We start from the raw sequence: 57,671 nt of genomic DNA, 5'->3' as shown, positions 1-57,671 counted from the left end.
GGCCGCCATGCCCCAGGCGAAAGCATCCTTCACATCGCGCCCGCGCGCCAGCGCCATGGTCATCGCGGCCAGGAAGCTGTCACCGGCCCCAACCGCGCCCTTCACCTCCACATCCAGCGCCGGCAGCCGCAACGTCGTCTCGCCACTGGCCAGCAAGGCGCCGTTATGGCCCAGCGTCACCGCCAGGTGGCGGACGCGGCCGGACCGCACCAACTCCATCGCCGCCTGCTCCAGCGCCGCCGTCTCGCGCAGCTCGCGGCCGATGAAGGCTTCGAATTCCCCCAGGCTGGGCTTGGCGACTTCGATGCCGCCATGCTCCATCGCCGCGCGGAACGCATCGCCGGACGTATCCAGCACCAGGTGCAGGCCGCGCCGCTGCGCGATGGCCGCGGCACGTGCATAGAAATCGGCCGGTGCGCCGGCGGGCAGGCTGCCGCTGGCTACCAGCCAGCCGCGATCGATCTCCTCCAGTGCCTGCAATGCCGCGCCCCATTCCGCCGCGCTGACCTCCGGACCCTGGGCGACGAAGCGGTATTCCAGCCCACTCTCCTGGTCCAGCACGGTGTGGCTGATCCGCGTCTGCCCGGCGATGGGGATGCTGCGGCGGGGCACGCCGGCCTCGTCCAGCAACTCCTCCAGGAACCGGCCGGTCACGCCGCCGGCCAGGATCAGCGCCAGCGTCTCACCACCGAATTCCCGCACGACGCGGGAGACATTGACCCCGCCGCCGCCCGGGTCCTGCCGCTCATTGAAGGTCCGCACCTTGCGGACCGGCTGCACGGCCTTCGCCTCACTCGCCAGGTCGATGGTCGGGTTGAGCGTCAGGGTCGTGATCACGGGCGACATGGCGGCGTCCTCTACTGTCTGGCCGCGCCAGGGCGGGCGCGGCGGGCCGGCTCGCGGCACGGGCGGCCTTGATCCTGGATCTCTCGCGGATCTCCTGAACCAGCAATGGCAGATTGTGCCCGGGTGATCCAGGCCCCCAAGGGCGGGGCACGCACAGGTCGCTCAGGCCGTCAGCCGTCGCAACCCAACCCGCCGCGTGGCGGCCTCCACCGAAAGCTCCCAGTGGTCGGCCTGCATCACGTCGCGGATGTTGCGCGGCCGGTAGGCCACGGCGCAGAGGCCACCGACATGCCTGATGCTGTCGAACAGGATGCCGGCGCCACCACCCGCGCGCACCCCCTCTCCCCAGGGTTGGGACGCGGCGTAGCTGTCCGGCGCATAGAGGTCGGCGCGCCGTGCCTGCTGGCCGCGTATGTCCAGGTAGTCGCCGGCCAGTTCCGCCCGGTAGGTGCGGTAGGTGCGGCGCAGGCTGGGCAGCCGGCGCGCCACCGCTTCCCGCCGCAGATGGTGCGCGACCTCGAAGGCCGCGGTCGGCAATGCCGCGGCGGCGTACCAGGCGCCCAACTCCGGCCCGTTGAAGCGGGCACCACCGGGCGGCACGTGCAGGAAGGTTGCCATGACCACGCTGGCATTGGCACGCCCATACACCCACTCGTCGGCCGGCAGGCGCCAGATGCGGTCGGCCACCAGTCGGTCATTGGTCCAGCCGGCCAGTTCCATGACCGCCGCCGCATCCGCCGCCGTCGCCACCGTGTCGAACAGGCCGATCGGCGGGAAGCGGGAGGGGATGAGCCGGTAGCTGGGCGCCGGTGCCGGCGCGAAGGCCTCGGTCAAGAGATGACCAGATCCGCGTCGGTCGCCGGCCGGAAGTCTCGGTCGATGGCGTTTGGCGGCATGTACAGCCCACCCCGCGCGGCATCGAGGAAGCGCCGCACCGTCATCAGCCCGTCCTGCGTGCCGTTGGTCAGCAACTCCAGCGGCGGGCGGCCGCCGAAAACGGTGGCGTCGTGCGGCATGCGCAGCCAGGCCACCGCCTCCTGCTCAATGTCGTGCAGCACGCCCAGCGCCTGATGGATGCCCAGCAGCGCGGAGATCCGCGTCAATACATCCACATCCAGCGTCAGGCTGCCATGCTCCCGCGCCGTCCGGGCCCAGCTGTGGAAGGTGGAGCGGGAGGGATAGCCCAGCACCAGCCGCCGCTGCGTCTCGTCCAGGCCCCAGAGATCCGCTATGGCCAGGAAGGTGCGCAGCCCCGGCGCGCTCAACCGCCGCCGGTTCTCCGGCGCGAAGCGGGCGGGGTCCAGGCGCGGCTCGGCGGCGTTGTCCTGGCTGGCAGTGGCAACAGTCTGGGGCATCAGAGCCTCCCATGTCCGGATCTGGACTATGCCTATATCAGGACGAAGTCCAGAGTTTAAAGCCCCGGCATGGGTCAGCCTCTCGGCAAGGCCGCCTCGTATTCCGCCCGGAAGGTCTCCAGCGAACTGGCCAGCACCGTCGCCGCGCCATCCACCAGGCCACAGCGCCCGCTGCCCGGCAGCATGTGGGACAGGTTCTCCAGCGCCTCCAGATCGCCAATCCGCCCAGCGCCAGTGTCCAGCCGCTCCAGAATGCGGGAGACCTGGTGGGTGCCGATCTTGCAGGGCGGGCACTGGCCGCAGGAATTGGCGGCGAAGAAGGCCACGTATTCCGCGGTCTTGCGCAGGATACTGGTGCCCTCCCCCACCACGATCATCGCCCCGGTGCCGAGGCGGGAACCCCGGGCGCGTACGCTCTCGAAATCCAGCGCCACGTCCAGGTCCGCCCCGGTCAGCAAGGTATTGGAAGGGCCGCCGGTGAACACCGCCTTGAACGCCTTGCCCGCCAGCATGCCGCCGCCATGCACGAACACCAGCTCACGCAGCGGCGTGCCCATCGGCAACTCATGCAGCCCGGGCCGCAGCACGTCGCCGGAGAGCGAGTACAGCTTGGTCCCGGCGGCGTCGCCCAGCCCCAGCGCCCGGTACCATGCGGCGCCATGGCGGAGGATGTGGGCCACATGCGCCAGAGTCTCGACGTTGTTGATCAGCGTTGGCCGGTCGTTCACCCCTTGCTCGAACGGAAAGGGCGGCTTCAGGCGGGGGAACGGGAACCCGCCCATAACGCTGGAGACGGCGCCCGTCTCCTCCCCACCGATATAGTGGCCGGAGCTTTCCACCACGCGCAGGCACAGCGCCTGCCCGATGGCAGCGGAGACGGCGGCGGCCAGCGGATGCGCCTGCCACGCCGCCACTGCCGCGTGGCAGGCCAACACCCCCGCCGCCTCGCGCGGATTGACGTAGAGCACCACCTGCGCCGCCCCGGTCGCCACGGCAGCGATCAGCGCGCCCTCGATCACCTGATGCGGCGTCTCGGCCAGTAGGAAACGGTCCTTGAAGGTGCCGGGCTCATCCTCGTTGCCGTTGCAGATGATCCAGCGTTCCGGCCCCGGCTGAGCCGCCACGGCTGACCACTTGCGGTGGGTGGGAAAGCCGGCGCCGCCCAGGCCGCGCAGCCCGGCGGCCTCCAGCACCGGGATGATGGAAGCCGGCTCCGCCAGCGCGCGCGACAGCCCCTCGCCGCCGCCGCGTGCCATCCAGGCCGCCAGGTCGGCGCCGACGCACAGGGCGGGGTCGGTCAGCACCTTCATGCCGCGTGCCTCCGCAGATCCTGGGGTGTGACGTTGCCATAGGGCGGGAACAGCAGCGGGCCCTTGGCCTCCAGCCCTAGCCCCGCCGCCAGCAAACCGCGCCGCCAGCCGGCCAGGTGGTTGAGCCCTAGGTTGCGCGGGCGCTCCTGCCGCGCATCGGCGGCGGCGCTGGCACCGGCGCGGCGGCCGAACACCACCAGCTCCAGCAGCGCATTGCCCATCATGCGGTTGCGGCCATGCAGGCCGCCAGTCACCTCGCCCGCCGCCAGCAGGCCGGGCAAGGCACTGCGGCCATCGGTATCGATGGCCATGCCGCCATTCTGGTAATGCAGCGTCGGCCGCACCAGGAAAGGTTCCCGCGCCGGGTCGAAACCCGCGCGGTGGGCCAGGTGCGACAGCGTCTGCAACCGCTGCGCCAGAATGCCAGGCTGCTCGCGCTCCAGGCTCGGCGTATCCAGGAACAGGCCCAGCTTGCCGTCGCGGCCGACGCCGCGCCCTTCCGCCAGTTCGCGCAACATGGCGGAGGCGACGACATCGCGCGGCGCCAGTTCCTCGACGAAGCGCTCCCCCCGGCCATTGACCAGCCGCGCCCCGGCGGAGCGCGCGGCCTCGCTGATCAGCGTGCCTTCCAGATGCGGCGGCCAGGCAATGCCGGTCGGGTGGAACTGGAAGCTGTCCATCTCCCGCAACCGGGCGCCGGCACGGTAGGCCAGCACCAGCCCATCCGCCGTGGCGCCATAGTGGTTGGAGGTGGGGAAGCCCGCCAGGTGCAGCCGCCCGGCACCGCCTGTGGCCATGATGGTGGCACCGGCCCGCGCCAGCACCAGCCGCCGCTGCCCCAGATCCTGCAACGCCGCGCCGCCGCAACGGCCGCGGTCATCCGTCAGCAGCTCCAGCGCCGGGTGGCCGTCCAGCACGCTGATGCCGGGCTGCAGCAGCACCGCCTCCCGCAACGCCCGCATCAACTCCAGACCGGTGAAGTCGCGGTAGGAGAGCAGGCGCGCCGCCGTGGCGCCGCCGGGCTTCTTGCGCAGCAGGGCGCCCCCCATCCGCTGCCGCTCATCCGCCAGGTCGAAGCTCATGCCTTCGCGGACCAACCAGCGTATGGCGTCCGGCCCATCCCCCACCAGCGCCGCGACCAACGCCTTGTCGGCGGCGAAATGGCCGGCGCGCAGCGTATCCTCGAAATGCCGTTGCAGGCTGTCCTCGGCACCGATGGCGGCCTGGATGCCGCCCTCGGCCATCACGGTATTGCCGTCGCCCATGCGCAGCTTGGTCGCCATCAACACGCGTGCCCCCGCCCGCGCGGCGGCCAGCGCGGCGACGCAGCCGGCGCCCCCGCCGCCCAGCACCAGCACATCTGCGTCCAGGATCGTGGCCCCGGCGAGGTCCACATCCTCCAGCAACGAGTCCGATTGCAGCAGCGCCGCCAGCTGCGCCGGGCACGGCGCGCCTTCATTCGGCCCCGCCACCAGTTGCACCATGCCACCAGGGCGGTGGTCCGGGTGGAAGCCGCGCAGCAGGTCCGCCACCTTCAGGCCGCAGGCGCGGGCCGGCGCCGGCGCGGCCGCATCCCAGGCGGCCAGCGCGGCAGCGAAGCCGATGCCGCCGCTCATCCCCCCATCGGTCATTCCCGCGTCGCTCATGTCTGCACCGGCGGGCTGGCGCCCGGGGCGTCGAGGTCGATCGGCTGCTCGCCAGCCTCGATCTGCCGCAGGCGCTGCATCAGGTCGGCCGGGCGCAGGGTCAGCGCCGCGTGCATCCGCCGGGTGAACTGGCCCAGATGCGCCGGGTCGATATGTTCCGGGCAGGCGGCAACGCAGAGGTTGCACATGACGCAGGCATCGAACAGCTCGGCCGCGGCGAAGACCTGGCCCTCCGCCGCCAGGTTGACCATACGCTGCACCGGAATCCCCTTCGGGCAGGCACGGTCGCAGCCGCTGCAATGCCGGCAGTGCTTCGCCTCGGGGAACACCGCGTCGATCTGGTCGGGGATGGACCAGCTATCGGTCAGGGCGGAGAGGTCATAGGCATGCGGCCGCCGCGCCGGGAAATGGTCGATGAAGGAGACCTGCATCCCTTCCTCGGCCGGCATCTCGCAGGCCAGGGCGGTGCCGGCGATGCGCTCGCCCGGGCGCCGCACCAGCACGCGGCAGGCACCGCAGACGCCTTGCCCCATGCACCCGACATTCTCCGTCAGCGGCAACCCGGCGGCGATCCAGGCCTGCAGCAACGACACGCCCGGCCGGGCCTGCAGGGCATGGCCGTCGAAGACGAGGCGCAGGGGTGTTCCGGCTGGCTCTGTCTCGCTCACGGCGCTGCTGCTCCTGCCTGTTTCCCTCGCCTCAGCATGCGGCAGAAGCGGCGCGGGCGGCAAATCCCGGTTGCTTGACGAAAGCGGCACGCCGGGGCTGTCGGGACGCCGGCATGATATGCCATGCTTGTGCTTTCATGACCTGGTACGAGTGCAGCAGCTTGATGTCCCGTCTTCCCGCCATCGCGATGGCCGCGTCCCTCCTGCTGGCATCGGCCGCCCAGGCGCAGGAAATCCCCGAGGACAAGCTGTTCGGCCAGCCGCGCGACGGCTTCGAGCTCAATCTCGGCGCGGGCCCCTTCGCCAGCCCGTCCTATGCCGGCAGTTCCAGCACGCAGCTGCGCCCCTTCCCCTTGATCGCTGGCGGCTATGGCGAGTGGCTGGATTTCGACCTGCTGGACGGCGCCCGTATCTCGGCGCTGCAAGCGGCCGGCTTCTCGATGGGCCCGATGCTGCGGCTGCGCGAAGGCCGTGCCACCGAGGATAGCCGCCGCTACCTGACCGGCCTGCGCAGCTTCTCGGACACGGTGGAGGCCGGCGGCTTCATCGCCTACACCGCCGGCCCGCTCTACGCCGATGTCACGCTCACCCAGGACGTGGCACGCAGCCATGGCGGCGCGGCGATGGAAGCGCGGCTGCTGCTCTCCGTGCCCGTCGGCCGCGTCGCCTTCACCGCCGGGCCGCAGCTGCGCGCGGCCAGCCGCGAATACGCACGCTCCTTCTACGGCATCAGCGATGCCGAGGCGTTGCGCAGCGGCTACGCCGCCTACCGCCCCGGCAGCGGCATCGAGCGCGTCGGCGCGCTGGTGGCGGCACAGTGGCGGATGACGGATCGCTGGAGCCTGCAAGGCTTCGTCGAGTATGGCCGCCTGCAGGGGGACGCCGCCGACTCACCGCTGGTCACCGGCCCCGGCGGCTCACGCGACCAGGTGCAATCCGCCCTGTTCCTGTCCTACCGGCTGTACTGACGCCTTGGCCCGGTTCGGTTCGGCGCGCTACGGGCGGCCGGAGGCATGATCGTCGCGGGGACGCTGCTCATCCTGCTGTCGATGCTGTGGGTCTGCCCGGCCCTGGCCATCCGTGCCCCGCCGCGGGAGCGTGTGCGCCAGGGCCTCGCCGCTGCCTGGGGCGGGTTCGGCCTCGTGGCCATCGCGCTGCTCTGGATCACCGGTTCCGCCCTCGCCTTCGCCGCCTATGCTGTGGCGCTGGCAGTGGTGCTGGGCTGGTGGTTCTCCCTCCGCCCGTCCCAGGACCGTGCCTGGGCCGAAGACGTCGCCTGCCTGCTGCGCGGCGAGGTGCACGGCAGCACGGTGACGCTGCACAACCTGCGCAACTTCCGCTGGCACGGCCCTTCCGCCAGCACGCCGCGCTGGGAAAGCCGGGACTACGACCTGGATACGCTGGCCAGCGTCGATGTCGCCCTGTCCTACTGGATGGGCCCCGCCATCGCCCACACGCTGGTCTGCTTCGGCTTCACCAATGGCGAGCACCTGGCCTTCTCCATCGAGATCCGCAAGAAGCACGGGGAGAAGTTCTCCGCCATCGGCGGGCTGTTCCGGCAGTTCGAAGCCAGCCTCGTCGCCGCCGATGAGCGCGACATCCTCGCCGTACGCACCAACCAGCGGGGGGAGGACGTCTATCTCTACCGTGTCGCCATGCCGCAGGCGGCCATGCGGTCGCTGTTCCTGGCCTATGTAGCCAAGGCGGACGAACTGGCGCACGCGCCCCGCTTCTACAACACCTTCACCGCCAACTGCACCACCGTGGTCTACGAGATGGTGCGCCGGATCATCGACGGGCTGCCGCTGGATTACCGCCTGCTGGCCTCCGGCTACCTGCCCGATTACCTGCTGAAAGTGGAAGGCCTGGTCCCCGGCCACACGCTGGACGAACTGCGCGCCGCCGGCCGCATCACCGACCGTGCCCGCACCGCCGGGGACGCCACGGATTTCTCGGCGCGTATCCGGCAGGGTGTGCCGGGCTACGACGCGGCCGGGCGGCCGGTGCCCTTGGAGGAATGATGCTGCTCGAATGGGATGAAGGGTAGAAGGCCGGGGAAGGAATTCCCCGGGCCCCTTCTCTTCTTTTTTCGAGTTTTTCGGGCGTGGCGGCTGGCGCGGTCTTGAGAGACGGCTGGGTGCGCCAGAGGTCCTAGACCTCCGGCGACTAAGGGTTCAGCCCGCGCGGCCCATTTCAAATATCATCAGGAGCGTCCGCTCAAAGTCTGAAGCGTGACGCCAGACTTGCAGAAAAAAGAAGGGGCCTGGGGAATTCTTCCCCAGCCTTCACCTTCACCTTCCTCTTCCCCTTCTCAAGCCGCCTTGCGCTCACGCGAGACGAGGCGGCGCCAGAGGCTGGGCGGTGGTTCGATCACGGCGCTCATCGCCCGGGCGTAGTCCAGCAGCAGGCCGGGCGTCCAGGCCATGCTTTCCGCCCGTTCCCGCATCAGGCCTGCGGCCCAGAGTTCCGGGTTGGTGATGGCGCCGAGGACGGAGAGCACCGGCCATCGCTTGCCCAGGAAGGCGCCTTCCAGCGAGGCGTCCAGCGCGTTGGCGACGACGCTGGAGCAGTTGCGGTTGGTCAGGTTGTAGGTGCTGTCCTGCCGGTAGGAGGCCCAGAAGGCGCGCAGCCGTTCCGCGTTGAAGTCCTTGAACACCACCTGCACGGTGGAGGGGCACCAGCCGGCGGCTTCCTCGGCATAGCTGGGCTGGAAGCGGCCGGGCACGTCGTTATCCGCCGTCGCGCGCAGGATACGGGTGAAGTCGCCGGGGGAGCGGTCGATCTCCACGCCCGGGTAGTGGCTGATATACAGGTCCGGCGCCATTTCCATCGCGGCGTGCCCGGTGGAGATGACGCCGCTGCCGTCCACCGCCGCGATGTAGCGGTTGATGGCGCGCTGGTGCAGCGGCGTGGTGGCGGTGCCGGTTGGCGTCCAGACATGGATAATCATGTCGCCCTTGCGGGCTTCCGGCTGTGCCAGTGGCTCCAGCAGCGCCGGCCGCAGCAGGCTGTGGGAGAACAGGGAGGAGATGGACGCCCCCGGCGGCAGGCTGCGGATGCGCCGTGCGATGCGGATGATGGCGACGCCCGAGAGCATCATCACCGCACCCACGTTGCAGCCGACAGTGCCGGCGTACCAGGTCGGCCAGGGCTGCAGGGTGGCAATGGCCAGGATGATCTCGACGATGCCGCCCGCCATGGCGGTGCGCCAGCCGGGGAAGCGCACGATATGGGCGCTGGCGATGCGGACCGTGCCATCCAGCAGGAAGCCAAGGCCGAACACCATCGCCAGGGTGAAGTAGGCGCCGGGATAGGAGCTGACGATCAGGAAGGCTGTCGCCAGCAGGGCGATGCCCTTGACCAGGCGCAGCCGCCGCGCGGTGCCCTGGCTGCCGGCCGCGGCCAGCAGGCTGACGGCGGCCTCCGGCAGGATGAAGTAGCCGAAGACGTGGGGCGGGATGAGGGTCTTGCCATCCAGCGCGTCGATAAAGATGAACAGGCCGAAGGCGGTCCAGAACAGGCCGGAGGCCATCAGCACGCCCCAGCGCCGCTGGATGGCTTCCCGCCCCAGCAGCAGCAGCATCACGCGGATCATCGTCTGGCGTCCCCGGCGCCAGAGCGGCGCAACATCAGCAGGAAGAGCACGAAGCCGCCGCAGGCAAGCGCGACGAACAGCGGCAGGCCGTGGGTGGTCACGTCCAGCGCCAGGCCGGCCAGGCTGGGGCCCAGCAGGGCGCCGCCGCCCCAGAGCAACCCCATGGCCGCATAGACGCCGACGAGGTCGGTGCCGCGGAAGCGGGAGCCGATGATGGCCAGCATGGTGGTGTAGATGCCGACGAAGACGCCGCCCCACAGGAACAGCGCCGGATAGGCCACCCAGGGGTGCTGCAGCATCAGCGGCCAGGCCAGCGCGCCCACGGTGGAGAGCACGCCCAGCCACAGCATCAGGCGCTGTCGGTCCATCTTGTCGCACAGCCAGCCGACCGGCAGCTGCAGCAGGATGGCGCCCACCATCAGCGTGGTGATCAGCTGGGTGCCCGCCTGCTCCTGCCACCCCAGCCGCACGGCGTAGAGCGTGAGGAAGGAGAGCCCGGCCGTCTCCACCGCCGCGTTCAGCGCGGTGGTGGACATGGCGATCGGCGCCAGCCGCATGAAGCGCAGCAGGTTGCTGTGGTCATGGGCCTGCATCGCCGGCTGGATCACCCGCGGCTGCGCCACCAGCAGCAGCGCCAGCAGGCACACCCCGGCGCCGATGGCGAAGGGCAGCATCCCCTCTGGCCCGGTGAAGGAAAGGATCAACGGTCCGCCGGCGAAGCCGAGGGAGAGCAGCGCGGTATAGGCGGCCATCACCCGGCCGCGCGTCGCGTCGCTGCTCAGCTCGCTGGTCCAGGTCTCGGTCAGCACGAACAGGATCTCGGCACCGATGCCGAGGCCAATGCGCAGCGGGAACCACAGCCAGACGCTGGGCACGGCGGGGAACAGCAACAGCAGCACCCCGGTCAGCACCAGCGCCGCCAGGATCAGCGGGCGGGCGCCAAAGCGGCCGGCCAGCCGGGGCAGGATGGGCGCCACCAGCAGCACGCCCACGGCATGCATGGCGGCGTTCAGGCCGATGACCGTCTCGCTCAGCCCCGCTGCCGCCAGGTTGATGGCCACCAGCGGTGCCGTCAGGCTGTAGGTCAGCCCAAAGATGGTCGCGGCGCCGATCACCACGGCCAGGGAGAACAGCAGGCGGGCCTGGGATGGAGGGGAAGCTGAAGGGGCCGATGCCGCCTGATGACCGCTGACTGACACGATGACCCCATGGTTTCCGAGCGAGCGCTGAAGCTAAGGCCGGGACAAGGGCGTGTGAAGTGGAGCGTTACGATCTCCTCAACGGTGTTGCGTGCGGTGCAACCGCCCGGCCAGCACGCCCCTTGTAAGGCCTTGCAGCCCGGCCCAAACCTGTCGCGGCAGCCGGGAGTACCGCCATGAAGATCATCATCTGCGGCGCCGGGCAGGTCGGCACCACCATCGCCCGGCACCTGGCGCATGAGGGCAACGACGTCACCGTCATCGACGCCTCGCACGAGGCGGCGCGGCGCGCCGATGAGAGCCACGACATCCGCGGCATGGTCGGCTTCGCCTCCCACCCTGGCACGTTGCGGGAGGCCGGGGCCAAGGATGCGGACCTGCTGATCGCCGTCACCCGCTCGGACGAGGTGAACATGGTGGCCTGCCAGGTTGCCCACTCCCTGTTCAAGGTGAAGCGCCGCATCGCCCGGCTGCGCCACCACGGCTACCTGGAATCGATCTGGAGCGGCCTCTATGCCGACGACCAGATGCCGGTCGATGTCATCATCTCGCCGGAGGTGGAGGTCGCAGCCGGCATCGCCCGCCGGCTGCGCACGCCCGGGGCATTCGACATGGTGACCCTGGCCGGCGGCCGGCTGCAGCTGCTCGGCATCCAGTGTGAGAGCGCGGCCTGCACCCCGGTCGGCACCACCATCGCGGCGCTGCGGCAGAAGGCGGCCGAACATGGCTTCGTCGCCGTGGCGCTGTCCCGCCAGGGCACCACCTTCGTCCCCCGCCCGGAGGACCGCATCGAGGCCGGGGACGGCGTCTACGTCGTGACGCCCTCCGACCAGATCGAGCGGGTGCTGGCCGCATTCGGCCACCGGGAGCGGCTGGCGCGCCGCATCGTCATCGTCGGCGGCGGCAATATCGGGTTGCAGCTGGCCCTGACGCTGTCCCAGGAGAACCTGATCTCCCTGAAGGTGATCGAGCACAGCCCGCAGCGGGCGGAGATGGTGGCGCAGACGCTCGGCGCCTCCGTTGTCGTGCTGCAGGGCGATGCGCTGGAGCGGGAGATGCTGGAGGAGGCCAATACCGGCGCCGCCGACACGCTGGTGGCGGTGACCAATGACGACGAGACCAACATCTTCACCTCCGTGCTCGCCCGGCGGGCCGGCTGCGCGCGGGTGATCACCCTGGTCAACAAATCCTCCTACACGCCTGTGGTGGGCTCACTGGGCATCGATACCGTGGTCAGCCCCAGCAGCATCACCATCTCTTCCATCCTGCGGCATGTGCGGAAGGGCGCCATCGCCCAGGTCTACCAGCTGCCGGGGGACGAGACGGAGGTGGTGGAGGCGCGGGCCCTGGCCGGCTCCCGCCTCGTCTCCGCCCCGCTCGGCCGCATCGGCCTGCCGGAGGGCATGCTGATCGGCGCCGTGATCCGCGGCGAGGAGATCATTACCCCCGACGCCACCACCCAACTGCAGCCGGGGGATAGCGTGGTCGCCGCCATCGCCGGCACCGCGCTGAAGCAGGCCGAGGCGCTGCTGGCCCTGCCGGAGGCCGACGCCCATGCGTGAGGTGGCCGGCAAGGCCCCGCCGCGCAGTTCCGCCCTGCCCCGGCTGCGGCCGCTGTTCCATCTGGTCAGCCGCGTGCTGCTGGGGCTGGCCGGCTTCATGCTGGTGCCGGCGGCGGTGGACCTGGCGCATGGCCACCCGGACTGGCGGCCCTTCGCTGCCTCCGCCCTCGGCCTCGCCGCCATCGCGGCGCTGCTGTTCCGCGCCACGCGGTGCGACATGTCCGGCGGGCTGACCATCCGGCAGGCCTTCCTGCTCACCCCGCTCTCCTGGCTGGCGGTCTGCCTCTGCGCCGCCATCCCCTTCTACTTCTCCCAGCATGCCGGGCTGGGCGGCAGCATCACCCACGCGGTGTTCGAGGCCGTCTCTGGCCTGACGACCACCGGGGCGACGGTGGTGGTGGGGCTGGATACCGCGCCGCCGGGCATCCTGCTCTGGCGGGCGCTGCTGCAATGGCTGGGCGGCATCGGCATCATCGCCACGGCGCTGGCCATCCTGCCGGCGCTCGGAGTCGGTGGCATGCAGTTGTTCCGCACGGAGAGCTCCGACCGCTCGGAAAAGGTCATGCCGCGCATCCGGCAGATCACCGCCGCCATCGTCATGACCTATGCGGGGCTGACGCTGGTCTGCGCCGTGGCTTACATGCTGGCCGGAATGGGCCCGCTAAACGCCGCCGCCCACGCGCTGAGCACCATTTCCACCGCCGGCTTCTCCACCGCCGATGCCTCGCTCGCCCAATGGGAATCGCCTGCCATCCACTGGGTCGCCATCATCGGCATGCTGGCGGGGGCGCTGCCCTTCGTCCTGTATGTGCGCCTGTTGCGGCGGGACACCTCCATCCTGCGGGACAGCCAGGTCCGCGCCTTCCTGGCCGTGACCCTGGTGGCAACGGTGCTGTTGGCCGCCTGGCTGGTCAGCGCCGGCCGCTACGGCGTGGCGGATGCGCTGCGCCACGCGGCACTCAGCGTCGTGTCGATCATGACCACCACCGGCTTCGCCTCCACCGACTATACCGGCTGGGGCGGGGCGGCGACCGGGCTGTTCTTCGCGCTGATGTTCGTCGGTGGCTGCACCGGCTCCACCGCCGGCGGCATCAAGATCTTCCGCTTCCAGGTGATGGCGATCATGCTGCGCGGGCAGTTCCTGCGCCTGCTCTACCCCCGCGGCGTCTTCCCCCGCGTCTATGGCGGCAAGCCCCTGCCGGACGATGTGGTCGGCTCCGTCGTCGCCTTCTTCACGCTGTACTTCGCCTGCTACGGCGCCTTGACCATCCTGCTGATGGCCATGGACCTGGACTTCCTGACCAGCGCCAGCGCCGCGGTCAGCATGCTCTCCAATATCGGCCCGGGGCTCGGGCCGTTGATCGGTCCCTCCGGCAATTTCAGTGCCCTGCCCGAGGGGGCGAAATGGCTGCTCTGCGGCGCCATGCTGCTGGGCCGGCTGGAGCTGTTCACCATCCTCATCCTGTTCATGCCCCGCTTCTGGCGCGGTTGATCCTACAGCGCTGGCTGCCGGGTTCCCGGTGCGGCATGGCGGGGAGAAGGCCGGGGAAGGAATTCCCCGGGCCCCTTCTTTTCTTTTTTGAGTTTTCAGCGCGGGGCTGTTGATTGGTTGGGTCTGAGACACGGCTGCGTGCGCCGGAGGTCCTGGACCTCCGGCGACTGACGGTTCAGTCCGCGTGGCCCATATTTAAAATTGGGTCTGGTCCAGATTAGGGGGTCTGAGCAGCTGCTAAGGTGCTGTGATGGCTCAGAGAAATCGCTATTTGCGCCACGCGCGCATTTCAGAGGCCAAATTCCGTCAGATCCTGCGCTTCTTCTGCGCCGATCTCACCGCCTCCCAGGCCACCGAACTTGCCGGCCTCGACCGCAAGACCACCCTCGCCTCTTCACCCTCTTCCGGGCCCGCATGGCCGAGATCGCCACCCGCGACTGCCCCTTCGCCGGCGAGGTGGAAGTCGATGAAAGCTTCTTCGGTGCAGCCCGCGTCCGCGGCAAACGCGGCCGGGGCGCCGGCCGCAAGACCCGTGTCTTCGGCATCCTCGAACGCGGCGGCCGGGTGCATACCCAGATCGTCAGAAACTGTTCCAAATCAACGCTGCATGCCATCATCCAGGGCAAGGTCGACCTCTCCGCCAGCATCCATTCCGACGGCTGGAAAGGCTACAACGGCCTGGTCGAGGCCGGCTTCGCCAAGCACCACAGGATCCGGCATCAGGACGACCAGTTCGCCCAGGATGGCGTCCACATCAATGGCATCGAAAGCTTCTGGAGCTTCTCGAAACGCCGCTTGGTCAGGTTCAACGGCGTGCCGCCCGCCAGCTTTCCGCTCTTCCTCAAGGAGTGCGAATTCCGCTTCAACCATCGGCATGATGACCTCTACCGTCTCATGCTGACGTCCTCACGACGTAACCCGCTCGCCACCTAATCTGGACCAGACCCTTTAAAATTATCAGCAGGCGTCCGCTCCCAGTCCTGAGGCGTGACGCCAAACTCACAGAAAAAGAAGGGGTCCGGGGAATTCCTTCCCCGGCCTTGCTTCCCCCCCCCGGACCGCTTTGCTCGCTCGCATGAGCCAACGCTTCCGGTGATTCCACCGCGGGCGATCACGCTCTAGGCTCCCCGCACTCTGCCGCTTACCGTGTGAGGTTCCGCCTTGCCTGATTCCGCCCGCACCATTGCCTGGGACGATTTCCGCCTGATCGACGCCATCGCCCGGGCGGGTAGCCTGCCGGCGGCGGCGGCGCTGCTGGGCGTGCATCATTCCACCGCGTTCCGCCGCCTGGGGCAGATCGAGGCCATGCTGGGCTGCCCGTTATTCGAGCGGCACCGCACCGGCTACGTGCCCACGCAGGCAGGCGAGGAGGTCGTGGCCCTGGCAGGACGGGTGGACGAGGACATAACCGCCGTCACCCGCCGCCTGTCCGGCCAGATCCCGGCACCGCAGGGCGAGGTGCGGCTGGCCACCAGTGACAGCCTGCTGGCGGACCTGCTGCTGCCGATGCTGGCGGGGCTGCGGCAGGCGCAGCCGGCCATACGGCTGGACATCGTGACCGGGAATACGCCGCTCAACCTCTCTCGTCGTGACGCCGACATCGCGCTGCGGGCCAGCGATGCACCGCCGGACACGCTGGTGGGGCGCCGGGTCGGCGGCATCGCTTGGGCGCTGTATGGCCCAACGGGCAGCGGCATGACGGCCGATGCCTCGCCCTGGGTGGTGCCAGGGGAAAGCCTGCCGGTAGGGCGCGGCCTGCACCGCCACCACCAGCACCTGCCGCCCGAGCGGATCGCCGGGCGGTTCGACGGCGTGCTGGGGCTGACGGGCGCGGTGGAGGCCGGGCTGGGCGTCGGGCACCTGCCCTGCTTCGCCGGCGATGCCCGTCCGGGGCTGGAACGGCTGTCCGACCCGGTGCCGGAACTGGCGGGAACCCTGTGGCTGCTGACCCACCCGGACCTGCGGCAGACGCCACGCATCCGGGCCGTCATGGACTATCTGGCGGAGGCCATCGGCGCGCGGCGGGAGCTGATCGAAGGCCAGGCTGGCAGGGTGGTGCCCGGAGGGTGATCCGTCCCCACGCGTCGAAAAGGGCGCGTCTCCGGCTCGATCGCGCCAGTCCTGCCTCCGGCGATGGTGCGCCGGGTGGCCGCGATGCAGGGCACGCCGCAAACAGCAACGCCGCCGCGCCCGTGGCACGGACGCGGCGGCGTGAAGAGCAGGGAAAACCGGAACGGGGCCGGGGCATTCCACCCCGGCCTCTCCCTCAGAAGCTGCCGAGCGTCGAACCCAGCACGACAATCACGATGCCCGCGAAGACCGGCACCAGCAGGTTGACGACGAAGATGTCCGAATAGGAACTGCGGTGCGTCAGCCCGGTGATCGCCAGCAGAGAGATGACCGCGCCGTTGTGCGGCAGGCTGTCGAAGCCGCCCGAGGCGATGGTGGCCACCCGGTGCAGCAGTTCCGGGTTGATGCCCAGCGCCGTCGCCCGTTCCAGATAGGTGGCGCCCAACGTATCCAGCGCGATGGACAGGCCGCCGGAGGAGGAGCCGGTGATACCCGCCAGCGCATTGACCGCAATGGCCAGCGACACGGTGGGATTGTCCGGAGCGATGGACAGCACCGAATCCCGGATCAGCGCGAAGGCGGCGAGGGAGGCGATGACGGCGCCGTAGCCGACTTCGCTGGCCGTGTTGAAGATCGGCAGCAGCGCGCCCATCGTGCCTTCGTTCAGCGTCTTCTGTGCATCGCGCAGGTAACGGCGATGCAGCACCAGCACGCTGAGGATGGCGCAGATCAGCGAGATGATCAGCGACCAGGTGCCGATCACGGTCGCCGGTGCCACGTTGCCGTAGAGCTGCTGCGACAGGTAGGTCAGGTCCATGCGCGGGAACACGATGAGCGAGAACACTGCGTTCAGGCCGATGACGACGACGATCGGCAGTACGGCCAGCATGAAGCCGGAACGCTCATTCTCGTCGAAGCTCTGCAGCTTGTCGTCGTGGTTGCCGTAGCCCTCGCCGGCCAGCGCGGCGTTGCGCTGCCGGTAGGTCAGCCAGGCGATGCCGCCGGCGAACATGATGATCGCGGCGATGATGCCGAGCCCGGGTGCGGCGAAGGTGGTGGTGCCGAAGAAGCGCGTGGGAATGGCGTTCTGGATGGCGGGCGTGCCGGGCAGCGCCGTCATGGTAAAGGTGAAGCTGCCCAGCGCGATGGCGCCGGCGATCAGCCGCTTCGGAATCTGCGCCTGCCGGAACAGGGCCGCCGCGATCGGGTAGATCGCGAAGGCGACGACGAACAGCGAGACGCCGCCAAAGGTCAGCAGCGCGCAGGCCAGCGTCACGGCGGTGATGGCGTGCTTGGGACCGAGACGGCCGATGATGCTGTGCGCGATGGTGGTGGAGGCGCCGCTATCGGCCATCAGCTTGCCGAAGATCGCGCCCAGCATGAAGATCGGGAAGAACAGCACGACGTAGCGGCCCAGGCTGGTCATGAAGACCTGGGTATAGGTGGCCATGACCGGGCCACCCTGCGCCATCAGCACGGCGAAGGTCGCCATGATAGGGGCCAGAATCAGGACGTTCATGCCCCGATAAGCAAAATACATCAGTCCCATCAGCGATAGGACGATCGCGGCAATACCGATCAAGCCATCTCTCCTCGGCGCGCGCCCTCCCCGGGCGGCGTTGTCTTATCGTGTTCTGGAAGGAAACCTGGGTGGTGGTGGCGTCAGTCGGCTGTCCAGCCGCCATCGACCACCAGCGAGGAGCCGGTCATCAGCCCAGCCGCGCCGGAGGCCAGGAAGACCACCGCCCCCATCAGGTCCTCGACCTGCCCGAGGCGCCCCAGCTTGATCTTGCTGAGCACGCTGTCGCGGAAGGTGGGGTCCTCGAAGAACGGCTTTGTCAGCGGCGTCTCGATGAAGGTGGGGCATACCGTGTTGACGCGGATGCGGTGGGGCGCGAGGTCGATGGCCATGGCCTTGGTCATGCCCTCCATCGCGTGCTTGCTGGCGCAATACACGGTGCGCCGCGCGCCGCCGACATGTCCCATCTGCGACGACATCTGGATGATCGAGCCGGGTTCCCCCGCCTCGATCAGCCGCTGCGCCACGGCCTGCGCCACGAAGAACGCGGCGCGGACATTCAGCCCGAACACCGCGTCAAAATCCTCCACCGTCACCTCGGCGAAGCTGGCGGGGCGGTTGGTGCCGGCATTGTTGACCAGCACATGGTAGGGTGCGCGCTGCGCCAGCGCGGCCTTGACCTGCACCGGGTCGTTCACGTCCAGGCACAGCGTCTCCGCCTTGCCGCCGGCGGCGCGGATGGCCCCGGCCGCCTGTTCGATCTCGCCGGCGCTGCGGGCCAGCAGGGTTACGTCGGCGCCGGCTTCCGCCAGCGCGGCGGCACAGGCCAACCCGATGCCGCGCCCTGCCCCGGTCACCAGGGCGCGCTGGCCCTCCAGCCGGAAACTCGGGGTCCGCGGCAGCTTCAGCTCCGTCTCAGTCATGGCGTGGTTTTCCTTGTCGACGGCGGGATGGGCCCGGCGGCTATTCGCCGCTTTCGGCCTGCTGCATATCCTGCTTGTGGCGGGCCAGCGCCATCAGTCGCCGGTCGCGCCAGGCGCGCCGCTCGGCCAGCGCCTCCGCCGGCAGGTCCTCCCGGCGCTGCGCCTCCAGCTTCGCGATCAGCGTATCGTCCCAGACGCGATGCTCGGCGGTGGAGGCGGCGATGCTCTGGTACAACGGGCCCAGGCGGCGGGCATAATCGGCGATGCCGCCCGGTGCGTTGAGGTCGATGGTCTCCAGCGGCCCCATGAAGGCCCAGCGGAGGCCGAGGCCCTGCGACATGGTGGTATCCAGGTCCCGCGCGCTGACCAGCCCGTCCTCGACCAGCCGCCACGCCTCCATCAACAGCACGCCCTGCAGGCGGTTGAGGATGAAGCCCTCGATCTCCCGCGTCGCTTCCACCGGCGCCTGACCGACGCGCTCCATCAGGGCGCGCACTGCCTGCACGGTGGCGGGTGCGGTCCAGGGCGCGGGCACCAGCTCGACAATCGGTGCGAGATAGGGCGGGTTCACCGGATGCGCGACCAGGCAGCGGTCGCGGCAGGCAATGTGATCGGTGTAGAGCGAGGCCGGGATGCCGGAGGAAGAACTGCCCACCAGCGTCTGCGGACCGATGACGGCGTCGATATCGGCAAACAGCTGCCGCTTGACGTCTACCCGCTCCAACACGCTTTCCTGCGCGTAGACCGCGCCATCCAGCGCTGCCGCCAGGCTCGGCGCGACGCTGACGCGTGCCAGCACCTCCGCCGGCGTGTCCTTCAGCAGGTCGAAGCCCGCCAGCTCTTCCAGCCGTTCGGCAATGACCGTGCGTGCATGTTCGGCCGCGCCCGGTCCGCTGTCGAACAACACGACCTCGCAGCCGCTGCGGGCGAAGACGATGGCCCAGCCACTACCGACAAGGCCGGTGCCGATGACAGCCACTTTGCCGCTCATGAGCGCGCATCCCGCAGGGAGCGACCGTTCCGGCAAAGATCGAGGGGCGCCGACGCGCGAGGCAACATCACGTTTCTCCATCATGGGGACGCGTCGTTTCTCGGCCAGGGACTGGCGGACGACGTTCTGGCGCGCGAACGCACCTGTTGGGCCACGGGCACAGGCATGGATGCCGGCTGCCAGCGTGGCCGATACAGCCGGCCACCCAGGGCGGCCGGCTGCAGGCTAGCGAAAATGCATACGGATGCAAAGGGCAGGAATGACGCAGTGCCGCATGGCAGCCTCACGGCCACCCTGCGGCATGGTGGTCACTCTGCTGCGGCGCCGTAGGGAATGTTCTTGCCGCCATAGCGGCGCACGCGGAGATTCGCCTGCTCGCCATGGCCGACGAAGCCCTCCAGCGCGCAGAGGCGCGAGCAGTATTCGCCGATCATCGCCGAGGCCTCGTCCGTCAGGACCTTCTGGTAGGTGCAGGTCTTGAGGAACTTGCCCACCCACAGGCCACCGGTGTAGCGCGCCGCCTTCTTGGTCGGCAGCGTGTGGTTGGTGCCGATCACCTTATCGCCGAAGGCGACGTTGGTACGCGGGCCGAGGAACAACGCGCCGTAGTTGGTCATGTTCTTCAGGAAGTAGTCCGGGTCCCGCGTCATCACCTGCACGTGCTCGGAAGCGATCTGGTCGGCGATCGCCACCATCTCCTCCTCGCTTTCGGCGACGATCACCTCGCCATACTGCGCCCATGCCTTGCTGGCGACGGCGGCGGTCGGCAGGATCTGCAGCAGCCGCTCGATCTCGGCCATCGTGTCGCGCGCCAGCTTCTCGGAGGTGGTGAGCAGCACGGCAGGCGAATCCGGCCCATGCTCCGCCTGGCCCAGCAGGTCGGTGGCGCACATCTCGCCATCGACGGTCTCGTCGGCGATCACCAGCGTCTCGGTCGGCCCGGCGAACAGATCGATGCCGACACGGCCGTAGAGCTGCCGCTTGGCTTCGGCAACGAAAGCGTTGCCGGGGCCGATGAGCATGTCCACCGCCTGCATCGACTGCGTGCCCAGCGCCATGGCGCCAATGGCCTGGATGCCGCCGAGGCAGTAGATTTCATCCGCGCCGGCCATGTGCTGCGCGGCGACGATGGCCGGCGCCGGCTTGCCATGGAAGGGCGGCGCGCAGGTAACGACGCGCGGTACGCCCGCCACCTTGGCCGTGATGACCGACATATGTGCCGACGCCAGCAGCGGATACTTGCCGCCCGGCACGTAGCAGCCTGCGGCATTCACCGGGATGTTCTTGTGGCCAAGGACGACGCCCGGCAGCGTCTCGACCTCGATATCCTTCAGCGCGTCCCGCTGGTGCTGCGCGAAGTTGCGCACCTGGGTCTGCGCGAACTCAATGTCCTGCAGGTCACGGTCGGTGAGCTGCGCCATGCAATCGCGGATTTCGCTGTCGGACAGCCGGTAATCCGGGCGGTCCCACTTGTCGAACTTGACGGAGAGCTCGCGTACGGCGGCGTCGCCGCGGGTCTCGATATCGGCGAGGATACCCTCCACCGTCTCGCGCACCTGCTTGTCGGCGCTCTTGACGGCTTCGCTCTCGGCGCCGCGCTTCAACCATGTTGCCATTATCTGCGTTCTCCCTGGTCATTGCGGGCGCGGCACCGCCGGAACGGCAGCGGTCACGCCCCTGGCACCCGGTTCCCCGGCGCGCCTGTCTCTCCACAATGCATACGTATGCAACACCTGTCCAGAGGCAACCGCATCCACGCCGTTGTCACACAGCGCGTCTCCACCGCGGATCCATGTGGCAGGGAGGTTCCAGGCTTCCGGTTGACCGCGCTGCAAGGATCATACTTCGGGCGGCATCCAGGTGGTCAGGCCGTCCCGCACCGTCAGGCCAACAGGCGGCAGGCGCGCCGAACTGCGGACCGCCAGCCAGCCCGGCACAATGGTCCGAACCGCCTGGCTGGTGGGGTCAGACAGGCGGGCGCAGGTGGCGGCCACCACCTCCTCCACCATGGCCCGCAGCGGCTGCGCATAGGTCGTCAGGCCAAAGACCGGCCAGGCCGCCGGCCCGGCATCGTCGAAGCCGACGATGGAGATCTCGCGCCCCACTTCCAGCCCGAACTCGGCGCGGGCCACGTTGATGGCCGCCAGGGCCATGTGGTCGTTGGCGCAGAACACCGCATCCGGCCGCTCCGGCGCCGACAGCAGGCTTCGCATCGCCGCCGCCGCCTGGTCGAAATCGTACAGCCCCACCACGCGCCGCGGCGTGCCCAGCCCATGCGCCGCCAGGGCATGGGTGAAGCCTTCCTCGCGATCCTGGCTGGTGGAGGAGTTCTCCGACCCGGCCATGAAAGCCAGATGCCGGTGACCGCCAGCCGCGAGGAAGGCGGCGATCAGGGCCCCGCCCTGGCGGTTGTCGCTGGTGATGCTGGAGATGCTGCGGCTTTCCGTCCGCCGGTTCATCAGCACCACCGGAATGCCGGCATTCTGGCACTCCACATCGAAGCGGGAGGACAGGCTGGCGGAGGCCATCACCAGCGCATCCACCTTGTGCCGCAGCATTTCCTCCAGCATCGGGTCAGAGCTCGCGCCCGGCTTGCCGGTGAACAGCATCACCTGATAGCCACGCGTGCTGAAGGCCTGGGACAGCGCTTCCAGCGCGCGCGGATAGAACTGGTTTTCCAGGTAGGCCATGGCGACGCCGATGACGTGCGAGCGGCGGGTGATGAGCGATCGCGCCACCAGATTCGGCCGGTAGCCCAGCTTGCGCGCCGCCTCCGCCACCTTGTCCCGCGTCTCGGGCGAGATGCTGGCGCCGGCGGTGAAGGCGCGCGAGACGGCGGATTGGGAGACACCGGCCAGCCGCGCCACATCATGCGCCGTGGCGATGCGCGGCCCTGCTTCGGCGGCGCGGGAAATGGATCGGGGTGCCATGGGTCGGGAACCATAACCAGACGGTTCCGGGCTGTCACGGGCACCGGTGCGGGCACTGGTGGCAGGCCGGGCGGTGTACCCGCCCGGCCCGACTGCCTTCAGCGCAGGACGATTTCCACCCGGCGGTTCTGCGGCTCCCGCACCCCGTCCGCCGTCGGCACCAGCGGCCGGCTTTCGCCGAAGGCCTGGATGACCATGGCGGAACGCGCCACGCCCAGCCGGCCCAGCTCCGCCGCCACGGCATCCGCCCGGCGCTGGGACAGGCGCTGGTTGTATTGCGGCGAGCCCGAGCGGTCCGCATGGCCGGCCACTTCGATCCGCGTGGTCTGCACCCGCGCGGAATTCTGCGCCGCCTCGGCGATGATCTGCCGTGCCCGGTCGGTCAGGTCGGCGCGGTCCCAATCGAAGAATACCAGGTAGGTGCGGGCCACCTGCGGTGCCGCGGCCGGCGCCGGGGTGGCTTCCATCGGCGGGGCCGGCGGTGGCGGCGTGTACAGGGCGTAGCGCAGGCCCAGCAGGGCGGAATGGTTGTAGCTGTCCACTTCCGCCTTGCCGCGCGCGACCGTGGTGCTGCCGAGGCGGATATGCGCGTCGACATCCGATTGCAGCGTGCCGAGGAAGCGATACTCGGCGGTGATCGCCAGGCCCGGCACGGCGTCGATCGGGAAGGCGAGGCCGGCAATGCCCTGGTAGGCGAACTGGCCGTCGCTGCCATCGATGCGCACATTGCCGCCATTGGCCGCCGTGGCGCGCACGTCGTCGTATTCGTTCCAGACATAGCCGGCGCCGACGCCTACATAGGGCACCACGGGCCAGCCGAGATGGAAGTCGTAATAGGTGTTGGCCATGGCGCCATAGGACCGCACCGTGCCGCTGCTCTGCAACGGCCCGAAGCCACGATAGCCGGAGAGCTTGTCGACATCGTTGGTGCGGAAATTGCCTTCCGCCTCGATCCGGAAGCCGTTGCCGAAGCCGTAGCCCACCGCAAGGACTCCGGCGAAGCCGACATCGAATTCCGCGGTACCGGATGGATTGACGCCGTTGGCGCCAAGGAAGCCGGCGGCACCGCCGCGCAGGTTGACATCCGTCTCCTGCAAGAAGTTCACGCCGGCGCCCGCGCCGAAATACACCCCGGTCACCGGTTGCGCCTGCACCGCCCATGGCGATGCCAGCAGCGTCGCGGCCAGCAGCCCTGTCCTGAGTCTCATGATCCTCACCCCTCCGAGGAAATACATCAGCCGCCGTAATGATAGCGAAAGAACCGCGCGCGGAGGAAGCGCCAAGCCACAGCCTCTTCGCCAGGTGGCGGATTTTCGCCGGACGCAGCGGCATCACGATGCCGTCATGATGCACCGCGCCATCCCTGGCACTGGGTCCACTTGGCCAGACAGCTCCGGCCGGGGCCTTTACGAGCCACCGGCCGAAGGCCACACTTGCGAGTGACTTGCAACAACGTGGCGACGGCAGAAGGCACAGCGTCTCGCCTCGCCCGCAGGAGGACCACGGCTTGAACAACGACAAATTTTACATCGACGGCGCCTGGGTCGCGCCGGTGTCCCCCGCATTCATCGACGTCATCGACCCGTCGACCGAGGAAGCCTTTACCCGCATCGCCCTCGGCAGCGCCGCCGATGTCGACAAGGCCGTCGCCGCTGCCAGGGCCGCCTTCCCCGCCTTCTCCACCTCCAGCCGCGCCTCCCGCATCGCGCTCCTGCGCAAGATCGTGGAGATCTATGAGCGCCGCTACGAGGAATTCGTCCACGCCATCAGCCAGGAAATGGGCGCGCCGCTCTCCCTCGCCCGCGACGCCCAGGCCGCCATGGGCCCCGGCCATCTGCGGGAGCTGATCAAGACGCTGGAAACCTACGAATTTGAGGAGCTGCGCGGCTCCACCCTGATCGTGCGGGAGCCGATCGGCGTCTGCGGCCTCATCACGCCGTGGAACTGGCCGATCAACCAGATCGCCTGCAAGGTCGGCCCGGCCCTCGCCGCCGGCTGCACCATGGTGCTGAAGCCCAGCGAGATCGCCCCGATCGACGCCCTGCTCTTCGCCGAGGTGCTGCACGAGGCCGGCGTGCCCAAGGGTGTCTTCAACCTGGTGAATGGCGACGGCCCCACCGTCGGCGCCGCGCTCTCCGCCCACCCGGACGTGGACATGATGTCCTTCACCGGCTCCACCCGTGCCGGCATCCAGGTCGCCAAGGCGGCGGCGGATACCGTCAAGCGCGTGTCGCAGGAACTCGGCGGCAAGTCCGCCAACATCCTGCTACCGGACGTGGACTTCAGGCAGGCCGTGACCAAGGGCGTCGCTGGCTGCTTCGGCAATAGCGGCCAGTCCTGCAACGCGCCCACCCGCATGTTCGTCCCCGCCGCGCGGATGGACGAGGTGAAGGGCTACGCCAAGGCCGCCGCCGAGACCTTCAAGGTTGGCGACCCGCGCGCCGCCGATACCAAGCTCGGCCCGGTGGTCAGCCAGGTGCAGTTCGACAAGATCCAGGACCTGATCCAGGCTGGCATCGACGAAGGGGCAGAGCTGGTCACCGGCGGTACCGGACGGCCCGAGGGGCTGAACCGCGGCTACTTCGTCCGCCCCACCATCTTCGCCAATGTCCGCCACGACATGCGGATCGCGCGCGAGGAGATCTTCGGCCCCGTCCTCACCATCCTGCCTTATGACAGCGTCGAGGATGTCGTGCGCATGGCCAACGACACCGTCTACGGCCTGTCCTCCTACGTGCAGTCAGCGGATCTGGAGCAGGCGCGCAAAGTGGCGGCACAGATGCGGGCGGGCGACGTGCGCATCAACTACCCGGCCTGGGATTGGGGTGCGCCCTTCGGCGGCTACAAGCAATCCGGCAATGGGCGCGAGTACAGCGCCTTCGGCCTGGAAGAGTTCCTGGAGACCAAGGCCATCATCGGCTACGCCGCCGCCTGAGGCTGGGCCCCGGGGGCATCGCCCCCGGGGCTCGCGGCTTGTTGCACCCCTCGCCTGCCGGCAGGCCATCTCGCCTGACGTGACCAGGGGCATTCACCGCCCCTGGTCACCCGGCACCTCAGCGTGACGGACGGATCAGCACCAGCTGGAACTCCGCCGGCCCATTGCCCACTTGCCGGACGCGCAGGAAGGCCGGGCGCGGCTCGGCGCCGATCTCCAACCGCGAGGCCAGGCTGGTCTCGATGTCGTCGTTGGTGTCCAGTACGCCGCCATCGGCATCAAGCAACTCCAGCACCGTATCGGTGCCCTGGCCCAGGCCGAAGGTCATGGCGACCAGGGGGCGCCCGTCATAGGGCAGGCTGAACACGCCCGCCTCCCCCGCTTCCAGCGTCACCGCGACCGCCTCGCCCACCACGGGGGAGGGCCGCTGCCGCGCCTGCTCGATCGTCCCGGCCACGCCGCCCGCCTGGCCGGACCGGGCGCCGACCGAGCGCAGGACGAGATCGAACTCGCCGCCGCCGGAGCCATCCAGCGTCTGCACGCGCAGGAACGCCGCATGGCCGCCGGCGCTGCGCGTCGCGAGGCGGGAGGCGAAGCCGCCGCCGCCATCGTCATCCTCCAGCAGCACGGCGCCATCGGCATCCAGCAACGCCAGCACCGTATCCGTCTGGCGCCGCAGATTGCGTGTCAGCGCGATCAGATCCTGCCCCGGCGGCAAGGCGAAGAACGCCGCCTGCCGCCGCCGCAGCACCAGATGGGTGGTGGAATCCGCCGCCAGCGGCGGCCGCTCCCGCGCCGCGCTCAGGCTTGTGGGGAAGTCCGGTACCGCCTGCGGTGCTTCCCGCCGCAGGGTCAGGTCGAACTCGCCGGCACTGCCATCCAGCGTCGTCACGCGCAGGAACAGCGGCCCGGCCGCCAGGCCTGCCAGCGGCAGGTCGGAAGCGAAGCCCTCGCCGCCATCGTCATCTTCGGCCAGCACCCGCCCATCCGCGTCGACCACGGCCAGCACCGTATCGGTATCGCCCCGCAGGTTGGTGGTGGTGGCGGCCAGGCTTCCCAACTCCTCCGGCAGCGCGAAGAAGGCCGCCTGCTGCCGCCGCAGGCGCAGGTGCCGTGTCTCGCCGGCCGCGAGCGGCTGGCCGGCCCGTGCCCCATCCAGCGTCACCGGGAAGTCGGGCGGCGGCACCGCGGCGGAGCGCGTCACGATGACTTCGAACGTGCCGCCCTGGCTCTGCAACGTCCCCGCGCGCACCAGCCCGGGTTCCAGTTCCGGCCCCACCTCCAGCAGGGAGGACAGAGGCTCCCGCCCGCCATCGTCATCGCCGCTGACGGTGCGTCCGGCGCGGTTCAGCAGCGCGAGCACGGTGTCGGTCTCGCCAGAAAGGCGCCGCGTGGTGACGGTGTAGTGGCTGCCCGCCTCGGCCGCGACGCGGAAATAGGCCGACTGGCCGCGCCGCAGCGTCAGGCACACAGCGCGGCCCGGCTGCAAGGGTGGCGCGGAAGCCGCATCGGCCGCCTGCAAGGCAATGCGCAAATCCGGGTTTGGCCGGCAGGCACCGCCCTGGTTGCCGCCCCCCGGATTGCCGCCGGGGCTCTTCGACGGGCCCTGCTCCGCCCTTGGCTGGGGACCACCCCGCTGTGCCAGCGCCGCCCCGGCGGGCCAGGCCAGCGCCAGAGTGGCTGCCGTCGCCAGCAGCAACCCTGCCCGCCTGCCGGGAAATGCGGTGCCCGTATTCCGTGCCATGTGCTTCGTCCGCTGATCACTTCGGACGGCAGCTAGCTCCACCTGCACGGCTTCGGCAATCGGCCGCGTCATCACGTTCCGCCGAAGCGGCGCCGCGCCTCACCCCACCTTGTGGCGAGCCGCGTCGTACAGGGCGAGGCGGTGCGCCGCGATGGCCGTCAGGCCGTTGGACTGCGCTGCCGGCACATCCGGCAAGGTCTCGGAGAAGTGGCAGGCCACCTGCTGGCCGGGGGCGATCTCACGCATCCGCGGCACCTCGCTCCGGCACCGCTCCTGCGCGTAGGGGCAGCGGGTGTGGAAGCGGCAGCCGGGCGGCACCGCCATCGGGCTCGGCACGTCGCCGCCAAGCGGCGTGACGCTGCCGCGCCGGGACGGATCGGGGTGCGGAATGGCGGAGAGCAAAGCCCGCGTGTACGGGTGGCGCGGACGCGCGAACAGTTCCCCCTTGCCGCCCACTTCCATCATGGCGCCGAGATACATGACGGCAATGCGGTCCGCCATGTGCTTCACCACCGCCAGGTCATGCGCGATGAACAGGTAGGACAGGCCGAGCCGTGCCTGCAGGTCCTTCATCAGGTTGACCACCTGCGCCTGGATGGACACGTCCAGCGCCGAGACCGGCTCGTCGCACACAACTAGGTCCGGCTCCACCGCCAGAGCGCGGGCGATACCGATGCGCTGCCGCTGCCCGCCGGAGAATTCATGCGGGTAGCGGTCCGCATGGAACGGCCGCAGCCCGACCAGCGCCAGCAATTCCTGTACCTTGGCGCGGCGGCTTGCATCGTTGCCGATGCCGTGCACCACCATCGGCTCGGCAATGGCATCGCCGACCGTCAGCCGCGGGTTGAGGCTGGCATAAGGGTCCTGGAACACGATCTGCATGCGGCGGCGCAGTCCGCGCATGCCGCCATCATCCAGCCCGGTCACGTCCTGGCCGTCGAAGCGGATGCTGCCGGCAGAAGGCTCGATCAACCGCAGCACCAGCCGGGCGGTGGTGGACTTGCCGCAGCCGGATTCCCCCACCAACGCCAGCGTCTCACCCCGGCGGAGGCTGAAGGACACGCCATCCACCGCGCGCACCGCGCCGACCTGCTTCTGCCGGATGATGCCTTTCTTGACCGGATAGTGCTTGGCCAGGTCCGAGACTTCCAGCAACACGCTCATGCCGCGCTCTCCATGGCCAGGGCCTTCTCGATCGGCGCACGGTGGCAGGCCACCTCATGCCCATCCTCCACCAGCCGCAGCGGCGGCATCTCCGTCCGGCAGCGGGCGATGGCGAAGGGGCAGCGCGGATTGAAGCGGCAGCCATCGGGGAAGGCGAAGGGCGGCGGCACGGCGCCCTCGATCGCCAGCAGGCGGTCCCGATCCTCGTCCAGCCGGGGGACAGAGCCCAGCAGGCCGAGCGTGTAGGGGTGCTGCGGGTCCTCGAACAACGCGCGGGCGCTGGTGCGCTCCACCACCTTGCCGGCATACATCACCGCCACGTCGTCGGCCATCTCCGCCACCACGCCAAGATCATGGGTGATCAGGATGATCGACATCCCCGTCTCGGCCTGCAACTCCCGCAACAGGTCGAGGATCTGCGCCTGCACCGTCACGTCCAGCGCCGTGGTCGGCTCATCGGCGATCAACAGGCGCGGCCGGCAGGCCAGCGCCATGGCGATCATCACCCGCTGCCGCATGCCGCCGGAAAGCTGGTGCGGATACTCGTCGAAGCGCCGCTCAGGCGACGGGATGCGCACCCGCTTCAGCGCCGCGATAGCCTGTTCCTTCAGCGCGGCCGCACTATCCTTCGGGGAGTGCACCTTCATCGCCTCGACGATCTGCCGCCCGACCGTGTGCACCGGGTTCAGGCTGGTCATCGGCTCCTGGAAGATCATGGCGATCTGCCCTCCGCGCACCTGCCGCATATCCCCGGTCGGGATATCCAGCAGGTTGCGGCCTTCCAGCAGCACCTTGCCGTCCACCGTTCGCCCCGGCTGCGGCACCAGGCGCATGATGGAGAGCGAGAGCATCGACTTGCCGCAGCCGCTCTCCCCCACGATGCCCAGCGTACGCCCGCGCGCCACGGACAGGTCCACCCCATCGACCGCCCGCACGAGGCCGGAGGAGGTCTGGAAGACCGTCCTCAGCCCCTCGACGCGCAACAGCTCCTGCTGCATCAGGCCCACCGGAAGGTCGGCGGCGAGATCTTCTCCACCGGCCGGTGCGCCCAGTCCTGCGAAGGCGCACGGTCGAGGATGCGCTTCTGCGCTTCATCCAAATGCGCCGCCGCACCTTCGTAATCCATGGTCAGCACCTTCCCGTCCTTGACCACCTGCTGGCCCTCGACATGGACGGAGCGGATGGCGCGGTCGCCGGCGGCGTAGATCAGGCTGCGCATCGGGTCGCGTGCCGGGCGCATCTGCGGGTGCGTCACGTCCACCATGACGAAGTCGGCCCGGCAACCGGGGGCGAGGCGGCCGATATCCTCGCGGTTCAGCGCCTGCGCGCCGCCGATGGTCGCGGCGTCGAACAGGTCGGTGGAGGTCAGGCTGCGCGGGTCGCCGGATTGCGTGCGGGCGAGGTAGGACACCAGCCGCAGCTCATCCAACATGTTGTGCGGATAGGTATCGGTGCCGACACCCATGTTCACGCCGCGCTTGCGGTAACGGCCAAAGGACCGCATGGCGATGCCGCGCCGGGCGAACACCGTCGGGCAATGCGCGACCGTGGTGCCGGTGTCCGCCAGGCGGTCCAGATCGTTCTCGGTATGCCAGCGAGTGCTGGGATGGTCGTCGAGGAAGATACCGTGGCCGATGATGGAGCGGTCCGACAACAGCCCCATGCTGTCCAGCCAGCCGATCGGCGTATGGCCGCTGCGGCGGGTGATCTCGTGGAACTCCACCACGCTCTGCGCCGCGTGGATCTGCCAGGAGAGACCACGCTTCTCGGCCTCCTGGAAGCTTTCGCGCAGCAGCGTCTCCGAGCAGGTGTCGATCTGCGCGGGGACGACCATGCCGAACAGGCGGCCGGATTCATGCTGCTCGGCGCGCTCGATCAGCTTCAGCGCCTCGCCCATGGATTTCTCACCGGCCGCCTCGTCCCACTCATATTCGACGACGTGGCCGTTCTTGGTGAACCAGCGCGCCGAGCGGAACATCGGCGCGATGCACACCCGCATGCCGCTCTCCGCCAGCAGGTCCAGCCAGGCCGGATGCGCCATGGAAAGATCCGCCACGGTGGTGACGCCGGAGAGCAGCAGCTCCGACAACGCGACCCGCACGCAGGACGGCACTGCTTCCGCATCGGCACGGAAGATCGGCATGTATTCGTAGAGCGACGAATTATACAGGCCGGGGGAGCCGATCTCGTCGATCAGCCCCTTGTTCATCGGCTCGCTGGAAGGGTGGCAGTGGATGTTGACGAGGCCGGGCATGACCATCATGCCCTTGCCGTCAATGATCTCCTCCGCCGGCCCATCATAGCCGCGGCCGACGAAGGTGATCTGGCCGTCACGATAGGCCACCTCCGCATCCGTCATGTAGACATGCTGCTTGGCCGACGCGTCCCATGCGATGACGAGATCGGCGTTGCGGATCACGGTGGTGGTCATCGTCCCTGCCCCTTCTTGTTCGTTAGCGAGTCAAGCGGATGTCGAGGCCCTTGTAGAGCGCGACACCATAGATGCCGTGCGCCCGGGCGCCCTGCACACGCTGGGAGGCGGCAAGATACAGGTTCTCATGCGCCACCGGGATCCAGGTATTCGCCTCGGTCACGATGCGCTGCACCTGGCCGATGGCGGTGTTGCGCTCCTCCTGCGTCAGGCCGCCGCGGGCCTGGCGCAGCGCCGCGTTGGTCGCGTCGTCGTTCCAGTTCATGCGGTTGGGCGTCGGCCGGTTGGCGCCGTCGAAATACAGCGCCAGCCCGTCCGTGGCGGAGACGTAGGGGTAGGACATGATGAAGCTGTCGAATTCCTGCGTGGCCAGCTTGCCCCAGGCAACCGTGGCATCCCACAGCTGGATCTTCATCTCGATACCGACGCGGCGGAGATCCGCCTGGATGGCCTCGGCGATCTGCCGATTCACCTGGTCCTGGATGCCATACAGGGTGAAGCTGGCGCGCAGGCCATCCTTCACGCGGATACCATCGGAACCCGCCCGCCAGCCGGCTTCCTCCAGCAGCTTGCGCGCCGCTTCCGGGTCATGGCCCGGCAACAGGCCGGATGCCTCGGCACTGTAGCCCAGCGCCGCCGGGTTGATGTAGCCGTTCATCGGCTGCGCGGCGGTGAAGAAGGCCGCCTTGGTCACCGCTTCCCGGTTCACCGCCATGTTGGCGGCACGGCGGATGGCGGGGTCGCTGACCACCGGCTTGTCCACCTTGAACCCGAAAAAGTAATCCCACAGGTAGTTCGGCTGCGTCGTCACCTGCACCGTCGGCAGGCGCTGCAGCTGCGCCACGGCGATGTGCGGGATGTACTGCGTCACATCACCCTGGCCGGATTGCAGCGCGGCGAGGCGGGTGTTGGATTCCGGGATTACGCGCCAGATCACCCGCTCCACCTGCGGCGAGGGGTTCTGGTAGATCGGTGGGCCCCAGGTGTAGGTGGGGTGGCGGCGCAGCGTCAGCTGCTGGCGCGGCGTCCAGGATTCCCAGCAATACGGCCCGGTGCCGTTGAAGCCCTGCACGCCGAAATTGGCGCCCAGGGCCTCGACATTCTCCTTGTCGATGATCGAGGCGAAGAACAGCGTCAGCTGGTACAGCAACTCACCGAACGGCTCGTTCAGCTCGTACTCGACCGTGTAGTCGTCGACCGCGCGCACTTCCTTGACGTTGCCGGCGCGCCAGCGCACCGGGCTGCGCGTCGCCGGGTCCACCCAGCGGTTGATGGAATAGGCTACGTCGGCGGCGGTCATCTTCTTGCCGTTGCAGAAGGTGACGTCGCGGCGCAGGCGGAAGGTGTAGGTCTTGCCATCCTCGCTGACCGACCAGCTCTCGGCCAGGCCGGGCCGCACGGTCTTCATATCCCAATCCAGCGACACCAGCGTGTCCGCCATCATGTACATCACCTCGCCATTGCTGCGCGCGGTGGAGCGATGCGGGTCGTAGTTGTCCGCGTCGATAGAGCGCAGCGCCACCAGCGTGTCGCGCGGCGCGGCCTGCGCGAAGGCGCCGCTGGCCGGCAAGGCGGCGGCGGTGAGCGCCAGCATGGCGGCACCCAGGGTCTTCTTCATCTCACCAGTCTCCCAACGGCCCTGTGCGGGCCTGTTATGTTCAGACACGCAGCCTCGGGTCCAGCGCATCACGCAGCGCGTCGCCCAGCAGGTTGAAGGCCAGCACGATCGTGAAGATCAGCAAGCACGGGATCACCGCGATATGCGGGGCGAAGAACAGGAAGTCCCGCCCTTCGGAGGCCATCGCGCCCAGCTCCGCCATCGGCGCCTGCGCGCCGAGGCCGAGGAAGGACAGCGCCGAGCCCAGCAGGATGACCTGGCCGAAGCGCAGCGTCGCGAAGACGAACAACGGCGAGAGGCAGTTGGGCGCCAGGTGCCGCAGGATCAGCCGGGCGTCGCTCATGCCGGTGGCCCGCGCGGCCTCGATATAGTCCTGCCGCATCACCACCATGGCGCTGCCACGCACGATGCGCGCCATCAGCGGCACCGTGGCGACGGAGAGCGCCAGGATGATGGTCGAGATCCCCGGGCCAAGAATGGCGGCGATCGCCAGCCCGAACAGGATGGCGGGGAAGGACAGCAGCATGTCCATCAACCGCATCAGCAGCCCGTCGATGCGGCGGTAGAAGGCGGCGGCGAAGCCGACCAGCGCGCCGACAACGCCGCCCAGCAGCACGGAGGCCACGCCCATCATCAGCGTGGCGCGCAGGCCGTAGAGCAGGCGGGTGATCATGTTCCGACCCTGCCCGTCCGCGCCCAGCATCAGCCCTTCCGTACCAGGCACGGAGAGCGCGACGGAGAGGTCGTTGTCGAACGGCCCCGTCGGCGCCAGCCAGGGCGCCAGCAGCGCCACCAGCACCAGCAGCACAACGATGGCCAGCGCGATCGCCGCCACGGGCTCCCGCACCAGCCGCCTCAGCATGCCCGGCCGCTTGGGCATGGAGGCGGGAACGGGGGCGACCACGGCAGCGGCGGAGGCTCCGATGTCAGCCATGCTCAGGCCCCCCGCATGCGCGGATCGAGCGCCACATAGAGAATGTCCACCAGCAGGTTCACCACGATGAAGCCCAGGGACAGGATCAGGATAGTACCCTGCGCCATCGGGAAGTCGGAAGACAGGATGGCACCCACGGCCAGCCGCCCGACCCCGGGCCAGGAGAACACCGTCTCCGTCACCACCGCGCCGCCCAGCAGGAAGCCGATCTGCAGGCCGATCAGCGTCACCACCGGAATCAGCGCGTTGCGCAGCGCGTGGTGCAGCACCACGGCGAATTCGCCGAGGCCCTTAGCGCGCGCCGTCCGCACATGCTCGGCGCCCAGCACCTCCAACACCGCGGTGCGCGTCATGCGCGCCACGGGGGCGATGAAGGTGCCGCCGAGGGTCAGTGCCGGCAGCGCCAGGGATTGCCACCCCTCCAGGCTCCACAACGGACCGCCGCGCCCGGTGAAGGGCAGCCACTGCCACTGGAAGCCCACGAACCAGATCAACATCAGCCCGAGGAAGAACACCGGCACCGAACCGCCGGCCACCGACAGCGCCGTGACGAAGCGGTCCAGCAGCGACCCGCGCCAATAGGCGGCCACGGTGCCCAGCGCGATGCCGATGGGGATGGACCAGAACAACGAAGCGAACATCAGTTCCAGCGTCGGGCCGATCGTGGCACCAAGCTCCTGCGTCACCGGCACGTTGTTGATGATGGAGACGCCGAGATCCCCATGCAGCAGCCGCCACATATACAGGCCGAACTGCATGTAGAGTGGCTGGTCCAGCCCCATATCGGCGCGGATCTGCGCCACCACCTCGGCCGTCGCCGTCGGGCCGGCCCGCACCGTCGCCGGGTCGGTCGGCACGACCTGCATCAACAGGAAGCCAATCAGCAGCACGCCCAGCAGAACCGGGACGGCCATTAACACGCGTTGCAGGACATGGCGCAGCATGATGTCAGTCCGCGACGCCGGCCAGCGTGCCGGCCTCCCCATGACGGTCGAAGATCGGCACGCCGCCACGGAAGGTCAGGTCCGCCTGCGTCGTCAGGATCTCCTCCGGCGCGATGGAGAGCAGGTCGCGGGAGAAGACGGTGATATCCGCCTGCATGCCCACCTCCAGCGTGCCGCGGTCGCCTTCGGCGAACTGCGAATAGGCACCGCACCAAGTGTAGCAATGCAGCGCCTGCTCCGGCGTCAGCGTCTCCTCGGCGCCCAGCACGGTGCCCTTGTTCGTCTTGCGGGTGATCATCGTATAGAGGTTCTGGAACGGGTTGACCGTGCAGACCGGGCTATCGGAGGACGCGGCCGGGTGGTGGCCTTCCAGCAGCCAGGTGCGCATCGGGTAGGCGGCCTCGGCCCGCTCCAGCCCCAGGTTGCGCACGTAGAGGTCGCCGAACTCATACATGAACAGCGGCTGCGGAATCGGGATGATGCCGTGCCGCAGCATCCGCCGCCGCTGGTTGGCATTGAGGAAGCCGCAATGCTCGATGCGGTGCCGGCGGCCGCCGATCGGCGCCTCCGCGCTGTCCGCCATCTCCATGCCTACCAGCACCTGCTCGATCGCGGCGTCGCCGATGGCGTGGATGTCCAGCTGCCAGCCCTGGCGATGGTAGTGCCCCAGCATCTGCTGCATCGCCGCATCGGGGAAACAGAAGATGCCGGTGCCGCCGCCGGCGCTTTCCAGATAGGGGTCGAAGAAGGCGGCGGTCAGCCCACCGGCGGAGCCATCGCCGAACACCTTCACAGCGCCCCAGGCGAGCATCGCCTCGGCGGTCGGCCCCGCGGCCACGCCAGGGCGCAGCCCGGCCTCCCAGGCGCTCTTGGCGATGCCTTCCGGGTTGCCGGCCAGCACCTGCCACATGCGCTGCAGCAGCCGCCCATCGGCCTCGGCACGCCGGTAGGCCTCAATCTCGGCAAGGCCTGCCGTCATGCCCACATTCATGTCGCTGGCGCTGGCGAAGCCCATGCTGGCCAGTTCGCGCCCCGCCGCCTCGATCGCATCGACCATGCGTGCCTCGGATGGCGGCGGCATCACATCCCGCACCAGCCGCATCGCGCGTTCCTGGAACAGGCCGGTCAGCTTGCCGTTCTTGCGCTCGATCGCGCCGCCTTCCGGGTCCGGCGTGTTGTGGCTGACGCCTGCGAGTCGCAGCGCCGCTGTATTGGCCACCGCTACATGTCCACAGGTGCGCACTATGAAAACCGGATGATCGGGGGCCGCACGATCCAATTCCTCGGCCAGCGGATGCCGCCCGATATCGAGCTCGCCGTGGTCGTAACCACGCCCGAGAATCCACTGCCCCTTTGGAATCTTCTTGGCCGCCGCAGCGATCCTGCCGAGAATCTCGTCCAGGCTGCGCACCTCCTCGGCGCGCAAATTCACCTGGCTCAACCCCAGGCCGAAGGGCAGCAGGTGCATATGCGCTTCGTTCAGCGCCGGGGTGGCCAGCCGGCCCGCAAGGTCCACCTTGCGCGTCCCGGCACCGACCAGATGCGCGACGTCGTCGGATGACCCGACAGCCGCCACGCGGCCGTCCCGCACCACCATCGCCTCGGCAAATCCCTTGTCCAATCCAAGGAAGATACGCCCGCCAGAAATCAGCAGGTCCGCTGTCATGCTTCGTAGCTCCGCCCGAGGCCTGTGCCCGCAGCGGGGCGGAAAGGCCTCAACGAGGTTGCAACATGCATGACCGGCTCCCCTGGATTTTTGATTGCAGGGATGTCACCAGCAGCGGGCTGTCCCGTCAACCCGGTGGAAGCGGAATGCCGCACCTCTCCCGACCAGCGCTGCACGCCGCGCAGTCACAATGACCACGCGCGCGCATGCTGGCTGTGCAGTTCCTTGAATTTAAGAAACGCGCGGCTTACCGCGCTCGGCAGCGCTTAAGCTGAGGCCAGCCCGCCACCATCGACCACCAGGGCCTGGCCGGTGATGCTGGACGCCGCCGGGCGGGTCAGGAAGGCCACCAGCTCCGCCACCTCATCCGGTTGCACCAATTGCCCGGTCGGCACGGTGGCACGGATATCGGCGATGCCGACGCCGAGCTCGCGGAAGCGCCCGGCCGCCATCTCCGTCTCCACCCAACCGGGGCAGACGGCATTCACGGTGATGCCGCGCGGCGCCAGCCGCAGTGCCAGCGCACGCGTCAGCCCGACCACGCCATGCTTGGCCGCGCAATAGGCCGCCTGGTCCGGCACGCCGCGTAGCCCGAGGGTGGAAGCGATATTGACGATGCGCCCAGCATGGTCCGGCAGCCAGGGCAGCGCCGCCTTGCAGCAATGGTAGGTGCCGTGCAGGTTGACGCCGATGATGCTGTGCCACAGCGCGTCATCCGCCCCGGCCTCCATCGTATCCGCGCCGGCGACGCCGGCATTGTTCACCAGCAGGTCCAGCCTTCCGTGGCGTTGCCCCAATTCGGCGAACAGCGCGCGCACGGCCGTGCCATCCGCCACGTCGCAGGCCGCATACTCGATGCCGGCCGGCGGCGCCTCCTCCGGCACCTGCCGGGCGACGGCGATGGTGTGGAAGCCCTCCGCCACCAGCTTCGTCGCGATGGCGCGGCCGATGCCGCGCGTGGCGCCGGTGACCAGCGCGACGCGCCGCTCCGTCACTGCGCCGTCCCCCCGCCATCGACCGGGATGATCGCACCGGTGATGAAGGACGCCGCGTCCGACGCCAGGAAGGCGATGACGGCGGCGATTTCGGACGGGTCGGCGAAGCGGCCCAGCGGCACGCCCTGGGTATAGACCTCCTCGGCCGGCCCTTGCAGCCGCTGCGGGAAGCGAGCGGAAAGCTGGGCGATGACATGCCCCAGCATCGCCGTGTCGGTGCTGCCGGGGGCGATGCAGTTGAACCGGATGCCCTGCTTCGCCCAGTCCAGCGCCGCGCTGCGCGTCAGCTGCGCGATGGCGGCCTTGCTGGCGCCATAGGCGGCGCTCAGCGGCTTGCCGATCAGCGCCTGGTCACTGGCGACATTGACCACCACGCCGCGTCCGCGCGCGATCATGGACGGCAGTACGGCGCGGATCAGCGCATAGGGCGCGGTGAAGTTGACGCGGAAGACGTCCTCCATCTCCGTCACCGTCGTCTCCAGCACGCTGCCCAGCACCGTCACGCCGGCATTGTTCACCAGGATATCCGGCGCGCCATGCCGCTCGATCAACCGCGCCATCGCCGGCTCGATCGCCGCGGTGTCCGAAAGGTCGAATTCCGGCAGGTCCAGGCCGATCACCTCGACGCCCTGCCGCGCCAGCAACGCCGCCGTGGCGCCGCCGATGCCGCCTTTGTGGCCGGTGACGATGGCGCGGCGGCCCCGCAGGCCGAAATCCAGGTCGCCGGCCAGCTGGCCTGGCAGTGTATCGGTCGCGGTGCTCATGGCGGGCGGTCCTTTTCCTACGCTCCCCCCACGGCATTGTTGCCGGGGTGGTGCAGCAGCGTCATCTCGTTCAGCGGCAGCGGTCGGCCGAAGTAATAGCCCTGCCCCTCCGTGCAACCCGCCAGGGTGACCAGGCGCAGCTGCTCCTCGGTCTCGACCCCCTCGGCCGTGGTGGTCATGCCCAGCGTCCGCGCCAGGATGGCGATCGAATCGACGATGGCGGCGCAATCCGGCCGCGTCTCGATCTCGCTGACGAAGGAGCGGTCGATCTTGATCTTGTCGAACGGGTAGTGCCGCAGATAGCTCAGCGACGAATAGCCGGTGCCGAAATCGTCCAGCGCGATCCGCACGCCAAGCGCGCGCAGATCCTGCAAGGTCCTCAGCGTCGCCGGGTTGTCCTGCAACAGCACCGATTCGGTGATTTCCAGTTCCAGCCGGTAGGGCGCCAGCCCGGAATGCCGCAGCGCCTCGGACACCACCAGCACCACGTCCCCGGTGGTGAACTGCACTGGGGAGAGGTTGACCGCCACCTTTACCCCGTCTTCCCACTGCGCCGCGTCGGCGCAGGCGCGGTGCAGCGCCCACTGCCCCATGGCGGTGATCAGGCCAAGATCCTCGGCGATCGGGATGAAGCGGCTGGGCGGCACCAGCCCGCGCTCCGGGTGGCGCCAGCGCATCAGCGCCTCGCACCCGACCAGGCGCCCGCTCAGCAGGTCGATCTGCGGCTGGTAGAACAGCTCCAGCTCGCCGCGCCCCATGGCCTCGCGCAGATCCAGCTCGATGGCCAGGCGCGCCTGCACCTCGGCCTCCATCTCCGCCGCGAAGACGCGCCAGGTGCCACGGCCAGCCGCCTTGGCCCGGTACAGCGCCAGGTCGGCATTCTGGTGCAGCAAGTCGGCCGTCAGCCCGGGCCGGTCGGCCAGGGCGATGCCGATGCTGACGCCGGTGATCACCCGCCGCCCATCGATATGGTACGGCTGGCCGACCACCTCGGTGATGCGCCGCGCCAGCGCCAGCGCATCCTCCAACGACGCGGCATCGTGCAGCACCGCAAACTCGTCGCCGCCCAGCCGGGCGACGACGTCGGCGCCGCGCACACAACTGCTCAGCCGCTCGCCCACCGCCTTCAGCAAGGCGTCGCCGATGGGATGGCCCATCGTGTCGTTGACGATCTTGAAGTTATCCAGGTCCAGGCACAGCAGTGCCGGGATGCCGTTTCCGTCGCGCCGCGCCAGTGCGCCCTCCAGCCGTTCGCGGAACAGCGTCCGGTTCGGCAGCGAGGTCAGCGCATCGTGCAGCGCCAGGAAGCGGATGCGTGCCTCGGCGCTGCGCTGCGCGGTGACGTCCTCATAGGTGGCGACCCAGCCACCACCCTCCATCGGGCGGTGCGACACGGCAAGGGCGCGCCCGTCATCGTCCTCCACCACCACGGTGCCGGCGGAATGCCCGGCGATCCAGGCCAGCTGCGCCTCCCGCACCCGACGCAGCGCGGCGAAGCCGTAGGCGCGGCTCTTCTCCACGACGTCATACAGCTTGTCCGTCGGCGTACCCGCCTCGGTCGCGCTGCCATCCACCTCGAACAGGCTGAGGAAGCGGCTGTTGCAGACGATCACCTGCCCCTGCCCGTCCGCCATGCACAGGGCCTGGGACATGTTGGTCAGCGCGGCATCGAAGCGGGTGTTCTGGGTATTCAGCTCCAGGTCACGGCGGCGCAGCACCGAATTCTGGTCCTGCGCCTCCAGCATCGCCTGGCCCAGCCGCACATGCGCCGCCTCCAGCTCCCCGCTGGTGGAGCGCAGGTCCCGCAACAGCTGCTGCACCTCGTCATTGGCGCGGCTGAGCAACTGGTTATTCCAGCCCAGCACGATGATCAGGCCGAAGCTGGCGACGATCATACCGATCAGGAGGTAAGAGAAGCTCCAGTGCAGGCGGCTGAGTTGCTGCAGGTCGCTGGTAACCTGGTTGCCCCCCTCGCCATGCGCCGAGGAAGTCAGCCGCGTCAGCGGCACGTTCAGCCGCCCCCACATGGCCATCAGCCGCATCGCCACGCCCGGTTCCGCAATCTGCGGCAGCAGCGCCTCGGATGCCTGCAACGTCGCCCGGAAGCTGGAGATCACCTCGCCCCGGCGAGGGTCGTTCTGGATGAACTCGCCCACCTCGCTGCTTTCCAGCACCGAGATGCGGCCGGCGACGATGTCGTGCCACAGCTTCACGGTGTCGGCCGCATCGGGACCCGGCTGCACCACATAGGCTGCAATCACGGTCTGCAGCCGCGCGATCTCCACCGCCGCCTGCCCGATGGTGAAGCTGATATTGTAGCGGGAGGTCTGCTGCAGCGCTTCGTTGCGCTGCACGATCAGCGTGGAGACATAGACCGAGGTGGTGGCCAGCACCGCCACCAGCAGCACGAGCAGCGTGCGGGTAAAGGCCAGCCGGCGGCGCACGACGCTGCCCTTACTGCCCTTACCAAGCACGCCTTTCTTCATGTGTTCCGGTTCAGCCGATAACCAGGCGGGTGACCTGCCAAGCGGAGCGGCCGTAATAGCTGCGGCTATGGAGAATCGGGTCGGTGTCGTAGGGGTAGACGATAAAGATCGGGCCCTTGTCCCGCACCGGCATGTACGCACCATCGCGCTTCAGCGCGAAGATGACGCCGTAGCGCGCGAAGTCGGAGATCGGGATCTCGGTCGAGTAGTCGTTCAGGGCGACGGCGGTGGCCAGGTTGCCCTGGGCGCCGACGGCTTCCATGATCTTCGCGGCGGGCACGCCCTCGAACGTCACGGGCTTCGGATACCAGGGGGTCTGGGTGGTGAAGGTCACCTGCCCCAGCGCTTCCAGAGCCTCGCGGTCGAACTCCGCCTCGCCCGTCGGCGTATTGGTCTGGCTGATCTTGCCGGAGATACTGAGGATGACCGGGCCGCTCGGCGCGGCCAGGGCGGCACGGGCCGGAGAGGCCAGCACGGAGCTGCCAGCGGCCGCACCGCCCAGAAGCAGGGTGTGGAAGGCGCGACGGCCAAACGGCTGTGTCATGTACGATAGGTCCCAAACGCGGTCGCTGGAGGCATGGAGTACCGGCCGACGCGCTCCAGGCGCATGACGGTCCGCCCCGGCAGGGGTGGCATGACAGGATGCCGAACTGCCGATCACCCCGCCACCCCGTTTGCACGGCATCTGGTGCCTTTACAGCAAATTAGGGCAGCCCGCCCACCGCCGATGGCGGTGGGGTGGCATGCGGGAGTGGTTAGAGTGCCATGGCGGGCATGGATTGCCCGGTGCCGCGGTAGGAACAGCCCTCGGCATGCCCTTCGGCGCCACGGCGAACCACGACGCGGTCCAGCCCCTCGATCTTCCCGTCCAGACGGTGCCAGATCCAGCGGGTGACATTCTCCAGCGTGGGCATCTCCAGGCCTTTGATGTCGTTCAGGTATTTGTGGTCCAGCTCCTGGCGGACCGCTTCCACCACCGGCTCGACATCCCGGAAATCATGCGACCACCCGTAATACGGGTCCGGCGTCCCGGTCAGCACAACCTGCGCCTTGAAGGTGTGGCCGTGCGGGTGCGGATACGGCGGCGTCGTATGCGCGGCTTCGAACGTGAATTCGATGAATGTCTCGAGCATGGCGTTGCGGGCGGTGCCCCCTTCTTGTTCGCAAGGACATGCATGAGGAACTTGATTTTTTCAAGTTCATACGCAAAGCGTTAACGACGAATCGGTCATTCTGGACCGTTCGCCGTCCGCCAGGCCCTACAAACCCGCCTCCGGCCTTGCCCGACGCCCGCAAGCGCGGGCAGGCGGCGGGTCCCGCCCCTGCCCCGAGGCCATGCGCTAGCCGGGACGGTCGGCCACCACCTCCCGCATCTTCCGCACCTGATCCGGCGTCACCGGCGGCGCCGCGTTGCCCCAGCTGTTGCGGATATAGGTGGCGACATCCGCCGCCTGCTGGTCGTTCAGCCGCCAGCCGAGGGAAGGCATCGCCGGCGCGGTCGGCGCCTCCGGCGTCGCGACCGAACGCGACCCCTGCAGCACCACGCGCAGGATGCCGGTCGGGTCGTCCTGCCGCACCAGCTGGTTGTTGGCCAGCCGCGGGAACATGCCGGCGACACCGCTGCCATTGCCGACATGGCAGGCGGCGCAGGTATCGGCATAGACAGCCTCGCCCGCCCGCATGCGCGGGTCCTCCGCGGAGACGGCCGGGGGCGCCGGTGGTGCCGCCGCGCCACGCTCCCGCAGATAGATGGCGATGGCCTTGAGGTCTTCCTCCGTCATCTGGCTGGTGGAATACGCCACCACCTCCGCCATCGGGCCGCTGGCGGCGGTGCGGTCGGTGTGGCCGGTGCGGAGATAGGCGACGATCTCCTCCTGCGACCAGTCGCCGATGCCCAGGCGTGCGTCGGCGGTGATGTTGGGCGCGAACCAGCCCTGCAACGCACCACCCTGCAGGTGCTCGCTGTCGCGGTCACCGCCGATCAGGTTGCGGGGCGTGTGGCACAGCCCGCAATGGCCCGGCCCCTCCACCAGATAGGCACCGCGGTTGAACTCGGCGGAGCGCTGCGGGTCCGGGCGAAACTCGCCCGGGGTGAAGTTCAGCCAGTTCCAGCCGGCCATCAGCAGGCGGATGTTGAACGGGAAGGGCAGCGTGTCCCGGTCCACCCGGTTCTCCACCGCGGGGCGGGAGCGGAGATAGGCCAGGACCGCGTCATTATCCGCCCGCGACATCCGGGTGAAGGACGTATAGGGGAACGCCGGATACAGATGCGTGCCATCCGGCCGCTTGCCGTTATGCATGGCGTTGTGGAAATCATCCGCCGTCCAGCGGCCGATGCCGGTGTCGTTGTCCGGCGTGATGTTCGGCACGGAGATCTTGCCGAACGGCGTTTCCAGCAGATGCCCACCGGCCAGGGACTGCCCGTCAGGGCCGATATGGCAGGCCATGCAGTCGCCCAGCACCGTCAGGTAACGGCCACGGGCGGCCTCGGTATAGTTATCCGGCTCGGCGCGCGCGGTGCCGCCGGCCATGGAGGCAGCCACCAGCGTGGCCGCGAGAAGTGCCGCGCGCCGCATCACGCCTGCACCATCGGCTGGCCGGGGTTCTTCAGGTAGCGGTTCTTGATCGCGTCCAGCGCCCAGTAGGTCAGGGCGCCAACCGTGCCGGTCGGGTTGTAGCCGGCATTCTGCGGGAACAGGCAGGCGCCGGAGACGAACACGTTCGGCACGTCCCAATGCTGGGTGTAGCGGTTGACGACGCTGTCCTCCGGCGTGTTGCCCATGACGGCGCCGCCGGTGTTGTGCGTGGTCTGGTAGGGCACCACGTCCCATGGCCCGCGCTTGTAGTTCTTGACGACCTGCTTCGCGCCCATGGCCTGCATCACCTCCGCCGTCCGGTCGACGATGAAGCGCGACATCTTCAACTCGTTCTCCTTGAAGTCGAAGGTCATCCGCATCAGCGGCCGGCCCAGCGGGTCCTTGTAGGTGGGGTCAAGGTCCAGGTAGCAGTCGCGGTAAGAATAGGAGCTGCCCTGAGAGCCGACATTCGCCGTGTGATTGGCGGTCTCGACGGTCGCCTTTTTCCACTGCGCGCCCCAGCGCGGCGTGCCGGGCGGCACCACGCGGCTGGAAATCGGCCGGGCATTGGTGCTGTTGCAGGCCAGGTTGGCACCGCCGATGAAGCCGTGCGGCCCGTGGTCGAACACATCGCCGTTGAAGTCGTCCGCCATCATGCCGAGCGAACCCGCACCGGCGAAATGGTTGAAATGCGTGTCCTTGTCGAAATAGCCGAGGCTGCCCGCATTGGTCTGGTAGGCGTAGTTGCGGCCCAGCGTGCCCTTCCCCGTCGCCGGGTCGTACTGCGTGCCGATGCCGGACAGCATCAGCAGCCGCACGTTGAACAACGAATAGGCGCAGAGCAGCACCAGGTCCGCCGGCTGCTCCCATTCCCGCCCAGCGGAGTCGACATAGGTCACGCCCGTCGCGGTCTTACCGTCCGGCGCCAGGTTGATCTTCGTGACCTCAGACAGAGTGCGCGCCTCGAAGTTCGTCTGGCGCATCAGCACCGGCAGCACGCAGGTCTGCGGGCTGGACTTGGAATAGTTGGCGCAGCCGAACCACTCGCAGAAGCCGCAATAGGTGCAAGGCGCCATCCGCACCCCATAGGGATTGGTATAGGCGGTGGACACGTTGGCGCCCGGAAGCGGGAACGGATGCAGGCCAAGCTCGGTGGCCGCCTTGTGGAACAGGTTCTGCGCCAGGTTCGGCTTCAGCGGCGGCGTCGGATATTCGTCGGAGCGCCAGCCCTCGAAGGGGTTGCCGCCCGCCTGCGTCGCGCCGCGCAGATTGCCGGCCTTGCCGGAGATGCCGCACACCTTCTCGAAGAAATCGTAATGCGGTTCCAGCTCGTCATAGCTGACGGGCCAGTCCTGGATGGTGCTGTGCTCCGGCAGGAAGCCCTCGCCATAGCGGCCGACGAGGTGGGACCGCAGGTTGAAATCCGTCGGCATGAAACGCCAGGTATGGCCATTCCAGTGCACGCCGGCGCCGCCCACGCCGTTGCCTGGCAGGAAGGAGCCGTATTTGCGGATCGGCAGCGCCACCTGATCCGGCGTGTTGCGTGCCGTCAGCGTCTCCTGCGCCGGGCGCAGGAAGATATCCTGGCGGATGGCGTAGCGCAGCTCGTCCGGCGCGGTGCCGATATTGTAGTCGCTGGCGGTATCCCGCCACGGCCCACGCTCGATCGCCACGACATCCAGCCCGGCCTGCGCCAGCTCATGCGCCATGATCGAGCCGGTCCAGCCGAGCCCGATGATGACGACGTCTTTCTTCGGCAAGCGGCTCATGCGGGCCTCCCATTCCATGCGGGCCGGCCGATGATCGAGACTGGCGGCTTGTTGTAGACCTGACCGGGATTGGCGAGCACGTCGCGGAAGTCGTAGCGCGTGCCTGGGAAGCCGACCATCTTCCAGCCGACCATGTCGCGGTTGCCGCCATAGACGGGGTCGGCGAAGAAGCCTTCCATCGTGTTCTGCAGCAACAGGTCGAAGAACATCTTCGCATCCAGCAACGGCCGCTTCAGCTGGCCCAGCTGCAACTCGTTCTTCTCCATCGCGCGCAGCACGCCGTCCTGCTCGTCGCCGGTCAGCTGCTCGAACCGCTTGCCGCCGAACTGGTCGCGGCAATGCGCGGCCAGCGCCGCCAGGCCCTGCCGATATTGCTGCTGCGGCACCAGGGGCGATTGGATACCCTGCGTCGGCAGCGGGTTGGCCGAGAACGGGCCCTTCATATAGAGCCACTCATACGTGCCATAGGGCCCGGCCAACTGCCGGTCGATGAACACCGTGCAGCCGGCATCCTTGCCGCTGGGGCTGAGATCGTCGGCCGGGATGAAGCGGGTGACGATGGCATCCACCATCGCGGCCTCATCGGCCGTCAGGAAATACCAGCCGCCAGGGCGAACCAGTTGGGGGGGATAGGCCTCATTCGGTTGCCAGGGGAGGCTTCCAGTAAGGCTGCGGCCGAGGGCCGAGGAAGAAAAGGCGACCAATGCTGTGGCAGACAGCAAATGGCGTCGCGTCAGGGCAGGCATGACCGTTCCTTGCGTCAGGGTGCAGGACCGGTCCGGCGAAGCGCCGACGGAAACGCCTTCCCTCAGGGAAGGGCCAAGACAACAAGGCACATCGTAGCCGACGCATCACCGGGCAGGTTGAGCATGGCTACAACAGAATGGCGGCTCCGAAAGTGAAGAGTGGGCCACATTCAAAGGCTGCGCGCCGGGCCCACTACACCATCCTGTGAGCGGCTGGCCCGACTACTCCCGGAACACGCTGGCGAAGCGCCGCGCCGCCTCCCCCTGCATCCAGCCATGACGCATCGTCCCGCCGCAGCCCTGCGCCGTCTGGCACGCCGCGACTCCTGCGCCGGCAGTGTTCCGCTCGGCGCCGATCCCGGCAACCAGGACCAGCCCGCCACACGCCAGCACAATGGCCAGACATAGTGCGGATATGATGGAGTCTCTCTTCATGATGCGTAAACTCTTTAATGAATCATTATCTTATTTATGAACCATTCCTTAACGCGCGCAAGTGCTGAATCGCGGCCGAAGTCCTGATTGCGTTTTGAGGCACAGCGTTCACCGCTTTCGTCCGCGCGCCGTGGATAGTGCGGCAGGAAAGGACCACCCGATGCAGCCACCCCTGCCCTGCCCCGACACCGCTTCAGGACACCGGATATGAGCCTGCTCTCGCATTGCGTTTCCCCACAGTTGTTCCCGATCGAGGGCGGCACGGCGCTTCCCGGCCGTGCGCGCTGGCAATTCGCCTTCACCACTGCCACGTCACCTCTCGGCGGTGACGGGAGCGGCCAACTGCATCGCGGGGACTTCTGGACGGAGATCAATCTCAAATCGCCGGCGCCGCCCGTGCAATGGCGGCTGGAGAGCGCGCCGCTGCATACCGCGCCCAACGGCGTCGCCCGCATCGTGGAAGGTGAGGCCGCAAGCCTTGACCAGGCACTCACCGCCGCGGTCATCGCAGCCCGCCGCGGTGCGGAGATGCTGCTCGCTCCCGCCTTCATCGCTTTGCAGCGCGTACCGCACGCGCCAAGGGTGTGGGGCTGTTCCGCCCTCTATCAGCGCCTCCCCACCACATCGGCCGAGCCAGCCCTCTTCAGCCAAACCTGTTTCATCCGGGAATTCACCGACGCCCAGGGGCCCGTCTTCATCTGCACGCTGGAGACGGAGGAAGGCGGTATGCAAACCCACCAGCACTGGCGTACCCGCGATCTTTCCACCGCCATCGCCCATTGCGAGAGCGAGCTACTAAACGGCAGCACGGAAGCGCGCCCCTTGCCGCGCTAAGGGGCAACGGCGCGCCAATTAGACATGTCTAATTGGCCGTTCCGGCCCCGCCGAATAGACACGACAGCGCCTTCTCCTATACTGGTTCGCCGACAGTGCAGGAGGCCATGGTGGGCAAGAAGACGCGCGAAACGGGCCGTACCATTCTTATTTCGTCCCCCAAGGGCGGCTCTGGCAAGTCGGTCCTGGCGCGGCACCTGTTGGTCAGTGCGGCCCAGGCCGGGCTGAAGCCCTTCGGCCTAGACTTCGACCGCCAGCAGACCCTGACCAAATGGGGCGCGCGGCGGGACAAAACCCGGGAGGCCTTCCCAGATTTCGCCGCGACGCCGATTGAGGCAGCCGAACTGCAGAATTGGCGCGGCGCCTTACAGCGCCGCAACGGCTACGACCTCACCATCATGGACACGCCACCCTCGGTCGAGGATCATCTCCCGGCCATCGATGGCCTCGGCGTCGCCGCCGATCTGATCCTGGTCCCGGCCGTCTGCACGCAGGATGACGTTGAAGCCGTGGGTCCCTGGATCCGCATGCTGACCGAGAAGGGTTTTCGCGCCGCGGTGGTGTTGAACCGCGCCAACCGCCGTACCTCGTCCTTCGCCCGGATGCGCGGCGCGCTCATCAAGGCAGGCCCAGTCTGCCCTACCGAGATCCCGCAACTGGAGGACATCCATGTTCCCTCCATCAAAGGGCTGACGCTGCTGGATTACTCCAAGAGCCGCGGCATCGCGCCCTTCGAGGAAATCTGGACCTACGTACGCCGGGAGATCGGGCTATGAGCGGCAAGCGGTCCAGAAGCGCACTCAAGAACTTCCTGCTCGAAGAAGAGCCAGAGATTATCACCCCGGCCGTGCCGGACCAACGGGCCCGTTCCATGCAGGCCGTCGGCGCCGCGGACGGCGAGGCGATCGAGGCCATTCGCGACGTCTTCGCCGGCACCGGCCTGCTGGATGACCCGGACAAGGTTTCGCGCATCCTGCGTGTCCGCTCCGAAATCCAGAAGGAATGGGGCGATGTCCGGGACAGTTTCCTGGCCATTGGCCGCGCCCTGCTCAGCCTTGAATACTCTCTCACACGTACCGAGTGGCAGCGCCTGCGCCAAGGTAGTGAGAAACTGTTCCCCTTCTCGGATGCCACCGCCACCCAGCTGCGCCAGATCGCCCGCGCCGTGGATTCCGGCCGCCTGCCGCGCGAGGAGTGCCCGGGCAGCTACGGTACCGCCTACCAGATCACGCTGCTGTCGGATAACCAGCTCAAGGTCGCCCGCGATCGCGGCCTGATTCGGCCCGATGTCACGCGCCGGGAGATCATGACCCTGCGGCGGGAGCTGGTGCCGGAAGCCGGAAAGGCAGATGCACTCCCGCCCCGCGGCCGCGTCAACGAGGTCGAACTGCGCGCCGAACGGCGCCGGCTCGCCCGCCGTCAGGACGCCCTGGCGGAGGAAATGCGCGAGGTCGAATCCCGCCTCCGCCAGATCGACGCCATCCTGGAACGCCCAGCCCCCTGACCCCGTGGCGGCGCCACCAGCGCTGCCACGGAAGCGTCAGATGACCGCTATGAAAGCCGCCCCTGCCATGGCAGGTGGTTGAAGGACACCTTCAACCAGGCAAGGCGGGGCGGCCTCGTGATCCAGCGTATTCTCTTCACCGGCGACTTTCTGCGACCGGGCGATACCCCGCCAAGAACCGGCTCAGGCCACCCGCCGCCGCGTTTCCGCTCTTCCCAGCTTGAGAACGTCGTCTGGCTGTACCGCCTTCTCGGCCGCAAACTGGCGGAAGCGACTGGCCTGCCCGCCGATATCCGGACCTGGGGACGCGGCATCGATACGCCCGCGCTGTACCAAGCCCTTGGCCTTGGCCAGGACACTGAAGGCTGGGTCGAGGCCTTTTCCGCCCCCACCTTCAACCGTCCCGTCATGAACCGCTTGGAAGCCGTCTTTCAGGGCAGCTTGGTCATATCGTTTGAAATGGCGGACAGCATCAAACGCGCGCTCACCCAGCTCGGCATCCCCTTCGTCGACCTGAACATCCACCCGGTGCGCTTCCTGCCGGACGTGTTCTTCGCCGCGCAGACCAACACCCAGGCGGTGTTCGAGGCCATGCTCGCCCACCATACCCCCAGCGAAACCTATTTCGACTGGGCAGATCTGCTCGCCGCCGCTGCCATCAAGCGTCCGCATATCCCCATTGCGCCGGATACCGCACTGCTTGTCGGCCAGACCCGCGTGGATCGCTCGCTGATCATCGATGGCCGACTGCATGGCCTGGCGGACTACGCTGACACCTTGCGTAGCCTAATGCCGCCCGGCGGGCCGCTGATGTTCAAGCCGCACCCGTACAACCCGGGCGGGCATGGCTTGCAAGGCGCCCCCTTTGATGCGGCAATCACCACCTCGGCCAACATCTACACCCTGCTGCCGCAGGAGAATCTGAGCCGCGTTATCGGCATCAGCTCCAGCGTCCTGGTCGAGGCCCACTACTTCGGCAAGCAGGTCACCGCCCTGTCGGCGTTGCCGTTCAGCATTCCGGATACCGCGGAACAGGCCGAACCCGGCCAGCACCTCAGCCTCTACGATGCCTGCTTCAGCACGGATTTCTGGCGCGACGCGCTCGCACCGGTGCTGAACACCACGGCGCGAACAGGCCACCGTTTCCGCCGGCCCCCCAATACACTCCGATTGTCCCTGGGCAATTTCTGGGGCTTCAACGAAGTCTCGACTGACTTCCTGGTCCAACTCTACCAAGGCAGCAGCCCGGCGACCTAACCCCGGCGCCGTCGCGTCAGCCCAGGCGGCTCGGCACGTCCGCCAGCTTTGCCAGTTCCACCAGCGCGATATCCGCCGTGGCGTCGACCACCAGCAACCGGCAGGCCGGAGCCGACGAGAGCAACAGCCAGCCGATCGGCATGGCCATCCTCCGCCACTGGCCGTCCGCATCCTGGTGACTGGCCTCGCCATCCCGGTAGCGTACCGTCGGCACGCCAACGGCCCCGTCGAAGGATGCGTCCTCCACGACAAGAACAAAAGCCTGCTCCAGCCCCAGGGCCTGTCGCGCCGCCCCCCCGCGCCGGGCCGACGCCGCCTCCGCCACCAGATCCGCCACGCCGCACCAACGCACCGCATCGGGCTGCGGCCCGGCGGCAGGGGGCAGGTCACCGTAAGACGCACCAGCAGGCGCTGCCCCCAAAACCGCAATGTAGCGCTCCGCCCAAGTCCGCCCGGCCTCCGCGCTCACATCCGGTATCTCGGCGGACGCCGCTGCGTCCAGCCCGACCGGCCGGTACTCAGGCGCGGTCACAGCCGTCTCCAACAGCCACGCCTGGCCGCCCTTCTTCGCCACCTGCAGCAACAGCGGTCCATCCCGTGCCGGAAGCGGCAGACGCAGGTTGCTGGCGCCCTCCAACACCGTATCCAGCAGCAGGGGCAGGGGGGTGCCGTCCAGCCCGCCACAAAATAGCTGTATCGCCGCGCAACCAGAGACCTCCCAGCGCATCGAGAATTCGCGGCTACCGGCTGGCAGCACGAAGCCACAGCCTAGCTCCCGCACCTCCCCACCCGCACCGATGCCGAAAATCGAAGGCCCGCCCCTACGTTTCGATACCAAACCAATGACGGTTGGTGAAACATGGCTGGCCCAGCGGTCCCATTGCGCGCCGGGCAAGTCCACCAGCCGGTCAGCAACCGCTGGCAAGGCAGGGGTCTCCCCCTCCATCACCACATCCACGCGCGCAAAGGCCGGATATAACCGCCCGCTCAGCGCCATCGCCTCGCCTACCGCCAACAGCACGCCTGCCTGTGGCGGCCTGTAGGCGGCCGTCAGGGCCTGGATAGCCTGGCGCGCCTCCCGTGCCACGCTCGGCCAGCTCTGGGCGCTGGCGGCCCTCCTGGCCGCTTCCCGCAGCCTGCCCAGCATGGCGGCGTCGCCCAGCAATCGCCGGAGCGTCTCCGCAAACGCCTCGAGTGGCGTCACCAACCCGGCCACCGCCAGTACCTCCGCGAAACCCCGCGCCGCGTGAACAGTGTTCAAGGTTGGTAAGCCATGCGCCAGATAGTCCGCCAGCTTCAGGCTCGCCCCGCTGCCGCCTTCCACCGGGTTCAAAGCCACGCTCCAGCCCGCCAGAGCCGCCTCCTTCGCCGCCTCCGGCACCGCGCCCAGCAGCTTGACATTAGGCAGTGCCGTACTCATTCCGGCGCAGACGCTGCCTACAATCTCGAACATCACCTCGGGGCATTGCGGCGCCAGTTCATCCAGGATGAAGCGCACGGCCGCCACGTTCGGCGGATGCGTCGAGCCCAGGAAGCCTACTCTGGGCACCTCGCCTGCCACCGGTGCCGCTCGTGCCAGCACCGGGGCGACGCCATGCGGCATCAGCACCACCCGCCGCGCCCGCGCGCGGAACACCTCCGCATCGGCCTCGCTGCAACACAGCACCAATGCGGCGGTATCGACCAACCGTCGCTCCACCTCGTCCACGTAGCCGCACAGTGCCGCTTCGGCGGGATGTCCGGCCAGCAACTCCCGCTTCAGCCGGGCCTCAACGTTATGGGCGTCATAGACCACCGGCAGGCCGGGGGCGGCGGCATGGATGACGTCAAGCAGCGGCGCCAGGTAGCAATGCTCGAACACCGCCACATTCGCCCGGCGCGCCAGATCCGCCGCCACAGCCACCAGCGGCCCGTGCAGCGGCGCATGCGTGGCGGACGCGATATCTTCCAGGCCGCTACCCGCCAATGCCCGCAGATCCGCTTCCAGCGCCCGCTGCCCCGCACTCTTCGGCACCGAGACCTGCAACACCCGTGGCGCCACGAAGCGCACCGCGCCGTAGATGCCGAGGGAGAGCAGCACCGTATCCGCCTCCAGCGCCGCCAGCCCCTGGCGTACCCGCACCGCGCCACCGATCTGCCGGTCGATGACCAGGTAGTCGTTCAGGGCCAGCGTGAATCCCGGGGCAGGGGAGGGGCCGCCTGGCTTCATCGCCAGCGCCTCCCGCACCAGCTCCGGCAGTGCCCCAGCGGCCGCGACACGCAGCCGGTCGTCGCCAACTCCGTAGAGCAGACGTGCCTTCAGCGCGATATCGAGGTCTGGTACCAGCAGCTGGCGGCACCTGCGCGCCAGGTCGCGCTCCCGCCGCCACAGCGCCTCCCACGCCTCGGCCTCGGCCATCTCCTCCGGGCCAGGGCGGCACAGTGCCAGCTCGGCCGGCGCGTAGACTTCCACCAGCCCTGCCAACCCGGCCAGCGCCGCGGCGCCATCGGCGGAACGATGCAGCACCACCGCCGCCTCCCGTGCCCGTTGCCGCAGCTCCGTCAGCGCCGCCGCCTCACCGGCATAGCGGAACAGGGCACGCGGCACGCACACGGTCACGGCCCAGTTCGGCGCCAGCGCGGCCGCCAGGGCCTGCAGGTCCGTATCGTCAGGCGCGGCCAGCAGCAGCAGGGAAGGCAGGCTCACAGCGGGGTCCTTCCGGGTGGCGGGGGAGGGGGCTCAGGGAATTGCGGCACAGACCAGCCTGACCTCTTCTCCCCGAGCCCGCGCCTCGGCCGACGCCGCCACGGCGCGCAGCACCACCTCGACACTCAAGGCACCACGCTCGATCGAGCGGGCATAGTCGGCGCGGCCGGCCGGGTCCGGCAAACGGTTGAGGAACGTCAGGAAGGCGGCATCCACCGCCCGGTCATAAGGCGGCGCATCCGGCACCACCGCGCGCAGCGAGAACGGCTTGCGTGGATCAATCTGCCGCCTGGTGTAGATCCGCCACTCACGAGGCCCGCGTCCGGTCCACGGCACCTCGTGCGCGGTATCGGCGGCGGGCAGGCGCGGCGGCCGTCCTTCCATCACCAACGGCGGCGCCGCCACCCAGCTTGCCGCGACCGGCGAAAGCAACCGGAACAGTTCCACCCTCAGCCGCAGCCCTAGCTCCGCGAAGGACAGGGCGGAATTCTCCCCCTGCGCCGGGCCTGGCAACTCCGTCAACGATCTTTCCCCATGATACACGTCCAGCGCATTCGCGAATCTCTCGGCAGACAAAGGCACGCTCCGCATCCGCCGCCGCGCCAGCTGATACGTACCCGGTTCGGCACGCCGGCCGCCGGTCATCCACGCCTCCGGTAGTTCCACCCTGGGCGATGACGCTCTAGCATCACGCCTTGAGCACCCGGAAAGGCAGGCAGTGGCGCACGACGTGGCAACGATGTTGGTCTGCGATGCCGATCTGGTCCAGAGCGGCTTTTACCCGGCCGAGCAATCGCAGGACGGCACATTGTTCCGCTGGGTCGGTCCATCGCCGCTGGCGACCATCTTCCTGCCGCCCCTGAACATGCCGCTGGAAATCCGCCTGCACGTGCACTCCGCCTTCGTGCCGGATGTCCTGGGCCGTGTCCGCATGGCGCTGGATGGCGGCACCTGGGCCCAGGCCGTGCTGCTGGAGCAGGGGGGAACCACGCAGCTCCGCGCCTGCCCACGCCCCGGGAAGATGCAGCATCTCGGCACCCTGCGGCTGGAGATCGACACGCTGCGCACGGAAAGCCCGCGGCAGCGCGGCCAGATGGATGACCGCGCCCTGTCCCTGGCCCTGTCCGCTATCACCCTGCGACCCCTGGCCTGACAGACACCAGTGGATAGGGGAGGGCGCCACCCGCCGGCAGCGCAGCTCCCAACTGAACAGATGTACCAACCGTCATGCCGGCCACGGCGCGGTCCGATGTCTCATTCAGGCGGAAAGGTGACGCCATCCAAATCCGGGACGATCCGCCGACACTCCCACGGACAAGATGCCGGCGCTCAGGCGTCCGAGGACGCCGCTCAGATCACCCCGGCGCGCAGCAGGTCATGCACATGCACGATGCCCACCGGCGTGCGGTCCTCCACGATGAACAGCGTGGTAATGCCGGCATCGTTGATCGCGGCCACCAGCTCCGTCGCAATGGTCTCCGGCGGCATGGTGCGCGGCTTGCGCGTCATCACCTCGGCCACCGCCCGGTCCTCGAACCGCCCGGCGAAGGTGCGCCGTAGATCGCCATCGGTAATGACGCCGACCAGATGCCCGGCCCCGTCCACCACCCCGGTCACGCCGAAGCGCTTGGACGTCATCTCCATGATGGCGTCGGACAACCTGGCATCGTCCCGCACCAGCGGAATGCCCGGGGCGGCATGCATCAGATCCCGCGCCTTGCGCAGCTTGGAGCCCAGCTTGCCGCCCGGGTGGAAGCGGCGGAAATCCTGCGCCGAGAATCCCTTGAGGGAGAGCAGGGCCACCGCCAGCGCATCGCCCATCGCAAGCTGCATGGTGGTGGAGGTGGTTGGCGCCAGCCCGTTCGGGCAGGCTTCCGGCTGCCGCGGCAGCACCAGCGGCAAGGTGGCCGCACGGCCCAGCGCACTGTCCTCGCCAGAGGTGATGGCGACCAGCGGGATGCTGAAGCGGATGCAGTAGGAGCAGATATCCGACAGTTCCGGCGCCTCGCCGGACCAGGACAACGCCAGCACCGCGTCCTCGTCGCGGATCATGCCGAGGTCGCCATGGCTGGCCTCACCCGGGTGCACGAAATAGGCGGGCGTCCCGGTGGAGGCCAGCGTCGCGGCAATCTTGCGGCCGATATGGCCGGACTTGCCCATGCCGGTGACGATCAGCCGGCCATTCTTCTCCTGCACGGTACGGATGGCATCCACCGCGCGCTCGAACGCCAAGCCGAGGTCGCCGTCCAGCGCATCGCGCAGTGCGGCCAGGCCCTGGGCCTCCAGTTCCACCGTACCCCGCGCGGCATCCAGCGCGGCGCGGGTCGAAGGCGTGCTCTCGGCCAGGTCCATGCTGGGGCTCCTGTTCTCCGGGACGTGGTTCAAGCGAGGCCGGCCTGCGCCGACATCAGCTCGCGCGCCCGCAGCAGATCCGCCGGCGTATCCACACCCAGCGGCACCTCGGACACTTCCATCGCGTCGATGCGCATGCCGGCCTCCAGCGCGCGCAGTTGCTCCAGCTTCTCCCGCAGCTCCAGCGGGGAGGGGGGCAGGCCCACGAAGCGGGCCAGCGCCGCGCGGCGCCACGCGTACAGGCCGATATGGTGATAAAGCGGCCCGTCGCCCCACGGCGCCTGGGCGCGGGTGAAGTACAACGCGCGGAAGCGGCCACCGCCCAGCGGCGTGCCCACCATCTTGACCACGCTGCTGGCGGAACGCTCTTCCTCGCGGTGGATGATGGCCACCGGGGTACCGATATCCACCTCAGGGTCGCGCAAAGGCTCGGCCGCGGCACGGATGGTGGCCGGGGTCACGGTCGGCAGGTCGCCCTGCACGTTGATGACGGCGTCGTAGGCGCCATCCGGGTCGATCTTGCCCAACGCCTCGAACACCCGGTCGGAGCCGGAGGGATGGTCGGCGCGGGTCAGCACCGCCTTGCCGCCCACCGCCTGGATGGCATCGGCGATCGCCTGGGTATCGGTGGCAATCCAGACCGGCGCGATATCGGCCTCGATGGCCCGGCGCCAGACGGCGACGATCATCGGCTCGCCATTCAGGTCGGCCAGCGGCTTGTTCGGCAGGCGGGACGCCGCCAGCCGCGCCGGGATCATGACGACCGGCTTCATGCCAGCGTCTCCAGCTCGGCCTCGGCGCGGGCGCTCTGCGCCTTGCTCAGCTGGTCCATTGCCATCAGGTCGCGCAACAGGCCCTCGAACTGGCGCAGCGGCACCATGTTGGGGCCGTCGGACGGCGCCTTGTCCGGGTCCTCATGCGTCTCGATGAACAACCCGGCGACACCGACCGCCACGGCCGCGCGCGCCAGCACCGGCACGAATTCGCGCTGGCCGCCGCTGCTGCCGCCCATCCCGCCCGGCTGCTGTACGGAGTGGGTGGCGTCGAAGATCACCGGCGCGCCGGTGCGCGCCATGATCGGCAGGCCACGGAAGTCGGAGACCAGCGTGTTGTAGCCGAAGCTGGTGCCCCGGTCGCACAGCATGACATTCGGGTTGCCGGCCTGCACCGGCTTGGCCAGCACGTTGGCCATGTCCCACGGCGCCAGGAACTGGCCCTTCTTGATGTTCATCGCCCGGCCGGTGGCGGCGGCCGCCAGCAGCAGGTCGGTCTGCCGGCACAGGAAGGCGGGGATCTGCAGCACGTCCACCGCCTGCGCCACGTCGGCACACTGGTGGGCATCGTGCACGTCGGTCAGCACCGGCAGGCCCAGGCTCTCGCGGATCTCGGCGAAGATGGGCAGGGACTGCGCCAGGCCCAGGCCGCGCTCGGCATTCACGCTGGTGCGGTTCGCCTTGTCGAAGGACGTCTTGAACACCAGGCCGATGCCCAGGCGCTGCGTGATCTCCTTCAGCGCCGACGCCATTTCCAGCGCATGCGCGCGGCTCTCGAGCTGGCATGGGCCCGCGATGATGGAGATCGGAAGACGGTTGCCGAAGCGCGCGGAACCGATCTCGACAATGGAATTGGGCAGCATCGCGGTAATCCCTGCCTTGATGGGGCTGAAGGGCCCCTGCATCGCATGGCAACCCCAAGTTGGCAACACGGATATTGCAGCGCAGCAATCCAGGCGCAAACAGAGCGACAGGTGTTTTACCTGAACGAACTGATCTTACGTCGAACGTTATTCTACTTCGCTAAAATTCGGCCGATGCAGCGCCACCACCCCACATTAGCGCGACTGCAAAGCCCAAGCCGCTACACATCCGCGCTAGCGGGTGGCGCGCAGGTTCAGCTGGCCGAGCGCCCGATCAGAGCCAGCCCCATCCGCCGCAGCCCGGCCACCTGCTGGCGGAACCAGCCGCCATGGGCCAGCACGTCCGGCGCCTCGGCATCCCCGGTGGGCGGGAAGTGGTCGCGGCGGAAATCGGCCGTGCGGAAAATCCAGTCCCACACCGGCAGCAGCACGGCGAAGTTGCGGCCCTCATCCCCTGGGTTCAACACGCCATGATGCAACCGGTGGAAGCGCGGGGAGACCACCAGCCGCTCCCCCACCTTGCCGAAGGAAAGGCGGATATTGGCGTGGCTCAGGCTCTCCGCCACCCGCAGCAGCGTCACCGCCAGCGGGAACTGCTCCGGCGGCACGCCGATCAGCAGCGCCAGCCCACCGAACCACAGCGCCCCCAGGATGTCGTCCACCACATGGTTGCGGTCGTCGGTCCAGAAGGTCATCTGCTGCTGGGCGTGGTGGATGGAATGCAGCGCCCACCACCAGGGCAGGGCGTGCTGCAGCCGGTGCCGCCAGTACTCACCGAAATCCAGGATGACGATGTAGACCAGGAAGGCCAGCCAGGCATTCTCCCGCAACACCGGGAACACCATCTCCAGCGTCGGCGGCATCCACCCCACATCGGCCAGCCAGCCGGCGAACCAGGAATTCATCGCCGAGAACGCCACGAAGGCGATCAGCGGCAGGATGCCCAACCGGGTCAGCATGGTGTAGATGATGTCGGTGCGGACATCCTTGCGGTCCGGCCAGCGCTCCACCGGCTTCCAGGCTTCCAGCGGGCGGCAGATCAGGTAGACCACCGCCACCTGCACCAGCCCGAACAGGAAGAAGTTCATCCAGTCGAACGAGTCCTCCGCCCAGGCCATCAGCCCGGTGGCGTAGAGCAGCGGCTGCACCGCTATCTCGAACAACCAGCCATTCAAGCCGTTCCAGGCATCCTGAATCGCATCGAACATCGCGGCGGTTCCTATGTCCCGCTGGCCGGCAGGGTGGCGAAGCAGAAGCCCCGCGCCTGCAGGCCGCTCACCACATCCTCGAACACCAGCCCGAACGGCTCCCGCCGGCTGCGGACGCCCCAGTGCATCAACAGCACCTCGCCATCCCGCGTGCGCCGCAGCGCCTGCGCCAGCAGCGCCTGGTTGGGGTGGGCGGCGCTGTCCAGCTCATCGCCCAGGAAACCGTTGGCGGACCACCCCTGGTGGCGCAGCCCGCAGGCGGCCGCCAGGCGCAGCGCATTCGGCGTTGTGCGCCCACCGGGCGCGCGCCACAACGGCAGCACCTGCGCCTCCGGCGCCACCTGCCGCAACAGCGCGATCGGCCGTGCCAACTCGGCGCACAGCGCCGGCCCGTCCAACACCTCGCTGCCCTCGCCCCGGCGGCGGGAGGCATAGCGGACCTTATCCGCGCCCACATCGCCGGTGAAATACCAGTGCCGGGTGGTGTGGCTGCCGAAGGCGTGCCCCTCCGCCGCCCTCTCCCGCCAGAAGCCGGCCCAGGCGGGGCCCAGCGTGGTGCCGCCGCGGAAATCCGGCTCGTCGGCCAGGAACAGCGTGGCCTTCACCTCGCGCCGCCGCAGCACGGCGGCGATCATCTCCGCCTCCCGGCCCCAGCCGGTGTCGATGGTCAGGTACAGCGTGCCGGCGCGGCACTGCGGCAAGGCCGGCGCCGCCAGGGCCGGCGAGGCGAAGCCGGACGCCATCGCGCCCAGCACCGCACGGCGGGACGCCATCGCCATCCGGCCGCTCAATTCGGCATGGCGCGGGGGGCGAACAGCCGCCGCCGCACGGGTGCCTCAGCCGCCGCCGCAGGGGCGGGCTCAGGCGCCACCGGCGCCGCC

The 57,671-nt window shown here is 68.7% G+C and carries 49 protein-coding genes and 1 pseudogene (1 of these 50 running past the window's edge); 12 read left to right on the top strand and 38 right to left on the bottom strand.

Annotated features, from left to right (window positions below):
- From IBL26_RS13390 to IBL26_RS13365, 6 genes are all read right to left on the bottom strand, one after another.
- A protein-coding gene (locus IBL26_RS13390; protein WP_187784998.1) for a 1-phosphofructokinase family hexose kinase crosses the window boundary here: on the bottom strand, positions 1-846 show its 5' portion. It extends 105 nt beyond the left edge of the window; the window shows 846 of its 951 coding nt (coding positions 1-846); its start codon is at positions 844-846; its stop codon lies off the left edge, out of view.
- 162 nt (positions 847-1,008) lie between these two features.
- A complete protein-coding gene (locus IBL26_RS13385; RefSeq protein WP_187784997.1) occupies positions 1,009-1,680 on the bottom strand; it encodes an RES family NAD+ phosphorylase in 672 nt (223 codons plus the stop codon).
- Positions 1,677-2,201 (bottom strand): MbcA/ParS/Xre antitoxin family protein, encoded by a 525-nt coding sequence (locus IBL26_RS13380; protein WP_187784996.1) that lies wholly within the window; start codon positions 2,199-2,201, stop codon positions 1,677-1,679. The genes IBL26_RS13385 and IBL26_RS13380 overlap by 4 nt, the downstream gene beginning before the upstream one ends.
- 74 nt (positions 2,202-2,275) lie before the next feature.
- The gene (locus IBL26_RS13375) at positions 2,276-3,511 is read right to left on the bottom strand and encodes a complex I 51 kDa subunit family protein (RefSeq protein ID WP_187784995.1); all 1,236 of its coding nucleotides are present in this window, start codon (positions 3,509-3,511) and stop codon (positions 2,276-2,278) included.
- Positions 3,508-5,157: an FAD-binding protein gene (locus IBL26_RS13370; RefSeq protein ID WP_241749338.1), complete on the bottom strand. Its 1,650-nt coding sequence runs from the start codon at positions 5,155-5,157 to the stop codon at positions 3,508-3,510. Before IBL26_RS13370 ends, IBL26_RS13375 begins: the two co-directional genes overlap by 4 nt.
- Entirely contained in the window at positions 5,154-5,825 is a 672-nt protein-coding gene (locus tag IBL26_RS13365) for a 4Fe-4S dicluster domain-containing protein (RefSeq protein ID WP_187784994.1), read from the bottom strand. The genes IBL26_RS13370 and IBL26_RS13365 overlap by 4 nt, the downstream gene beginning before the upstream one ends.
- A 164-nt stretch (positions 5,826-5,989) precedes the next feature.
- On the opposite strand from IBL26_RS13365, the gene IBL26_RS13360 reads away from it, so the two are divergent.
- Positions 5,990-6,793, top strand: a complete 804-nt coding sequence (locus IBL26_RS13360; RefSeq protein ID WP_187784993.1) for a MipA/OmpV family protein — start codon at positions 5,990-5,992, stop codon at positions 6,791-6,793.
- A gap of 45 nt (positions 6,794-6,838) precedes the next feature.
- Positions 6,839-7,846, top strand: a complete 1,008-nt coding sequence (locus IBL26_RS13355) for an Lnb N-terminal periplasmic domain-containing protein (protein ID WP_187784992.1) — start codon at positions 6,839-6,841, stop codon at positions 7,844-7,846.
- Between the two features lie 290 nt (positions 7,847-8,136).
- Here the strand turns inward: IBL26_RS13355 and IBL26_RS13350 are convergent, their stop codons facing one another.
- Together IBL26_RS13350 and IBL26_RS13345 are read right to left on the bottom strand one after the other, a co-directional pair.
- Entirely contained in the window at positions 8,137-9,420 is a 1,284-nt protein-coding gene (locus tag IBL26_RS13350) for an HdeD family acid-resistance protein (protein WP_187784991.1), read from the bottom strand.
- Positions 9,417-10,619: an MFS transporter gene (locus IBL26_RS13345; RefSeq protein WP_187784990.1), complete on the bottom strand. Its 1,203-nt coding sequence runs from the start codon at positions 10,617-10,619 to the stop codon at positions 9,417-9,419. The genes IBL26_RS13350 and IBL26_RS13345 overlap by 4 nt, the downstream gene beginning before the upstream one ends.
- Before the next feature lie 176 nt (positions 10,620-10,795).
- Between IBL26_RS13345 and trkA the strand changes: the two genes are divergently transcribed.
- The 4 genes and pseudogenes from trkA to IBL26_RS13325 all read left to right on the top strand — a co-directional run bounded on the left by trkA (position 10,796) and on the right by IBL26_RS13325 (position 15,743).
- Positions 10,796-12,181: a Trk system potassium transporter TrkA gene (gene trkA, locus IBL26_RS13340; RefSeq protein ID WP_187784989.1), complete on the top strand. Its 1,386-nt coding sequence runs from the start codon at positions 10,796-10,798 to the stop codon at positions 12,179-12,181.
- Positions 12,174-13,673: a TrkH family potassium uptake protein gene (locus IBL26_RS13335; protein ID WP_187784988.1), complete on the top strand. Its 1,500-nt coding sequence runs from the start codon at positions 12,174-12,176 to the stop codon at positions 13,671-13,673. The genes trkA and IBL26_RS13335 overlap by 8 nt, the downstream gene beginning before the upstream one ends.
- 250 nt (positions 13,674-13,923) lie before the next feature.
- Positions 13,924-14,606: pseudogene (locus tag IBL26_RS13330) on the top strand (IS1595 family transposase).
- Between the two features lie 228 nt (positions 14,607-14,834).
- The gene (locus IBL26_RS13325; RefSeq protein ID WP_187784987.1) at positions 14,835-15,743 is read left to right on the top strand and encodes a LysR family transcriptional regulator; all 909 of its coding nucleotides are present in this window, start codon (positions 14,835-14,837) and stop codon (positions 15,741-15,743) included.
- 196 nt (positions 15,744-15,939) lie between these two features.
- Here IBL26_RS13325 and IBL26_RS13320 read toward each other — a convergent pair whose 3' ends face one another.
- The 6 genes from IBL26_RS13320 to IBL26_RS13295 form a co-directional block, all read right to left on the bottom strand.
- The gene (locus IBL26_RS13320; RefSeq protein ID WP_206684220.1) at positions 15,940-17,325 is read right to left on the bottom strand and encodes a GntP family permease; all 1,386 of its coding nucleotides are present in this window, start codon (positions 17,323-17,325) and stop codon (positions 15,940-15,942) included.
- Between the two features lie 80 nt (positions 17,326-17,405).
- Entirely contained in the window at positions 17,406-18,185 is a 780-nt protein-coding gene (locus tag IBL26_RS13315; protein WP_187784986.1) for an SDR family NAD(P)-dependent oxidoreductase, read from the bottom strand.
- Positions 18,186-18,225: 40 nt separating this feature from the next.
- Positions 18,226-19,176, bottom strand: a complete 951-nt coding sequence (locus IBL26_RS13310; RefSeq protein WP_187784985.1) for a 3-hydroxyacyl-CoA dehydrogenase — start codon at positions 19,174-19,176, stop codon at positions 18,226-18,228.
- 308 nt (positions 19,177-19,484) lie between these two features.
- Positions 19,485-20,792 (bottom strand): histidinol dehydrogenase, encoded by a 1,308-nt coding sequence (gene hisD / locus IBL26_RS13305; RefSeq protein ID WP_187784984.1) that lies wholly within the window; start codon positions 20,790-20,792, stop codon positions 19,485-19,487.
- A 222-nt stretch (positions 20,793-21,014) separates the two neighbouring features.
- Positions 21,015-22,106 carry a LacI family DNA-binding transcriptional regulator gene (locus IBL26_RS13300; protein ID WP_187784983.1) on the bottom strand — a complete coding sequence of 364 codons (1,092 nt, stop codon included), beginning with the start codon at positions 22,104-22,106 and terminating at the stop codon, positions 21,015-21,017.
- Positions 22,107-22,204: 98 nt separating this feature from the next.
- Positions 22,205-23,314 (bottom strand): OmpA family protein, encoded by a 1,110-nt coding sequence (locus IBL26_RS13295; RefSeq protein ID WP_187784982.1) that lies wholly within the window; start codon positions 23,312-23,314, stop codon positions 22,205-22,207.
- Positions 23,315-23,613: 299 nt separating this feature from the next.
- Between IBL26_RS13295 and IBL26_RS13290 the strand changes: the two genes are divergently transcribed.
- Positions 23,614-25,041, top strand: coding sequence for an aldehyde dehydrogenase family protein (locus IBL26_RS13290; protein ID WP_187784981.1), 1,428 nt, complete (start codon positions 23,614-23,616; stop codon positions 25,039-25,041).
- A 118-nt stretch (positions 25,042-25,159) separates the two neighbouring features.
- Here the strand turns inward: IBL26_RS13290 and IBL26_RS13285 are convergent, their stop codons facing one another.
- The 17 genes from IBL26_RS13285 to IBL26_RS13205 form a co-directional block, all read right to left on the bottom strand.
- Positions 25,160-26,785, bottom strand: a complete 1,626-nt coding sequence (locus IBL26_RS13285) for a hypothetical protein (protein ID WP_187784980.1) — start codon at positions 26,783-26,785, stop codon at positions 25,160-25,162.
- Positions 26,786-26,884: 99 nt separating this feature from the next.
- Positions 26,885-27,949 carry an ABC transporter ATP-binding protein gene (locus IBL26_RS13280; RefSeq protein WP_187784979.1) on the bottom strand — a complete coding sequence of 355 codons (1,065 nt, stop codon included), beginning with the start codon at positions 27,947-27,949 and terminating at the stop codon, positions 26,885-26,887.
- Entirely contained in the window at positions 27,946-28,947 is a 1,002-nt protein-coding gene (locus IBL26_RS13275; RefSeq protein WP_187784978.1) for an ABC transporter ATP-binding protein, read from the bottom strand. The genes IBL26_RS13280 and IBL26_RS13275 overlap by 4 nt, the downstream gene beginning before the upstream one ends.
- Positions 28,947-30,380 carry an amidohydrolase family protein gene (locus IBL26_RS13270; RefSeq protein ID WP_187784977.1) on the bottom strand — a complete coding sequence of 478 codons (1,434 nt, stop codon included), beginning with the start codon at positions 30,378-30,380 and terminating at the stop codon, positions 28,947-28,949. Before IBL26_RS13270 ends, IBL26_RS13275 begins: the two co-directional genes overlap by 1 nt.
- A gap of 22 nt (positions 30,381-30,402) precedes the next feature.
- Complete coding sequence (locus IBL26_RS13265) at positions 30,403-31,998, bottom strand: ABC transporter substrate-binding protein (RefSeq protein WP_187784976.1); 1,596 nt, start codon at positions 31,996-31,998, stop codon at positions 30,403-30,405.
- A 40-nt stretch (positions 31,999-32,038) separates the two neighbouring features.
- A complete protein-coding gene (locus IBL26_RS13260) occupies positions 32,039-32,932 on the bottom strand; it encodes an ABC transporter permease (RefSeq protein ID WP_187784975.1) in 894 nt (297 codons plus the stop codon).
- A gap of 2 nt (positions 32,933-32,934) precedes the next feature.
- Positions 32,935-33,876, bottom strand: a complete 942-nt coding sequence (locus IBL26_RS13255; protein ID WP_187784974.1) for an ABC transporter permease — start codon at positions 33,874-33,876, stop codon at positions 32,935-32,937.
- 4 nt (positions 33,877-33,880) lie between these two features.
- The gene (locus IBL26_RS13250; RefSeq protein ID WP_187784973.1) at positions 33,881-35,542 is read right to left on the bottom strand and encodes an amidohydrolase; all 1,662 of its coding nucleotides are present in this window, start codon (positions 35,540-35,542) and stop codon (positions 33,881-33,883) included.
- Positions 35,543-35,808: 266 nt separating this feature from the next.
- Complete coding sequence (locus IBL26_RS13245) at positions 35,809-36,537, bottom strand: SDR family NAD(P)-dependent oxidoreductase (RefSeq protein WP_187784972.1); 729 nt, start codon at positions 36,535-36,537, stop codon at positions 35,809-35,811.
- On the bottom strand, positions 36,534-37,301 hold the full coding sequence (locus IBL26_RS13240; RefSeq protein ID WP_187784971.1) for an SDR family NAD(P)-dependent oxidoreductase: 768 nt from the start codon (positions 37,299-37,301) through the stop codon (positions 36,534-36,536). Before IBL26_RS13240 ends, IBL26_RS13245 begins: the two co-directional genes overlap by 4 nt.
- Before the next feature lie 17 nt (positions 37,302-37,318).
- On the bottom strand, positions 37,319-39,787 hold the full coding sequence (locus IBL26_RS13235) for a putative bifunctional diguanylate cyclase/phosphodiesterase (protein WP_187784970.1): 2,469 nt from the start codon (positions 39,785-39,787) through the stop codon (positions 37,319-37,321).
- A 10-nt stretch (positions 39,788-39,797) separates the two neighbouring features.
- Complete coding sequence (locus IBL26_RS13230; RefSeq protein WP_206684219.1) at positions 39,798-40,331, bottom strand: oxidoreductase; 534 nt, start codon at positions 40,329-40,331, stop codon at positions 39,798-39,800.
- A 211-nt stretch (positions 40,332-40,542) separates the two neighbouring features.
- Complete coding sequence (locus IBL26_RS13225; RefSeq protein WP_187784969.1) at positions 40,543-40,920, bottom strand: 6-pyruvoyl trahydropterin synthase family protein; 378 nt, start codon at positions 40,918-40,920, stop codon at positions 40,543-40,545.
- Between the two features lie 207 nt (positions 40,921-41,127).
- Entirely contained in the window at positions 41,128-42,363 is a 1,236-nt protein-coding gene (locus tag IBL26_RS13220; RefSeq protein ID WP_187784968.1) for a cytochrome c, read from the bottom strand.
- Entirely contained in the window at positions 42,363-44,132 is a 1,770-nt protein-coding gene (locus IBL26_RS13215; protein ID WP_187784967.1) for a GMC family oxidoreductase, read from the bottom strand. The genes IBL26_RS13220 and IBL26_RS13215 overlap by 1 nt, the downstream gene beginning before the upstream one ends.
- On the bottom strand, positions 44,129-44,725 hold the full coding sequence (locus IBL26_RS13210) for a gluconate 2-dehydrogenase subunit 3 family protein (protein WP_367615430.1): 597 nt from the start codon (positions 44,723-44,725) through the stop codon (positions 44,129-44,131). Before IBL26_RS13210 ends, IBL26_RS13215 begins: the two co-directional genes overlap by 4 nt.
- Positions 44,726-45,100: 375 nt before the next feature.
- Positions 45,101-45,313 (bottom strand): hypothetical protein, encoded by a 213-nt coding sequence (locus IBL26_RS13205; RefSeq protein WP_187784965.1) that lies wholly within the window; start codon positions 45,311-45,313, stop codon positions 45,101-45,103.
- A 207-nt stretch (positions 45,314-45,520) separates the two neighbouring features.
- Between IBL26_RS13205 and IBL26_RS13200 the strand changes: the two genes are divergently transcribed.
- From IBL26_RS13200 to IBL26_RS13185, 4 genes are all read left to right on the top strand, one after another.
- Entirely contained in the window at positions 45,521-46,147 is a 627-nt protein-coding gene (locus IBL26_RS13200; protein WP_187784964.1) for an immunoglobulin domain-containing family protein, read from the top strand.
- A 110-nt stretch (positions 46,148-46,257) separates the two neighbouring features.
- Complete coding sequence (locus IBL26_RS13195; protein ID WP_367615426.1) at positions 46,258-46,923, top strand: nucleotide-binding protein; 666 nt, start codon at positions 46,258-46,260, stop codon at positions 46,921-46,923.
- Positions 46,920-47,651, top strand: a complete 732-nt coding sequence (locus tag IBL26_RS13190; RefSeq protein WP_187784962.1) for a hypothetical protein — start codon at positions 46,920-46,922, stop codon at positions 47,649-47,651. The genes IBL26_RS13195 and IBL26_RS13190 overlap by 4 nt, the downstream gene beginning before the upstream one ends.
- A gap of 78 nt (positions 47,652-47,729) precedes the next feature.
- Positions 47,730-48,908: a hypothetical protein gene (locus tag IBL26_RS13185; protein WP_187784961.1), complete on the top strand. Its 1,179-nt coding sequence runs from the start codon at positions 47,730-47,732 to the stop codon at positions 48,906-48,908.
- Positions 48,909-48,924: 16 nt separating this feature from the next.
- Here the strand turns inward: IBL26_RS13185 and IBL26_RS13180 are convergent, their stop codons facing one another.
- Together IBL26_RS13180 and IBL26_RS13175 are read right to left on the bottom strand one after the other, a co-directional pair.
- Positions 48,925-51,594 (bottom strand): glycosyltransferase family protein, encoded by a 2,670-nt coding sequence (locus IBL26_RS13180; RefSeq protein WP_187784960.1) that lies wholly within the window; start codon positions 51,592-51,594, stop codon positions 48,925-48,927.
- Positions 51,595-51,627: 33 nt separating this feature from the next.
- Positions 51,628-52,116 (bottom strand): hypothetical protein, encoded by a 489-nt coding sequence (locus tag IBL26_RS13175; RefSeq protein ID WP_187784959.1) that lies wholly within the window; start codon positions 52,114-52,116, stop codon positions 51,628-51,630.
- 208 nt (positions 52,117-52,324) lie between these two features.
- On the opposite strand from IBL26_RS13175, the gene IBL26_RS13170 reads away from it, so the two are divergent.
- Positions 52,325-52,747, top strand: a complete 423-nt coding sequence (locus IBL26_RS13170) for a hypothetical protein (RefSeq protein WP_187784958.1) — start codon at positions 52,325-52,327, stop codon at positions 52,745-52,747.
- 197 nt (positions 52,748-52,944) lie between these two features.
- Here IBL26_RS13170 and IBL26_RS13165 read toward each other — a convergent pair whose 3' ends face one another.
- The 5 genes from IBL26_RS13165 to IBL26_RS13145 form a co-directional block, all read right to left on the bottom strand.
- Positions 52,945-53,946: a KpsF/GutQ family sugar-phosphate isomerase gene (locus IBL26_RS13165; RefSeq protein ID WP_187784957.1), complete on the bottom strand. Its 1,002-nt coding sequence runs from the start codon at positions 53,944-53,946 to the stop codon at positions 52,945-52,947.
- 29 nt (positions 53,947-53,975) lie between these two features.
- Positions 53,976-54,719, bottom strand: coding sequence for a 3-deoxy-manno-octulosonate cytidylyltransferase (locus IBL26_RS13160; protein ID WP_187784956.1), 744 nt, complete (start codon positions 54,717-54,719; stop codon positions 53,976-53,978).
- Positions 54,716-55,582, bottom strand: a complete 867-nt coding sequence (kdsA, locus tag IBL26_RS13155) for a 3-deoxy-8-phosphooctulonate synthase (protein ID WP_187784955.1) — start codon at positions 55,580-55,582, stop codon at positions 54,716-54,718. The genes IBL26_RS13160 and kdsA overlap by 4 nt, the downstream gene beginning before the upstream one ends.
- 254 nt (positions 55,583-55,836) lie before the next feature.
- The gene (locus tag IBL26_RS13150; protein WP_187784954.1) at positions 55,837-56,790 is read right to left on the bottom strand and encodes a sterol desaturase family protein; all 954 of its coding nucleotides are present in this window, start codon (positions 56,788-56,790) and stop codon (positions 55,837-55,839) included.
- Between the two features lie 11 nt (positions 56,791-56,801).
- The gene (locus IBL26_RS13145) at positions 56,802-57,569 is read right to left on the bottom strand and encodes a polysaccharide deacetylase family protein (protein ID WP_187784953.1); all 768 of its coding nucleotides are present in this window, start codon (positions 57,567-57,569) and stop codon (positions 56,802-56,804) included.
- Positions 57,570-57,671: the final 102 nt, after the last annotated feature.

It is taken from the genome of Teichococcus aerophilus (genome assembly GCF_014490485.1).
Taxonomy (GTDB): Bacteria; Pseudomonadota; Alphaproteobacteria; order Acetobacterales; family Acetobacteraceae; genus Pseudoroseomonas; species Pseudoroseomonas aerophila.
This window is presented reverse-complemented; position numbering and strand designations above follow the sequence as displayed.

Excerpts from the sequence above, each read along its gene's own strand:
- trkA (WP_187784989.1), top strand. The coding sequence starts at position 10,796 with ATGAAGATCATCATCTGCGGCGCCGGGCAGGTCGGCACCACCATCGCC.
- IBL26_RS13215 (WP_187784967.1), bottom strand. The coding sequence starts at position 44,132 with ATGAGCCGCTTGCCGAAGAAAGACGTCGTCATCATCGGGCTCGGCTGG.
- IBL26_RS13250 (WP_187784973.1), bottom strand. The coding sequence starts at position 35,542 with ATGACAGCGGACCTGCTGATTTCTGGCGGGCGTATCTTCCTTGGATTG.
- IBL26_RS13360 (WP_187784993.1), top strand. The coding sequence starts at position 5,990 with ATGTCCCGTCTTCCCGCCATCGCGATGGCCGCGTCCCTCCTGCTGGCA.
- IBL26_RS13225 (WP_187784969.1), bottom strand. The coding sequence starts at position 40,920 with ATGCTCGAGACATTCATCGAATTCACGTTCGAAGCCGCGCATACGACG.
- IBL26_RS13355 (WP_187784992.1), top strand. The coding sequence starts at position 6,839 with ATGATCGTCGCGGGGACGCTGCTCATCCTGCTGTCGATGCTGTGGGTC.
- IBL26_RS13205 (WP_187784965.1), bottom strand. The coding sequence starts at position 45,313 with ATGAAGAGAGACTCCATCATATCCGCACTATGTCTGGCCATTGTGCTG.
- IBL26_RS13280 (WP_187784979.1), bottom strand. The coding sequence starts at position 27,949 with ATGAGCGTGTTGCTGGAAGTCTCGGACCTGGCCAAGCACTATCCGGTC.
- IBL26_RS13190 (WP_187784962.1), top strand. The coding sequence starts at position 46,920 with ATGAGCGGCAAGCGGTCCAGAAGCGCACTCAAGAACTTCCTGCTCGAA.
- IBL26_RS13220 (WP_187784968.1), bottom strand. The coding sequence starts at position 42,363 with ATGCGGCGCGCGGCACTTCTCGCGGCCACGCTGGTGGCTGCCTCCATG.
- IBL26_RS13160 (WP_187784956.1), bottom strand. The coding sequence starts at position 54,719 with ATGAAGCCGGTCGTCATGATCCCGGCGCGGCTGGCGGCGTCCCGCCTG.
- IBL26_RS13235 (WP_187784970.1), bottom strand. The coding sequence starts at position 39,787 with ATGAAGAAAGGCGTGCTTGGTAAGGGCAGTAAGGGCAGCGTCGTGCGC.
- IBL26_RS13335 (WP_187784988.1), top strand. The coding sequence starts at position 12,174 with ATGCGTGAGGTGGCCGGCAAGGCCCCGCCGCGCAGTTCCGCCCTGCCC.
- IBL26_RS13255 (WP_187784974.1), bottom strand. The coding sequence starts at position 33,876 with ATGCTGCGCCATGTCCTGCAACGCGTGTTAATGGCCGTCCCGGTTCTG.
- IBL26_RS13295 (WP_187784982.1), bottom strand. The coding sequence starts at position 23,314 with ATGAGACTCAGGACAGGGCTGCTGGCCGCGACGCTGCTGGCATCGCCA.
- IBL26_RS13265 (WP_187784976.1), bottom strand. The coding sequence starts at position 31,998 with ATGAAGAAGACCCTGGGTGCCGCCATGCTGGCGCTCACCGCCGCCGCC.
- IBL26_RS13275 (WP_187784978.1), bottom strand. The coding sequence starts at position 28,947 with ATGCAGCAGGAGCTGTTGCGCGTCGAGGGGCTGAGGACGGTCTTCCAG.
- IBL26_RS13145 (WP_187784953.1), bottom strand. The coding sequence starts at position 57,569 with ATGGCGATGGCGTCCCGCCGTGCGGTGCTGGGCGCGATGGCGTCCGGC.
- IBL26_RS13270 (WP_187784977.1), bottom strand. The coding sequence starts at position 30,380 with ATGACCACCACCGTGATCCGCAACGCCGATCTCGTCATCGCATGGGAC.
- IBL26_RS13260 (WP_187784975.1), bottom strand. The coding sequence starts at position 32,932 with ATGGCTGACATCGGAGCCTCCGCCGCTGCCGTGGTCGCCCCCGTTCCC.
- IBL26_RS13150 (WP_187784954.1), bottom strand. The coding sequence starts at position 56,790 with ATGTTCGATGCGATTCAGGATGCCTGGAACGGCTTGAATGGCTGGTTG.
- IBL26_RS13310 (WP_187784985.1), bottom strand. The coding sequence starts at position 19,176 with ATGAGCGGCAAAGTGGCTGTCATCGGCACCGGCCTTGTCGGTAGTGGC.
- IBL26_RS13370 (WP_241749338.1), bottom strand. The coding sequence starts at position 5,157 with ATGAGCGACGCGGGAATGACCGATGGGGGGATGAGCGGCGGCATCGGC.
- IBL26_RS13300 (WP_187784983.1), bottom strand. The coding sequence starts at position 22,106 with ATGGCACCCCGATCCATTTCCCGCGCCGCCGAAGCAGGGCCGCGCATC.
- kdsA (WP_187784955.1), bottom strand. The coding sequence starts at position 55,582 with ATGCTGCCCAATTCCATTGTCGAGATCGGTTCCGCGCGCTTCGGCAAC.
- IBL26_RS13285 (WP_187784980.1), bottom strand. The coding sequence starts at position 26,785 with ATGGCACGGAATACGGGCACCGCATTTCCCGGCAGGCGGGCAGGGTTG.
- IBL26_RS13200 (WP_187784964.1), top strand. The coding sequence starts at position 45,521 with ATGAGCCTGCTCTCGCATTGCGTTTCCCCACAGTTGTTCCCGATCGAG.
- IBL26_RS13380 (WP_187784996.1), bottom strand. The coding sequence starts at position 2,201 with ATGCCCCAGACTGTTGCCACTGCCAGCCAGGACAACGCCGCCGAGCCG.
- hisD (WP_187784984.1), bottom strand. The coding sequence starts at position 20,792 with ATGGCAACATGGTTGAAGCGCGGCGCCGAGAGCGAAGCCGTCAAGAGC.
- IBL26_RS13350 (WP_187784991.1), bottom strand. The coding sequence starts at position 9,420 with ATGATCCGCGTGATGCTGCTGCTGCTGGGGCGGGAAGCCATCCAGCGG.
- IBL26_RS13315 (WP_187784986.1), bottom strand. The coding sequence starts at position 18,185 with ATGACTGAGACGGAGCTGAAGCTGCCGCGGACCCCGAGTTTCCGGCTG.
- IBL26_RS13230 (WP_206684219.1), bottom strand. The coding sequence starts at position 40,331 with ATGACACAGCCGTTTGGCCGTCGCGCCTTCCACACCCTGCTTCTGGGC.
- IBL26_RS13240 (WP_187784971.1), bottom strand. The coding sequence starts at position 37,301 with ATGAGCACCGCGACCGATACACTGCCAGGCCAGCTGGCCGGCGACCTG.
- IBL26_RS13165 (WP_187784957.1), bottom strand. The coding sequence starts at position 53,946 with ATGGACCTGGCCGAGAGCACGCCTTCGACCCGCGCCGCGCTGGATGCC.
- IBL26_RS13375 (WP_187784995.1), bottom strand. The coding sequence starts at position 3,511 with ATGAAGGTGCTGACCGACCCCGCCCTGTGCGTCGGCGCCGACCTGGCG.